The organism is Glaciecola sp. 1036, from assembly GCF_050306235.1.
In the GTDB taxonomy this organism is placed as follows: domain Bacteria; phylum Pseudomonadota; class Gammaproteobacteria; order Enterobacterales; family Alteromonadaceae; genus Glaciecola.
The window spans coordinates 1-53,542 of record NZ_JBLWFH010000021.1 but is presented as its reverse complement, the minus strand read 5'-3'; the positions used below and the strand labels follow the sequence as shown (position 1 = coordinate 53,542).

Genomic DNA, 53,542 nt, shown 5'->3' with positions numbered 1-53,542 from the left:
TTGTCACCTAATCCTGATATGCTAAACAGCATACCATCTCTTGTTAGGTGGCCAAACTAACTATGCCACTACAAGGCCTTTTCTATCTGCGTATGAGTTTTGTATAAATATTGCGTATATTATTTAAGTATGAATAGCGAAAGAGTATTTTTGAAATACCAACGTTAAATTATACTGCTTCACCAAAGAAAAGAACCAATTTATCGATCAGTGAATCTCTTTTAGCTGAGGCCAAACAACTTGGGATCAATATATCGAGTTCTGCGGAAATTGGCATTAAAAACGCACTGTTAGAGAAAAAGAGAAAGTTGTGGTTAGAGCAGAATAAAGACGCACTTGAGAGTTCAAACTCATTTGTTGAGTTACATGGTTTGCCGTTTGATTCGTATCGGAATTTTTAATGGCCAAATACGATGTTTATTGAAATAAAAACGGTTCTGGTTATATTCTAAACGTCCAAACCGATTTATTATCAGGCTTTAATTCTCGAGTCGTTGTCCCATTAATAAGAAGCTTTGAAGCCCCCAAACCTGCAAAATACTTAAATCCTATTTCGACATTGAAGGAAATCAGGTCGTCATGATGACTCAATTTATGGCTTCTATCCCCGAATCTGAATGACAAGATAAAGTAGGCGTTTTAAGCAAAAATCACTTAGAAATAACCAGTGCACTAGACATGATTTTTTTCAGATTTTTAACGGCACACTTCACGCTCTAAAAAGAGCTGTTGATTAATAGTAAATAAAGGCCTGATTTGTAGCTCGCTTCTTAACGTCGTCTTGGCTTACCAAATTTCGATTTCGAATTACCACCTTTCCTTAGAGCTTTAGCTCGTAGTGCTTTTTTTGACGGCTTGCGCTTTGTACTGCTAACGTCATTTTGCTCAAGATTTGGCTCAAACCCCGGTTCCCATCGAATGGGCAATTGCTCACCTGTGAGCTTTTCTATTTGTTCCAGTAGGTATTTCTCTTTATGGGAAACCAAAGAAACTGCAAGGCCAGAATGCCCCGCCCTACCAGTGCGGCCGATACGATGAATATAGTCCTCAGCATTGTAAGGTAATTCAAAATTTATAACTGTCTGCAATTGTTCTATATCCAAACCACGCGCCGCTACATCAGTGGCAACCAGCGCACGTACTTGACCAGTTTTAAATGCTTCCAGTCCTCTGTCACGGGCACCTTGTGATTTATCACCATGCACTGCTGCGCAACTTATTCCGTCTTTTTCAAGTTCCTTGGCCAACTCATCAACTGCCTGTTTGGTACGGGTAAAAATAAGTACCTGTCGCCAGTTATTTGCACCAATTAAATAGGCTGTTAATGCTGCCTTTTGTTTGTTATCAGTCTCATAAACACGCTGTTCTATTTTTGTAGTTGTGGCATTGCGTGTAGCAACCTCAATTAATTTTGGCTCGCGTAGAATGGTTTTGCTCAAGGCATACACTTCATCATTGAATGTTGCGGAAAAAAACAAGGTTTGGTGTTGCTCGGGAAGGCGTTTAAGAATGCGCTTAATATCAATAATAAACCCCATGTCGAGCATTCTATCGGCTTCATCAAGCACTAGGGTTTCAAGAGCACTTAGATCAATGTATTCTTTAATCGCAAGTTCCAGTAAACGTCCTGGGGTTGCAACCAAAACATCACAGCCTGCATTTAGCGCATCAATTTGCGGATTGATACTAGCACCGCCATACGCAACCACCGAGTTTAGATCTAAGCCTTCACTGTATTTCACGAAGCTTTGATGCACTTGCTGCGCCAGTTCTCGGGTTGGGGTTAATACTAAGACGCTAATACCGCTCCCCGTTTCACCAGTTAAATAACGTTGAATCAAAGGTAAGGCGAATGCAGCGGTTTTGCCGGTACCTGTTTGTGCCCCTGCCATCACGTCATGGCCAGCCAATACTTCAGGAATTGCCGCTTGTTGGATAGGCGTTGGTGTCTCATATCCGAGTGATTCGAGGATATTCAATAAATCTTGTTGAAGCCCAAGGGCGGAAAAACTCATCACCAATCAGGCTTTATTTTCATATGCCAGTGCAAGGGCTTCAGCGACGCGAATACCATCTATTCCTGCTGACCAAATTCCGCCGGCATACCCCGCGCCTTCACCCGCAGGATATAGACCTTTCACATTAAGACTTTGATAGTCTTTATCACGTTTTATACATATGGGAGAAGAAGTGCGGGTTTCTACCCCTGTGAGCGTGCCATCGGCTTTCGCAAAACCTTTGATTTGGCGGTCAAAAGCCGGTATTGCTTCGCGAATGGCTTCGGTAACATAGTCTGGCACTATTTTACTTAAGTCAGTTAAAGTGACGCCCGGCGTATAAGAAGGCAACACATCGCCTAAGGAGTCACTTGGTTTCCCCGCCAGAAAATCGCCGATTAACTGGCCAGGGGCATTGTAGTTTTCTCCACCGGCTTTAAACGCTAACTCTTCTAGTCGACGCTGTAATTCAATCCCAGCGAGGGGATGGCCTGGATAATCTTGTTCCGGTGTGATCCCTACAACAATTGCACTGTTAGCATTACGTTCTTTGCGGGAATACTGACTCATGCCGTTGGTCACAACTCGGCCGGGTTCAGAGGCTGCGGCCACAACAGTGCCTCCGGGACACATACAAAAACTGTAAACCGAACGACCATTTTTACAGTGATGCACTAGTTTATAGTCGGCTGCGCCAAGAATGGGGTTACCTGTGTTTTCACCAAATCTACAACTGTCGATCATGCTTTGCTCGTGCTCAATGCGAAAGCCGATAGAAAATGGCTTGGCTTCCATATACACACCCTGCTCATAGAGATTCTCAAAGGTGTCTCTTGCGCTATGTCCCAAAGCGAGAATAACCTGCTTGCAAGCTAGGTATCCGCCGTCAGACAAATGTAGGCCTTTGACGCTAAACTCACCATTATCACCTTCCAAATCAAGTTTTTCGACTCGGGTAGAAAAGCGAATTTCACCGCCTAGGTCGATAATCTGCTGACGCATTTTTTCAACCATATTGACTAATCTAAAGGTACCAATATGGGGTTTACTGACATAAAGAATTTCTTCCGGTGCGCCAGCTTCCACAAATTCGTGTAGTACTTTGCGGCCATAAAACTTGCGGTCTTTTACCTGACTGTATAGTTTACCGTCAGAAAAGGTCCCTGCTCCGCCTTCACCAAACTGCACATTTGATTCCGGGTTTAGCGGTTGTTTGCGCCAGAATCCGAAGGTGTCTTTAGTGCGTTCTCGCACGGCTTTTCCACGCTCTAGCACAATGGGCTTAAATCCCATTTGCGCAAGAATAAGAGCAGCAAAAATGCCGCATGGGCCAAGGCCGACTACGACTGGACGGTGCTTAAGATTTTCTGGCGCCTGCGTAACAAATTTATAGGACATATCGGGTGTCACGCGAACCTGAGTATCTTTAGCAAATTTTGCTAGTAATTCCTGTTCTCCATCAACTGCCACATCCACCGTATAAATCAGTTGAATATCCTTGTTATTGCGAGCATCGTAACCACGCTTAAACACACTGATTTCAAGCAGATTTTCAGCTTTGATACCAAGTTTACGTATTATCGCTTGTTCAAGGGCATTTTCATTATGATCGAGAGGTAGTTTTATATCTGTTAAACGTAGCATTTGGAAGAATCCTGGTTCGCTGGACAGCCTATCTGTCAGAGCGCGTATAGTGTAATGCAGATACTGCTTTTGCGGTAGCTATTTGCAGGTTTTTGTCTTTAGATTGAACGTCAAAACCCTTATAATCGAGCGAAATGGATTAAAAAACCTATTTATCATGACCTTTGTAGTAACCGACAACTGTGTAAAGTGTAAATATACCGACTGTGTGGCCGTGTGCCCAGTAGACGCCTTTTTTGAAGGGCCCAATTTTCTGGCCATAGATCCGGCAATTTGTATCGACTGTGCGTTGTGCGTACCAGAATGTCCTGCCGAAGCCATATTTCAAGATACCGAACTAACCGAAGAGCAGAAACCCTATCTAGCGATTAATGAAGAGCTCAGCCAGCAATGGCCAAATATCACCAAAGTTATAGCGCCGCCAGAAGATGCAGATGAATGGAATGGTGTTCCCGATAAATTGCGATTACTCGAACGCTGAATGACAAAGCAGGTATCCTAGCCTTTAAATCCCGTAGCAACCAGATACACTTCCCTTGAGCGAGGCCGTGACGCAGCGGGTTTTCGAACAACAACTTTATTAAACGAAGTACGCACGTCCTTCATATAGTCATCATAGCCAACGCCCTGAAATACTTTGGCACAAAAACTCCCCCCAGGCTTTAGCACATTTCTAGCCATGTCGAGCGCCAGCTCTACAAGATACATTGAAGCATATTGATCAGTGGTTTTTACGCCACTTTGATTGGGTGCCATATCAGAGACGACCACATCTACTTGATCATCTCCAAGTACTTTCAAGATTTGGTCGTAAACTGCTTCGTCAGTAAAATCTCCCTGAATAAAATCAACACCAATGATGCTGTCCATGGGCAAAATATCAGAGGCAATCACTCTTCCATGGTCGCCCACAATAGGCGCTACTATTTGCGACCAACCACCTGGCGCGGATCCTAGATCCATCACCACGCTTCCGGCGCGGAATAATTTGTCTTTTTCATTTATTTCGAGAAGTTTATAACTAGCCCGAGAACGATAACCGTCTACCTGAGCTTGCTTAACGTAGGGATCGTTTATGTGTTCTTCCATCCATTTTTTACTGGTTTTTGAGCGGGCCATATCAACTCTGCGGTTACTGTGCTAAATCGCTGTGCATTGTAACTTGGCAGTCCTGATTTGCAAATGAGGCTCAGCAACAAAGTTCGTCATTCAACTGACTTCGCCCTGATTAACGGCTATAATGCCAAGCCATCTAGCCCTGTTGATATAAGTACTCGGAAATACCCTAGCCATGAAATTAGACGACGTAAAAAAACTGCATCAGAAAAAATACCGCTCGCAGTTTGGCTTTTATTTAGTGGAAGGCGAACATTTGATACAGGAGCTTCAGCGTTCCCCCTTGATGACTCAAGATATTACACTCTATGTAACCGATGCTTGGCAGGCACGAGGTATAAATTTGGATGAAGGTTTTGACGTTGTATCCGTAACTGAAAGACAAATGGCATTGCTTAGTGACACTAAAACCCCGCAGGGTGTCATTGCCAGAGTGCCAATGCCTGCACTTGGGACTAATTGGGAACCTGTTATTAACGAACCTTGTATTTATCTGCACGAGGTACAGGATCCGGGAAATCTGGGGACGATTTTACGTTCGCTCGCTTGGTTTGGTAATTTTCGTTTACTTTTAAGCCCAAATAGCGTTGATCCCTTTAATTCCAAAGCCGTTCGCGCCAGTATGGGTGCGATATTTCATTTGCCAATCCAGTCAGAAGTTACACTTAACCAATTAAAGAGTAAATTTGATCGTGTTGCCTATCTTGATTTGAACGGTAAAGACATCACCGATAACTCTTTTAAGGGATATCCTTGCTACCTGTTTGGCAATGAAGCTAGAGGCGTTCCTAAAGAAGCATTAACAGAGATTAACGCCCAAGCCTTTACTATCCGCGGAAGCGGTAATATCGAATCCCTAAATCTAGCCAGTGCAGTGGGTATTTGCGCTTATCAATTGTCGTCAACTGCAAGCTAACTAAGGCTAATTAGAAGTCATTCTCTAGATTCACTCTAAACTCAGCAATCTCAAACTCAATGCGAACAGTCGTATCCCTACAATTTAACGCTCTACCAATATGTGACCCGTACGTTCGAAGTTATTCATGCGCGTTGTTAATGAATTAAGCCCATTGATAGAGTCTTCTGGCAGTGAGATAGTCATGTAATAGGCAAACATGTCATGACTGTAATAAACGTCCACAGGTAAGAAATCTCCATCGTTAATAGAGAGTTCAATTGGCAGTCTGACCTTGTTATTTTGTGGTTGAATACCGCCTAAGCCTTCCATTAATACAAGAATAACCTGACCTGGCACCGCTGGATTATTTTCAGAAATATCGACAAAATTCTGATCAAGTGCATGAATCATTGCGTTGGGCAGAGTTTTGAACTGGGGAATTGGGGGGATCACCGAAACACTTTTGGTCGCACTGCGCACACCGTTTCGATTAATCACTACATGCGCTTTGTCTCCGCCAATGTCATTCGGTGCGGTAAAATAAATAATGTTGGGGGTTACAGCTAGCAAAGGTGCATTAACACCGTTTATGAGCACTTCGGTATCAGCCAAGGTGTTAGAAAAAGGATACACTAGGTCAAATTCCTGTGCGTCTGAAAAGTGTTCCCCGCTAATGGTCGCAAGCGCATTAGGTGATAAGAGTATCCCATCGTCAATAATTGGAAGTTGTACAAAAAACTCAGACTCTACAACAAAGGTGTCAGAAAAAGGACTAAGGTTCCCCGCCTCATCGAAAGCGGCCACTTCAAATTCGTAAGCGGTACCAGCTTGCAGTGGCGGTAAATCAACAAAGGCACTTTGGGATGCATAGGTGAACTGGTCTAGCTCTCCGCCTTGAATGCCATATCGGATCAAATAACCTGCGACCCAACGAGGTAGTGGCGACCACGATAGGCGCGATCCTTCAAGTGAAAGATTTGAAGGTGAGGTTAGCGGAAGTGCTGCCAATTCATCAGCAAGTAGGATGATGCCATCTGCAGGGGAAAGGCTTATCGCTCCATTAACAGCCTCACCAGTATTTACAACTGGGTCTTGAGTGCCATTGATGCGTTTTATATTCGTCCGATTAAAAACGCCTTTTATGTCTGATAGACTGACAACTTTGGTATTTGGTGTAGGGTTAACCAAAACAATTCCACGCTCAAAGTCACGGCGGTATGCGCCTCCGTCACCCTTATAAATTCGTATATTGTCTATTGAAAAAATACCTTGATATGCATTCAAGAGAAGTCTGGCGTCCGGTGAAGTTATTTTCGCGGAAAATCGGATGGTGCCTCTTTGGCCCGGGTCAGCTTCCCAGATAGCTGCGGCTCGCTGCTCAGAGCTGTCAATGTCGAAATTAGCGATTTCTACACTGAGAATTGCGTCTCTGGGCACACGAGATTCGTAATTGAGAATACGATAGTCAACAAAAACTTGATATGTAGCTCCCTGTTCAAAAACAAAGAAGTCAGGATCTGTAGTCAGAATTTCAAACGTCTCATCCTGTGCATTGTCATTTGAGACAATTGCGGACTTGTTGTCTATCGCAAAATTAGGATCGTCTGTGATCCACGGTGTATTAAGAATAACGCCTTCGGGTAATGTTGGTAATTGTTCAAAGTCCACTTCCAATATGATCTCTTGCTCGTTTGGGAGTTCTGTTGGGGCTGTGAGTGGTTGACCTAGATACCCTTTACTTTCCAAACTAGCTTCAGCTACACCCTCTTGATTAACGGCGTATTCATCAAACCATATGGGAAGTGTTGTATTGTCCGTAAAGTCATAACCGAAGAAACCATCCCCCATTAATACGGTGGTTAAGCCAAGTCTCATTCGCTGAAAATCCCGCGGCTCTAAAACCGGAAGTCGACTTTCCAGACTGTTGTCCGTTTCGTCCTCATCTGGTGTGCCTAGTTTATAACCCGTGAACTGGAAATTGATAATTTGCGGGGCACGTAAATAGGTTTCTGCGTTCTTATATTCTTTAAATAATTTATACCAACCTGTACTTATGTCCGTTTCCCAATCGCCATTTTCAAGAATTCTATAGGGACTAGTAAATTCTCTTTGCATACCATTAAGCTTGGTTAAAATAGAGGGTCTGGACGCAATACTGCCTGCATTGCCAAATAACCAAGTGCTGTCACCTATTTTTTCTCTTAAGCCTGTAAAATAACGAATAAACCCATCCATCCATAGATCATTGAGTTCAGGTAATGATTCTTCAACACCGTCTTGATCTACATCCATAGGAGGCAGGTTTCCGGGTTTATCTAAGAATGCATTGGAATCAGCAAGTAATGGATTGGGGTACCATTCCGCCTGATCAAAATGAATACCAGACCAATTAGGATTGATCAGTACTTCTGACTGCAGAAAGTCATGTGCATAATCTACAAAGTCTGAATTCGGATTTAATTGGAAATGATGAGGAAACATGGGCTCCTCCAGTAGATTTCCATCAGTGGAACGTAAATACCAGTCAGGATCTAGCTCTTTGTTAAATCGGTAAATTAGTCCGGCTGCCTCACCAATAGGTTCAACAGGTGTATTGTCCCCCCATTGCGCAACAAAGGTTTGAAAGTAAGGGAGGATGATTTGATTAGGGTTAAGTGTTTTTAGCGGAACTCTTTGGCTAAAAGGCGTTAACGTATCATCAACTTCGTAGCCAGTAACCAAATCGAATAGAGACAGTACTTCAATAACGTCGTCCGTATCTGCTTGATTTCTTATTGCTGTAGCGTGAACAGAATACAGGTTGTAATTTCCAATCCGTGGAAATCCAGCCTTAATTAATTTTGGTTCTGGCACCGTCGCCAAATGATCAATGCGTTCAATACGAATATTGTCGATTAAGTATGTTCCTTCATCAGCTACGATATGAATTTCAATCTCACTTGAATCCCCCGTTAACATAGACCGAGAAAAGGTGCCACTTTCATCATAACTGATATTTTGAGCGCCTGTATAGAGAAAAGGATGCTGCAAGTCGACGCCGGGCCAATAGAAACCGGAAAGAATACTGGAGTCTTGATTGCCTTGAATAAGCAAATAGTCAAAACTTATTTGATAATGTTGATTGGTGAGTAATCCAGCAGCCTGCCATGTAATAATGAGCGAATCTGATTCCGGCGTTAGCAACAATGCATTATCATCTAAGTCAGAATATATCCTCTCGCTTGTTACTGGCCCTTCTAAGGTTTGCAATCCGAGCAATCCTGCGGAGGAGATGTCATTAAAGTCCTGTTGATAAACTTCTACAATTTGTTTGATTACTTCATTATTTTTATTTTTGACAACCTTGGCATAGCTGACGCTTGAATTGCACTGGATGATTAAAAGTAGAAAAACTAGGTAAAAGGGTTGGCTAAAAATACCTGAGGTAGTTACTTTCATAGAATTTTCCTTCATTCATAAATTCCATTTTTCAGATACCGAAAAGGATACAATGATTAACTTAGCATAAAAAAATAAAGCTTTCAGAATTGTCTTTATCTGCAAGTTAGCCAAACAATTAAAGGTTAACGACGACCCTGTTTCATTCTTTGGCTTTGTTCCTGACGCTTTTGATTACGCTTTTCCTTGCGCTCAATTTTATCCGGCGTTAATGAGCCTTCTTTGAACCTTTGTTTGCGTCTTGCTTTATCAGCGGCTTTCTTCTCAGCAGCTGCGGCCATTTCTATTTTTTCATGAGCAATCATATCTGGCGTTTCCAACGTAATCTTGCCCAATTTTCCTGACTGTAACTCAGTTAGCAATACTTCGCAGATTTTATGTAAATTGACTCTGCCACCAGCCATAATAGCCCCACGGTTTTTTGCCGCAGCTTCCAAAAACGCCAGCTCTGTATCTGGTAATTGTTCCAGTTTGTACCGCTCTTTTAATATTTCGGGATATGCCTTTATCAAATAATCAGCTGTAAAAAATCCCACATCATCGAATTCCATTGCGGTATTTTTAACTGCCCCAGAAGCCGCTAGGCGATAAATGGAATTAGGATTTTCCAGCTTTGGCCAAAGCACTCCAGGCGTGTCAAATAGCACCACACCGCCGCCTATATTAATGCGTTGCTGTGATTTGGTAACGGCAGGTTCATTGCCGGTTTTAGCAATTACACGATCAGCCAGAATATTAATCAGCGTCGACTTTCCAACATTTGGAATACCAGTGATCATGGCATTAATTGACTTTACCGACGCGTGCTTTTGCGCACATATAGTCTGTATTAGTTTAATGATTTGCTTGGTGTTTGCCGGGTTATCACTCGAAGTTGTGATGGTTTTAACCCCACGCTCGCTTTCAAGATGCGCTTGCCATGCTGCGGTTAACTTAGGATCAGCCAAATCATATTTATTCAGGATTTTTAAGACAGGTTTATCACCTCTAATCTTTGCGATTTCGGGATTTTCACTAGAATACGGAATTCGCGAATCGAGCACTTCAATCAGAATATCAACCTGACTTATCGATTCTTTTATTTCTTTCAGGGCTTTATGCATATGCCCCGGAAACCATTGTAAGGTCACGTAAACCGTCCTATAAAAATAAATTAAGGACAAGTTTACTTCATTTACAGCCTGAATGGGATTTTTGTGAATATTGAAGTTTATTTACTAGGGTCTGACAAGTTGAATTTTGAACTCCCATAGCTGATTTAAGGTTATTTAAGGTGACGGTAGATTTCACATCCTTACAAGGCGGGATTCATTTAGTCTTAGCGCAATGGGAAATGACTAAGCTCGTTTAAAAAGAATTCTTCAGGATTACCCTCTGGAACGTCCTGAGGGTAATGCTCAAAACTCTCTGCATATTGTGAAGCCAATGCACTATTTTTAGCTTTGTATTGCGGCTGTGAGTAAAGCAACTGCAGTAGTTTAAATGCTTTAGGGTCGGGATGTTCTGAACGCACTGCGCGGAGCAATACAACTGATGCTGAAATGGGTTCATTACGCTGGAGTAAGTATAGTTCACCGGCTTTGGCATGGGCAGAAGATGCTCCTGAAATTCTACCTATATAAGCAAGCATAGGAGCGCTCGGAAGTTTGACTGTGCCATAACCTGCAGCGGCAAACTGTGCTGTACGTAACCGACTCAAAATTCCAGATTCTTCAAATCGCAACAAATGTCGGTAACTGTTTGCTATTTTTTTACACTCAGCGCTATCGCAGGAGGTTAAAGGAGGAGTCTTACCATTTGGAAAGCTAGCCACCTTTGGTATTTGGTGTCGCTTCGTTACCTCACTGCCTGTTGTAATGGAATAACTAATATTAGTCAGGGCTTGCTCTTCAAGGTTAAAGGTCGGGAATTCGCTTAATTCAGTATTTGCCAATTCAAAATATGCGATATCTCTTAGCGCCATTTCGATAGTTTTCCTTATTGAAGAAAACTGTGGTGCCAGCGCCTGAAAATGATTTGGTGCATTCTTTCTACCTGTGCCTCCTATTTCACCAGCAAGCTTGGATACTTTAATGCGTAGCCGATAAGCTGGTAATAATCTGGCACCTTTTGCCATGTCTACGATAACGGGGGCCGTATTATCTTTCAACCGCAACCTTATTTCATCAATGCTCATTAAGTTTGACAATAGGTCATGAATACTTTTGGCACTTTGCGTCGACACGGGAATATCGTTAATGTGGGTGATGCTATCTCCAGCTTTAAGTGACCCGAAAGCTGGACTTTGTGGGTTTATGGATAAAATTTCCAAAGATGAGTTCTGCGGTTCAAAAATAACTCGCAAAATGGCATTATCTAAAGGCGGTGATACATAGCTGTGATTTAAAGCGCCCAAAGGTATTTGTTTTTCAATTGCAACCTTTTCGAGGTCAGCAATAGCTAACTTAAGCTCCGATTTCATTTGCTCTATGCGCTGTTGCGATTGAAGACTAAGCGGCGCAGCGAGTGCTTTCACATGAAGCATAAGTAACAATACAATTATCATATAGTTTCGCATACCATGTTTCCTTATATGGCCTTAGGAGGATTAAATGTAGGCGTTTTTTCCAGTTGTTTTAGTAATGCAAAACGCTGCTCCCACAGTTCCAGCTTGCGCTGGTCCGTAGCATTATTTAAATAAGCCTGCTGCAATTGTTGCTCAATATCATCCAGTCTAGATTGCTGAAGTAAGGAAAGCATTCCAGATGCTGGATTTACCTGCTGCTGATATTGGCTGATTAACCGGTTATTTTCGTCAATAGCCTGCTTTAAACCTGTGTTGAGATCAATTGACCCATTCTTCGGATCAGTCAATCGCCAAGTGCTGATGGCAATAATCGTAAACACACTAGCTGCGGTGGCAAACACCAACGAGCGAAAAAACCAAGACTTGTTTTGTTGCCAAGTGCTTTCGCGAGAAGTAGTTGCGACATTGGTAAACTCGAATGCAGGCGCATGTAATGAATTAAATGATTGCAGTTCAAGTTGAATTTTCTTACGTATCTTCCAACGATGCTGACATTGTTCACAAGTAATAAAATGTGCTTGCTTTACGATTTCATCGTCAAGTAACTCTTCATCGGATAAATGTTCACTCATAGCTATCTCTCGCTATATGTTTTAACGTTGCGTGAGCACGCAATAGCGTCACCTTAGAAAAGCTCAGTGACTTATTAAATAAGCCTGCAATCTCTTTATGGGAGTATCCTTCTACTTCATACAGCCACAATACTGTGCGTGCTGTCGTAGGAAGCTGTGTTAACAAAGTTTCAAGATCTTGCAGTGTTTCTGCATATCCCTCGTCAAATATTGAGTCACTTTGGGTGTCCGAGTTTACATCCATATCGGTAAATCGCCCTGCAATACGCAGGTAATTTAGCGTTTTAATTACGGCTATGCGTTTAATCCAACCTCCGCACTGGGCGGGTTCACCGCTAAACTGACCAATTTTGTCAAATACAGTTAAGAAGGTGTCATGACAGATATCAGCAGCTTGAGCGTGATCACCGGTTATTCGATACGCAGTTGTAAAACATGCATCCGCAAATACAGCGTAAAGCTGACGTTGTGCATCAGGAAGATGATTCCGCGCACGAGACAAAGTCCCCTCGTCTATCATCTGATCAAATCCCTTTTTGCAGGTCATGCACATCCTAAACGATAATTTAATTTTATTGGTCTCTTATTGTAAAGACAAATGGCGAGAGCAAATGGTTACATTTTATTTTCTTGTTTTTTTGACCACTATACTTCAACTAATAAAATAGCATTTTCAATAATAGAGTTTTGTATTAATGTAGGATTTCTTAAGGAATTCTTTTTTATCTAGGGACCGTTATGCTGAAAGTGCGAACTTCGTTAGCTGTGCTCATTATTACTACTCTTTTCTCCTTTTCATCTATGGCTAAAAATCAAAAATTTGATGAAGAGCTAGCCTCATTAACACATGCTATTTCAGTCAGTGAAAAAGCCCTTGTAAGGAAACTTGAAAAATTTGCTGCTTTGGAAACAAGCCTTCCTGCAGAATTTATTGAAGCAAAAAAAGCGGATGAAGAAAACGCATTGAATGAAGTAAAAACTAAAATGTCTCCGCAAATTGATAATTTACGTAGCAACTTGCTGGAAATGACCGCCATTGCTGAAAAATTAAGTGGCGTAGTCAATGAATTAGATCCTAGCTTTAAATTGTACGAGCAGCGAGTCTGGTTAGCTGGCGGAATTCATTTTAACGAGTTACCTTTTGAACATTTCTCCGGAATCTTTAACGAGAAAAAGCAAGGCGCTCAGGTTATCAAAGGCTGTGAAGTTTCTAGAATGTCTTCAAGGGCCATTCAGGCAAATACAAGCAACAGCCATGAGATAATAGTGACACTTGTAGATGAACCTACTTATTCCCCTAAAGTACAAGGTTGTGACGTACTTTTACTGCCACTGGGAGCCGAGGCATTATTTAATGAACACAAGCTTACAAAGGCCGATGTATTGAAAATGATCCAAGCCTTTTACCACGCCAACGAGTTTACCATTGGCCGAAGGGGGCAATTAGAATATGACCGCAAGAAAGACGCCCGCACAGCAGCCATAGCCGCAGATTACCATCTTGATTACGATCTGTTCAAAGCCGAGCTAAACGAAGCAAAAGCAAGTGGAAAAATAACCTCAAGCCAAATAAATGAGGTCAATACCTACCTACAGGAATCTGTCGCGTTAGAGACCCTTAAACAAACAATACGCGTTCAAAAGCTTGTACTGGAAATAATGCAAGAAAAACAGGCGTTGGTGGAATACAACAGGGTCAATATTTCGAATCAACGTAAAGTTGAACTCATAGTGTCTTCAAGTACTTAGCCTATATTTTAGTGATTTCCGTGCCGGGATAAAAAATCACTATAATTTTTTAAATACATCGAGTTGTTCTTGGTCGAGAATACTTTCAATATGTTTAGTTTCAAAAATAGGGATATCTAGATTAGCAACCGCCCATATTTTGTATTTATTATGTCTTGGTGTTCCGTAGGTGCCAATCCCTATTTCTTTAAGTTCGATATTTGGTGAGTTATATACTCGGTATATCTCTTCTTTTTGATATTCCGTCAAATTTGGTAGTGTTTCAATAATGCGAGTTGCCTGTCGAAAGGCATGATCATCAAATACCCGCTTGTATCTCTCCTGTTCAAAACGAAAATATGTCTCCATTTGCGTTTTAGTTAAGACACTAGATAATTGATTTTCATAATTTAACCTGTTCTGTTGGTACAGGTTGTTACTATGATTCAGAGCATCTTCATATTTACTTTTTGTTATTTTTAGATCATTTTTAATCTTATCTAATAATAAGGTTTTTAAGTGGTCATATTCATTATCATTCAAACTCAATAAGCCCTTAAGTTGCATCGCTGCGTCTTCACCTTCTAGTAAAGATTCCCTTAATATTAAGTGGTTGTTTGTATGAATTTTTTTTGCCATTTCAGTCATTCGTTCTTCTAACGATAATTTTTCGGGCTCTCTATTTTCGTCTTGATTTGCAGAATCTATTGTCTTGTTGGATTTCCCAGATACGGTATTTGGAAGCGACGAGGAGTTGACTAAATTCTCATTGATGGTTTTAAGTGTATCTAAATTATCAGACGCCTGATGGCTCGCTACTTTAAACTCAGTTGACTCTTGGCATTTATTGAATAGCAGAATGTATCCAATGAAAAACAAAGTTGTGCCAAAAATCATCAATGATATTTTCATAAATCCCTCTTTTAATAAGAAACTGAATGTCCCAATTCCAAATTTTTTAGTCACACTTTTCACAAATGGCCCAAGGTTAATCATGATGCAATTTTTTAATCAGTTAAACAACGTAAAGAAAAAAGGCATTCGTTTAAACGGATGCCTTTAAAAAATTGTACTTGCAAATTGCCAGTTTTATTTTAGCGTTTGCACGCCAAGTTTATAGGGTTCTCCCCCATAGCTTCCATTCAACGAGGCTCCTGAATCGCCCTGAAATACAAATTGCAAATTACAGGGATCAATAGTGAGATATTCATCGTAGCCAGAACGAATCATCTCGCCATGGCTAATACCATCAGCCCACTTTCCATCAACCCAATCGACATTGGCGTTACCCGCAAAAGGATTTTTTTCAGTATCGGCTAGTGGTGTCCATGGACCATCTAAGTCAGTGGCTGTCCATGAGCGGAAGAATCTTGGACCGTATTTACCTTCTTCACTGTTATAAGCCTCTACTAATAACAGATATTGATCGGTGCCATCCACTTTATATACATTGGCAGCCTCAAATAAGAAGCTGTTGCCATTACCACGATGGTCTTCCATTACTACTTCATAACCTACAAAGTTCGGGAAGTTGTCTCTGGTAGTCTTAGACTTATAAAGCACACCATCATCCCTTGAAAAGAATAAATGGCAATTTTCATCATCACAGATTACCCAGTAGTCTAACTCTGGTTTGCCTTTTTCAATGGGCGGACCATCTTGTAAAAAGTTTTTTCTTGGTGTCCAACTATTAACATCAGTAATGTCACTGGTGGTCGAGTATCCTCTCCCCCATTGAGTAAAGTTGTACCATTTATTATGTGGGCGATAGAAAAAAACCTGAGGAGCAACAGTATTCCCCACTTTAGTTCCGTGCATAGGTTGTTGAACAGCTTTGCTGGCATCTTCCCAATCAGTAAAACTAAAATAAACGGACTTCCAGTTACCGTCATTTATAGTGGCCCAAATGTGATAATTATCTTCATAATAAACCACTGACGGATCTTTAAGACCAAATATGTCTTCATTTGGTGAAACCAAGGCTGAACTGGCTTCCCATTCAAATTTCGACGGTAAAGAACAATCGGTAGCCACTTCTTTAATATCTTTACTGCCAGCCCCATTGCAACCTGCCAACCAAATAGCTGCGACTACTAAACCAAACATATTTGGATTCAATTTCATCCGGTTTTTCCTATTAATTTATCTCTGCAATCTAGCTCCCATTGAGAGAATATCGCTGTTAAAATAATGTAAATTAATTGGTCATAATATTGGTATTATCATAGGATAAAATTATTTTATAAGGGATCACTATTGCGTTATTTGGCAAACGATGTATTTATTAATAGGCTTGGCGTTAAGATAACAGGTTGAAGTAATAGACTTTATTTCAATTAGATTGAGTTCAAAATTTTAGATGGAATTATTTACCAATGGCTTGTCCCCTGATTTTTTTGTTCCTATACTGTCCAACAAAATAAAGTGACAATAAATCCCTTAAAATTAAATCGCAGTTCGCTTTTTTAGTCGTAAAAGTGAAAGTTAAGTAAACAAAAAAGCATATATTAAACACGACATTTTTAGAGTGTGAGAGATGCAGCAACACCTTGCTTAGTCAGCAGCTGTATTTCACGTTCAAACCAATTCTCAAACAACATGGACATAATATGAAATTTTTATTGAGTTTAACTGGCCGCCTATTTATAAGCGTCTTAGCTGTCACCATTACTTTTTCTTCTTACCAAACATTCGCCTCGGATTCTCCTTATCGAGGTATTTCAGTGCAGTTATGGTCGGTGAAAGATAGTGTTACCGAAGATGTAAAAGGTACCTTAAAGTCTTTAGCTGATGAGGGTTTTGATGCAGTGGAACTGGCCGGTAACCTTGGTGAATTTGGGGATGACGCAGCTGGTTTTAAAGCCTATTTAGATTCGCTTGGCCTTAAAATTAGCGGTGCTCATGTTGGTTTTGACAAATTAACCGAAGATAAAATCGACGAAACCATAGCGTTTTACAAAACGTTGGGCGTTGATTGGCTTATTATTCCAGCTGATGGCCGAGCATGGAGTGATGACGGGATTCAAAGTATTGTTGATCAACTCAATAAAACTGCCAAAGTTCTTGCTCCCCATGGTATGAAAATAGGATATCACAACCATCAAGACGAATTTAACGACTACACTGACACAAACTACTGGGAGTATATGCTAGAGAACACCACAGATGACGTAGACATACAGCTGGATATTAGTTGGGCATATTTTGCCGGTAAAGACCCTGTTGAACTAATTTCACGCTATGGCGACCGTATTCGTTCTGCCCACATGAAAGCGCAAGTTAGCCAATACGACAAGGTTATGTCTACCATTGAAAAAGCAAAGCCTGGATCATGGGGTGAAAAAATGGGCATTATTTTCGGAGAGTTAAATAAAGTTACCCACGCTGATAATGGTATTTCATCTATTCTGGGACAAGATTTGATTGATTGGTCGGCCATTGTTGAACAATTTGCGAAATCACCTGACCCCGTATGGTTAGTGATTGAACAAGAAGTTTACCCTCAAGGAATGACACCTTTGCAAGCAGTTTTTGCATCGAAAAAAGAGTTAGAAAAATTACTTTAACCTTTTTCGCGATTCGCAATTTATAATGAAAATGTAAGAGCCCGAAAACGCGTTAGTTAATAGGGCTTATTAGATTTGCATGGTTTTGATTTATTATTTTCAGCCCTAAATAAGGATTCAGATATTCATCTGCTAGAGGTTAATCTTGCTCATTAGATAGCATAGCAATCAAAAAGTTTTCTAGTTAACTTAGATGATTTAATTGCTATTAATACTACATAACTGTTGATTTAACTTTTGTTTAGATGAACTCATTGGAGATGAGGATTCTCTTAATGCGATTTTTGCTTCTATATCCCGAAGCTTTTTCTCTGCATTAATTCTTTGTTCTGTAAACTTCTTGGCGGTTTCTTCTCTATTGTCAAAAGCGGCTTTACATGCTTTTACAAAGTATTTTGATGAAGCAATGGCTCTTTGAGGAGCATTAATTAGATTTAAATCATAACTTTGCTTTTTAGTTCTGAAATGCACCGTTGTATCCGCTATGCAATTATTTAATTCCATTAATTCATGCATAACCACTTCAGTTACATTCTCTCTACTTACATTTGTAGGAGTTTTGCCATCTATAAGTGCAGCGAAAATATCAAACTGCCCAGCTTCCAACGCATATTTGGAAGTTGATAAATAGTCCTTTCTTGGCTTATAAACCCCTTCCGTATCGAAATATTTCACATAGATATTAAAGTGCATTAAGTATTGATTTAATTCGTCTTGGACGTCAGAAAAAATAGGGTGATTTATTATCTCCTTATTTTTAAGATTTAAAAGCATTGCAGGCAAAACTTGAATCAATTTAAAGTTATCTGGATCTTTCAAAACTGCATTTCTGTTGTTTCTATAACCATCGAAATATTCTTTTCTACTATCGTAGTAATCCAAAAAGAAAGTAGAACTTTGTGTACAAATTGCAGTAGCAGCAATGGGTATCAGTTCTTCTGGCATTACATCGCCGGTTAATTTAGGTTTATCAGCTACAATTTCAATCGCGTTGCAATCTTCACGGGTATTTATAGCTGTTTTAAGAACTGTGTTTTCGGCTTTTAAAATCGTATTTAAATTCTTTAAGTCACCAAATTCTGCATTTAAAGCGCTTTGCTCAGCAGCTTTTGCTTGCTCATACTGGTATTTTGCTAAGGAAATAGTTTTTTCTTCATAGGTATCTTTTGTCGTATTAAATACTAATTGTTGCCATGCAGGAAAAGAAAATCTCGACGTTTCGCCATTACCCGAGTTACTTCTCACAGGTATTGGCTTATTATCCATACTTAAGTGCAGGCAGATCTTCTGATTGTGCGGAATAGACCGCAATTGATTGGGAAGTTGAAACACTTTAGTATTTAGGTCGATAAATTCTTGGGGAGGTGTCGGAATAACTTGCCTTACAGGTCTTATTTTACCATTTTGATTCTCTTCCATATATTCAGCAACAAGATAGATCTTGCGCTTTTTGTACAGCTGAGCAAAAGGGTGATCATCAGACCATGTAAAGACAATTTTGTTGCCACTCCCTTCAATGGTAGTGCCAAGATCTTCATTCAACCCGGTTGAGGCACAGCCCTGCAGTAGTAATATTATTGACAAAATCAAAATATGATATTTAGTCTTGTTTGCAATTGATGAAACAAGATTCTTCAAAGAAACAAAATTAAGAATTTTTGAGGTTTTTAAATCCATAGTTATACAAGGTCTCTTGACTTAATTTTGAAGTTGAATTTATTCGACTTTCAAACATAGTAATGATCATACGAAGTGCATGACTACTGCGGGGGCCTAACAAATCTTTACTTGAAGATGAATCGTCAAAACGACTTATCTTACAAAGGGAAAACAGTTTATCAGCGACTTCAGTGGCCTTATAATTTGAAGCGATAAAATCACCAGTTTTCCCTGTCTCATTGATTTCACAAATGCCTGCAATTATATTAAAGGCAGTGTCTCTTTCGATGCGTTTAGCTATGATATGAGCAACGCTAGCGCCCCCCCTTTTAATTTGGGCAACATCCTCTTCTAATTTGTGTGTCATGTAATGTTGGTAGGATTCGATTCGCTTCTTTTCTAATTTTGCAGTTAACGCTTGACCTTCTCTATATATAGCATCTTCACTCGTTCGATATTCAATTGGTTGGATCATATTCCTTAAATAGCTAAATCTCAGAGCCACTTTAGCCGATCTTTCAGACCTTAAACTATTATACTCCCTAACTATTCTAGACTTTTCTAAAAAGTGGAAAGCACTATCAACTCTTTCGAACCCATGTGTGTCTCTTTGGATCCATCTTAAAAATCCCTTAGGATCTTTTACTAGTTCATGTTTCCAAACAAAATTAGTTTTATCAGCTCTCTGAAATTTGGTAGATTCGAAACTTTTTCCATCGTATCTATCAAATCCATCCATATATCCAGAATAAATATGGACTAGATAGCTTGCATTGTCATCAATTGCTCTGATGCGGCCACCTAAAAAGGCTACTGTGCAAGCGCTAGCGCATGATGCATTATCTGCAACTCTGACAAATGATCTATGCTCACGAAACATAAGGCCAATTCGCATTCCCTCTGCTGAGTCACCGCCGGGAGAATTTAAATGGATTTCCGAAATTATGTTGGATCCCAAAACTCTTCCAATACGGCTTGCATCACCACTAGTTACCCCTCCTGAAATACGCATAATATTGCCAGACGTTTCTATCTTCATACATTCTTGCGCATTTTTCATGCAAGGGATGTTGTGCACTTTAGCATTCGCTGATTGCACGAATATAAAAAATACAATTATTAAAAAACTAACAATAATTTTCAAAACAGAGGCCTTTCTAAATTAGCAATTTTGTAGGCTAAACGGCAACAATTTGATATTCACCGTTTGGTTCACGGCATAGTGTAGTTAAAATAGCTTCTGACGACTGGTCCACAGTTAAGGTATCGCGAGTTACAACGCACTCTTTTTCACCATCATCTTCAGTGTAGCGGTCTATTGGCTCTACCACACCTCGAATATTAGGATTGGATGGATCAGCATATGTTGTTGTCTCCGAAGTGATGGCAGCTTGCAGAACTTGTTGTCTACGTTTTTCTTGTCCTGCTTCAGATAATTTTTTGTAAATTGTTTCGCCAGCATAGTTTGTAATAGCACAAAACGTTAAAAACAACCCTACTTGAAACCCTTTGGTGTAGGTGTCTATTTCTTTGGCTGTATAAGCTTTGTCTGACTTTTCAAAATACTTTTGAGCTAGTGTTTTACCTACATATGCTCCTGCAACCCCACCCGCGGAACATAATAAAGCTTTCATAGTAAATCCCAACCCCTCGTCTTTACCATTTGAATTAGAAGTGGAACCACAAGCTTGGATAAAAATCAATGTAAATACGATTAATCCGATTGATATTTTTCTTATATTTTCCATTTGATTTGCTTCCTTGTTTTTGTTTGTAGGTGTATTTAAATCTTGAACGATATGATCGATTTATAAACAATAATATCACTGTATAATTTTTGCAAACTTTAATATCATTAAAATATCTTTTATCAGTGAAAGTAGGATTAACATCCGTCAATTAATAATGCAGGTGATTAGTTTCCTTTTTCTTCTTTATCCGATAAATTAATCTAATAAATGGGTTGCATACTTCAGTAGAGAAAGGAATGACTGAACAACAAAACCAAACCTGGCTTCAAAGATTAAAAGACGAAAGTTGGGAAGCTGAATTATTAGTCGCTGCAATCAGCATATATTCCACTTTTCAACTCTTTGGGTTTGTGGAATGGGTTACCGATATTTTTATAAGTATATTGCCACAATCATTTTACAATGCAGCCTATTTTGTCGTCTACAGTGCACTATTGGCAATCAGCATATTATCCTCAATGTTTATTATTCATTTTATGTTGCGAGCATATTGGGTCGGCTTGGTTGGGCTAAACTCTGTGTTTGATGACTACGAAGTGGATGATAGCCGCTCTTCAAAGCTGTACTTAGAAAAACTGATCATGGCACTACCTAAGTTAAACGATAGTGTGAACAAAGCTGATAGGCTTTGCAGTGTTATCTTTTCAGCCGCTTTTGCATTACTAATGGCCTATGGCTGGATTTTCTTTAGTACTGCATTGTCTTTATTGTTGGCTAACGTATTAGTAGAGTTTTTGCCGATTTACATAATATTGTTGCCCATTTATATCATCGGCGGTTTGGTTGTTTTGCAAATGGTGATAAGTCTTGTGTGTAATATGCCGCGCAATAAAGATAAGGAAGAACTGCAAACACTATATTTCAAGCTGTCGATGATGACTTCACTGTTAAGTTTTGGTCCCCTGTACAAGGCCATAATGCAAATTAGCGCACTTTTTAGCACCAACTTCAAAAAAGATAAGGCCTTGGTTAAGCTAGTTATTTTCTTTATTTGTTGTGGTTTTGCGATGTCCGCCGTGAGGATTATTCCAACCAATATTCTATATTTGATTAAGCCAACCGCTTATAACAATCCAACCAAGGCTGAACCCAGATACTATTTTGATCAATCCGAAAATGAAACTTTTTTAGTTTCTCCACAATTACAAAGTGACATCATATCTTCACCAACACTTGAAATATTTGTTCCGGTATTTTCGAGTGAGCGCAGATTGTATGATGATAGATGTGAGGCGCTTTCAACCCTTGAGGACCCTTCGAGGCTTGAAAAACGTGAAGCCAGACTTGTCTGCCTAAAAGAGTTCCATAGCGTAACTATTAACGGAACAAAGGTCGACTTTGAGCTGATTCAAAGTGGCCATGTATACACCCAACAATATGGCGCTAAATTATTTGTGAAATTAAGTGATTCAATGGAGAGTGGGCTTTATAAAGTTGAAGTTTCAAAGTTAATTTATGAAGAACCTCAAGTTTCGACTGTGCCGTTTTATTATCAGGTCAGAAAGTAAGCGTAATCTGGGCATAACTTTCTGCTATGCCACTAAACGCAATAGAGATTTTTTAACTAATACAGTTAAAATCAGGTGGGCAATCAAATATTAATTACCTTTATGCAGAACTTGCAGGTATTTTAGTCTTGCCAAACTTACTAAACCAAATAATGTAGAAAAAAACCAAGCCAATAAAACCATGTATAGGCAAAATCATGGATTTTTGTACGTCAAAAGAGTGGGAACTCAATGCCTGACAAGTATTTTCTAAAGAGGACTGACATGCATCAGATGTAGCCAGTAAATCTAGACGTAAAGTCTCAGCGAACATATAAGCTCCAAACAGACCCAAAATATTCATTACTGCAAATGCGAAATAGCCAAGGCTAATTAAAATTTTTAACTGCAAGCTAAGAGGATTTGTTTTAGTTACAAGCCAACCCGTTATGGCCAATAAAGTCACTGTGTAGAAATTCCAAAAGAACTCTATCTTGCCAGTGGCTATTATGAACAGATCTGCAATATCCTTAGTTTCCATCTTATCATCCGCAACAATTTTACTCTTGTAGCATAGCTAATTCTTCATTTACGGCAACTAACAGATTGTTTAAAACTGTATCAATATTATCTATTTGTCCCCGTTGTATATAAGCGACATTTCGAATAGTGACTGTATGACCAAGTAGTTCAGGAAATTCATAAACGTCATTTAAACTACTTCCTATTTGAATGTCGTTAACTTGTTCGGGAACCACAATTTTGGCCATTACGTTGACAATAATAGGCGCTAATAACTGGTTTAATATTTCTGTCTGGAAGTTATTTTCCAGATTAGCACTATTGAGTTTTAAAAACTGATTTTGCGTTTCGATCCTACCTAAATAATCTAAATTACCTGAATTCAAAATATACTCAAAGGTAGGACTCTCAAAGGTTGTATCGTAGGTGTTAAAAATTACATTGTACGCTTTAAAAAACCTTTCATGCGCGTTATCATCCGTTGGTTTTTTAGAGAGCATACTAATTAGAACAGTAAAATCCTCCCTTACCGCATCAAAGGCTTCAATGGTTTCCTTGTGCTCTTCTAATGTATTATTGATATCCTCAGCGAGCTTCTCAAGAAGATAAATTCTTTCCGCACGTTGTTCACTGTCGTTATGCCATTGAGACACCTGTAGCGCGATAAAAATACCGACTACGACTACCACTAGGTCGAGAAAAACTGCAAACCAGTTTTGTTCCTTAACATGACGACTGACACGACGTGGTATCATTGTGCTTCCTGCGGTAAGATAATCCTAAGATCAGAATAGTAAAGTAGCTCAAGAACTTCAACCTACTAGCAATTGAACAAAATTTGCTGATTAAGATGGAAAAGGAACACCCATGATTATTTTAAGAAGTGCGTTGTTTTATATCGTCATACAAATATTGACATACTCATCAATTACTGCGGCCCAGATTGTAATACCCGAAGCCAATAAACGTACTAAATCCGGTGAGCAACTTTCATTGTTTAGCAATCAAGCATGCGGACCTCGAATTGGTGCTTTCATCAGCTTTTTGAGTAAAAGAACGGTGGATGACGCGAAAGCTGAAGTATTAGATTATGCCAAAGATTCAATCCCTTTGTTGGTCAAACAATGTAGCAAAGCTACGCATATAACCTATATCATAGGCGCTAATAGTAGAGAGCATCGCGGACGCTTCTTTCAGCTTACATTCCAGAAAAATGGAAGTTGGCAACAAAAAGAGTTACTCGACTCTCTCGATATTTCTAAAACTCTTCGTGATAAAGGATTTATGCTGAGCAGAGGCCCCGCTCGAATATCTCCCTTCACAGCAATCAGTTGGCACGAAAAAAGTTTACTTGGCTTTTTCGATAAACATTTCACTTCAACATTTATAGCAACAAATGTAGAACCCATTTTAAGCCAATCAGACCCCACAAAAGTGCAACATTATGTATTACGGGGCATGTGGTATGGCATCGGCTTTAGTACAGATAAAACTGAGTGCGACTCATCGTTACACGGCTATCCGATTTGGGGAGGCTTTACAGCACAAATAAGTCCTAACAATAGAGACATTAACATGCAACGTTGGTCCTGCAGTGTTTCATCAGGGTCAACTCAATCTAAACGTGTAAGTCTAAATGCTTACTACGGTTCCAGTACACTTCCACATAACTTCACAGCAATAGATACAGGTTCAGAATTAGCAAAACTAATTGCTCTAGATGTAGATGAAAATTTGATCAATTCTGACTCTGTAGAAACCAGCAAAACTTACCTTTATACATCAGACAGGTTACGTATTTATTTTATCGAATCTGATTTATGCGATAGCCGTAACCTGATAGCTGAATATAGAGTCAATCACGAATATCGAAATCGGGAGTTTGGAGGAAACTATATAAGGACCATCTCAAAAATAGCATTTGATGAAATTGCTAAACGTTGTGAAGATGTAAAGTCCTTACGCATTAAAAATTATAGCTACGGGGATGCTAACGAGTGGGACAGTTTCGCAGTACGTAAAGGCGTTGACAGATTAACTGGGATTAAAGATATTGATGAAAATCTACGCATTGATGATCGAAAGCTCTCAAAACAAGCCTTAGAATTCGAACAAAAAATTCAGCGTCAATTACTAGGACCGGAATGTGAAAACGCTGCATTCTGTGATCTTCCAGGAGGTCGATTTTTAAATGCAATTTATCGTTCCGATATGGATGCAATTTACCAAATGGCTTACTTACACAAAGTTGAGTTTGACGGACAGGATTTATCTGTATTCAGTGGCGTTTTGGAACATGTACTGCCTGGAGTTACTGAGTATAATAAGTTTCAATCCCATCTATTGAAACGCGTCGCAAATAAGTATTTGCATACCTATCAGAATTGGAACGACATGTGTTTTGAAGAAGACGCACAAAGCATGAAATATGAATATGTGGAACCTATCGTTATTGATGACGAAGGTTTTCAAAGTGGAGGTGAAAGATATGAAGCTACCTACACACTTAATCCGAATTTGTTTGCTTTACGCGATAAAATTGCAGACCATTATGGTGCTCCTAGCACAGATAACCCATATCTAGTGGCTTCCGAAAAAATGGTTTATACGGGTATCGCAGAAATGAAAAAGCGATACGACTGTAACAGCCAAGTTGTGAAAACGTTTGAATCCAATTTAAGTTCGTTAATCAACTGGTTAATTAAAGACCCAAAAGTCATCAAGCCAAATCACGAAAACATGCCGCCTACTCCAAATCGCGTCTTAAAAGCCGCGTTTGATAATGAGCCGATTCAACAAAATGATTTAAAAACAAAAGCAGATGAAGCGCCTCCACCAATTGAACTCAGTGTACTGATGTAAATATTTGTAGAGCTGCTTTTTAAGACTAAGAAGAGTCTATAGCTCATGCAATTTCACATTCGCAGCTTTATTTTTAGTTTTTTGGCGATATGGATTAAGTAAATGATTTTACTTATGGTAATTTACATCGCTTCGATGTTCCCTGATCTATGAGTGCTGTATGAAATTCTTGCTGTTATTTACCCTGATATTATTTTCCTGTTCTAATGTTGCCAAGAGTTCTTCTGATTCCCAATGGACGCCCTTATTAGACAAAAATTTAAGTCAATGGGAGGCTTATTTAAGTTATCGTCATAAGCTGGGGTATAACGGTGAAATACCCAAAAATGATGAAGGTGAAGATATTGCGCCCTTTGGTTTACTGAAACATCCTCAAGAATATGGCGTTTATACTGTCGATAAAGCCGAATCTAAAGCCAATGGTACGCCAGTATTGAAAGTCAGTGGTGAAATTTATGGTGGTTTAACGACGCTAAAATCTTATCGAAATTATCGTTTCAAATTAAAATTTAAGTGGGGTGATAAGGTGTATGAGCCTCGAAAAAAATTACTTAAAGACAGTGGAATCTTGTATCACGGAGCTGGAGAGCACGGAAAAGAGTACTGGCGCAGCTGGATGGTATCCCAAGAGTTTCAAATTATGCGAGGCCACATTGGAGACTACTGGAGTCAAGGAAATTCCGCGATAGACATACGAGCCTTCATTCCAGAATACATCATGAACCCAGTAGCAGACGAGACTCAAGACTATATCTCAGTTGGGGAAAAACAAGCTAACAAAGGCTTTGTGTTACGCAAAGAAAACCACGAAAAACCTGAAGGCCAATGGAATGAACTTGAACTTATTTGCTTTGAAGGTAAAAGCCTACATATAGTTAATGGCGAAGTTGTCATGGTATTGGCTAACTCGCGTACACTTGATGAAAATGGAATAGCGCATCCTCTCATTGAGGGTAAAATTCAATTGCAAAGTGAAGCGGCTGAAATTTTTTATAAAGATATTTATATTCTAGAAATAGAAGCGATACCTTCTGAATTTAGACAGTTATTTTAGTTTAAATTGCAAAAAAGATCTTTAATATGACTTGGCCTGTGTTCTCTGTGCTCAGTGGAAATAAGTTTAGGTCTCACTTTTCTTGTTATGAACTAAAAAGTGAACCGTCACTGATAAATATAAACTCATTTTCAACACTCTTATTCCACTGACCAATAATGCCATTTTTAAGGCATCAAGAGATGGAATTGTGAAAATCCCAATAAAGAAGAGTAAGGTAATAACAATTTCCCCGACAAGTATTTTATTGGCAGTTTGCTGAAGAGCGAATGGCAGTAGAATAGGCATCACAACAAAGTCGGCACAAATGCCCACAAATAAAATCTGAAGAATAAGAATGCTAGGCTGAAACTGTTCTCCAAAGATCAAAGGAAGAACCAAAGGAACTAAGTAAATTGCCACTGGTACGCAAAAAACTGAAATAGCTAATGCGGACCATAGGTTCAGTTTAATCATACCTGCTAGCGTGCCCTGCTTCGCCATTTCAACAACTTTTGGATAGAAAACGACCGCCATATATGACGCCATAAGGGTTCCAATCATGGCTATTTGCATAGCGGCTGAATAATGCCCGGTTTCCTCGGCAGTGCCCATAGTTGAGAGTATCGGAATATCAGCTTTACCCGTAATTGTACTTAAGACAACGATAAAGGAGGTAACGCCAATGTATGACATAATTTTTCGCTTGTCGTTTTTATCTGGCGTTTTTGCAAAATAAAAATTCTGCTTTATCAAAGTAAAAAAAACTACAAAGGCGCAAAGGGAGCCTAAACCATAAATGGCTACATAGAAGGAAGCTGATTGTACGCCTAAAAGAATGAACACCCCCACAAATACCAAACGGAGAAGCCCTTGCAAACCGTCAAACTTAGCATATTCTGCAAACAGTTGATTAATTTGAAAGTAACAAGCTGAACTTCGAACAATCAGCAAAATAATACCACACCCCATCACTGAGATAAGTAGATTGATGCTGGCGGATTGATCAAACATCAAAGTGGTCAGTTCATCGAGGTACAAGAATGCAATAGCGCAAAGTGCAAATCCAACGCACAACTTGATGCGCAACACATATCCTTGAATTTTTTCTGTCCGCTCTCTCCATTGCGAGTGATGTGAACTAAAACGAATCACGGCATTATCAAGAGGTTGACCGATAATGGCATCAAACAAGATTATGAAAGACAAAGCCGCTGAATAAAACCCAAATTCAACGGGACCAATAAATCTTGCAATAAAAACACCACAAACAAAAAGCGAACCAAGGGCTAGCACTTTGGCAAAAGTAACAAGGCTAAACTCTTTTACTATTTGTTTTTTACCTGCAGTTTTCACTTCACCTGCAGCGCTCATTTATTTTTTAGCCAACATGACTAGCCATGGAGAAAAAGGTGTTGAACGCAAAAATTTAAAGGTTTCTCGAGAACTCAACCAAAACATGAAACGAATAGGAAGAGTTAAAATAGAGCCTTTAAAACTGTGTTTGGCTCTAACAAAGCCCCAGTATCCCTCTGTTTTTTGAGGTACAGCTGTAGTGCACCCTGCATTCACAAACATTTCTCGGTAATCATTAGCACTTAATAAAAAACGCTCTCCTGGGCGATTAAATCTAGGGGTGTAATTGCCCGGTTCTCTTCCATGAAATAAATCAAATGGGAACAATCGATTCGGACTACTCACCGCAATATTGCCGCCCTTAGTAAGTACTCTGGACATTTCAGAAGCAAGCATTACTCGATCTTCTAAATAGTCGTCCTTGGTGACGAAGCTATCGCCAACGACTCCTACGTGAGGAAATACACAGCCAGTAAATACAACATCAAAATATTCATCAGGAAATGGAAGTTTCATGCCATTTGCAAGTAAGAAATTATGTTTAAATTTACGATTAGGCCAAACCTGTGTTCTATTACCACAATCTATCCCAACGCACTCAAAGCCTTGCTCATTTAAAATATCAACTTCAACACCTGTGCCACATCCAACAGCTAATATTCTTAATGGACGGTCTTTAGGTTGTTGTAAGGATGAGAAAAGAGGTACCCAATAATTCCTAGCAGTGTAATCATTACTGTTCTCTTCGTAACATAAGCATTCACAATCAGAGTCATCTTCAAACCTTTCACCGATTATAAGATCTAGGAAGCCATTTTCTCGCGAATAATGAGTGTTACAACTAGTACAATGAGCTGTCCCATCAGATTCATGACTAAGTGCATCTTCTTTGCAGTTAGGGCAAATGAGTGGCACTGGAAATTCTACTTGCTCAGTCGCTCCTAAGCTTTCTGTCTGTGCATTCATATTTAAGCCTTTTCTCGTTTGGTAAATGATTTCAAATATGCCATAGATAGCAATGCAGCACCTCTACAGGAAAGAGCTGTAGCGGTCAAAACTCTTGTAATACTAAAAAATGGCAAGTTGTAGCGTTCGCAATAGGCTCGAAATGCGCCCTTGTGAAAATCGATGATATGAAAGCGTTGTACTGCAAGAGGTCGAGGTCCACTCCCCTTACCTTCATAATGAATAATTTTTGATCTTGGATCCAAGATGATTTTTTTGCCCGCCAAGCTCAGTCGATGGCAAAATACAGCTTCATGCCAGTAATAATAATCTTCAGCAAATCCACCTACAGACAAAAAATCGTCCTTTTTTACTACCTGCCCTGCAGCTGACACCCAATCAACTTCGAAGGGCTCACCTTTCTCTAACTGTTCTTTGCAAAGATAATCGGTAACGGGTTTAAAATTAGGAAATATGCGAGTTAGAAAAGATCTGCGTCCAAAGATAGAGCTATATATGTTTGGAAAGCGACGACCTGAATATTGTTCTTCTCCATCCGGAAACACTAGTCGACTACCCACGGTTCCTACATCGTCATGCTCATCCATATATTCCACAGTGAGCGCTATGGCGTCATCAACGACTAAAGTGTCATCATTAATGAAATATAAATATCGACTATTGGCAAGTCTTGCACCTTGATTGCCAGCTGGGCAAAAGCCCAAATTTGTGTCGTTGGCAATTAAATTTACCGAATCACCAAACTGTTCTTTGACAGCATCTGCACTGCCATCTTTAGACCCATTATCTATGTAAATAACTTCATAGGTGACGTCTCGCCAAGTCGCATCGAAGATCGACTCCAAACATTCCAACACGTAACGTTTTGCATTTAGCCCTATGAGGATAACGGCTACGTCTGTTTTATCAGCCATCACTCCAACTCCCTTTTTGTTTGTTCATTAAATGAGAACGCGTCTGTGCTAGGCGTCTTTAGACGCTTGCTATAATGGTACATCAATATAGTAAACCCAGCTAACATCCACCATCCCTTCAGTGGGAAATGAAAAACGTCAACCTGAAGACCATAAATTAGCACTGCTATCATTGTGATTTGAGTGCTTACCATAAACCAATATTCCTGTTGCATATCTGGATGTGCGCGAAAGTTTCTTGCTGCCACAATACTGTAACGAAGCAAAAGAGCTGCAAATCCAAAAAGACAGGCAAATCCTAAAATGCCAAGCTCCATGAGAGTTTGCAAGTAAATATTATGTGCCGTAGTTTTTTCTGGGGCATTAGACCAACTATTAATGTAGTCCGGAATGATGTTTTCATTAGACACGCCTAAGCCAAATAACCAGTTGTCTAAAAATGCGTTTGTTCCTGCATATATGTACTCTAATCTAATTTGCAGAGATGCAGAATTCTCGAAGCTATAATTGGAAATATCCAAGATCCGATTGAAAATATCTTCAGGTAATACCAGTATTAACGCGATACACCCCACCAGCCCAAGTCCTACTTGGCCAAGTGTAACTCGATGCAGCCCTTTAAACACGCAAAGTCCAGCTACTCCCATTGCTAACAATATAGTTGCTCGCGTATTGGTTAGCAGAATGTTGTAGCAAATTACGGCTAGTGAACCCCACAAAATCATACTGGTAAGGCGATTTTTTGAGTATCTTAAGAGAAACAAAAAGAACGGAAGCGTCATAATAAGGTTTATACCATAAACAGCGGAATGAGACGTTGATCCCATTGTCCGACGCAAACTCAAACCTCCTAAAGTCTCCAACTCAGCTTTATCAACCCAGATGGTAGACCACCTATTTTCAGTGGTCTGAACGCCTTTACCCGGATCATCATCACCGCTCATAAATAAGGCTGCATCTTGGCCTGAACCTAGATGCCAATCATAGGTACTGTAAACCGCAATAGCGACTGAAACGGCCAACCATATTAATAAAGATTGAAACACTAATTTCTTATGAGTAGTAAGATTTATTAGAACAAATAAGAACATGAGGTTAGCAATGATAGAAGACGCCGCCCGCACAGTTCCTAGCGTATCGGTTGTATATGTCACGGAGAGAATTGCCAGAAATGCATAAGCACCGTATAAAAACAGCGTTTTATCAATGGTGAACTGCTTTTTGCGCGTTAGTTTGTGTATAACTAACACCCCAAGTGTCGCAATCCCGATTATTCTCATTAATGAAATAGTGAATTCTGTATTATCGTCAGTAAAACGACCAAAGCGCTCAATTGGAATGATGGCTACTGTAATTAATAAGCCCAACTCAGGATAACGTAAAAGTATCATCCCGCCGCATACTCCTATGCCGGCAGCTAGGGCTAGCATTGGAGAGAATTGAGCTCCTATATAAGCGATAGCAATCCCTATTAATACCGCAACCGGCCAATACCAAAAGGCAGTTGTGATGGGATGAAAATTCGCTTCTGAGGTTTTCATTGTGTAATTCTAAATACCCCACCACCCTCAGTGCCCGCATAGATAATAGTGTTGTCATTGGGGTCGATACTTAAGGAAGTGATAGTTTTGTTGAAAAGCCCATTATTTAACGGTGTCCAATTATCTCCACTGTCATGGGTAACAAAAACGCCGCTTTCTGCTGTAGCAGCATAGAGAATTCGCGGATCGATTGGATCCATGAGTAATGACAGGATTTTCAAATCGCCGAGTCCGTTGTTTACGGCGTCCCAACCAACTCCGGCGTCATTACTGCGGTGAATTCCTGTACCACCTGTTGCGAGAAAAATTTGATTCGAATTACTTGGATTAACTGCAATACCTAATATTGAAGAATATATGATGCCAGTATTGGCACCGCCACTCCATGACACTCCCTGATCATCACTAATCACAAGACCTTGCCCGAGAGTTGCAGCTAATAATTGTCCTTCGTCGGTCAGTATTAATTGATTGATATTATTGGATTCAAGTGAGGTAGCTTCAAACCAAGAGTTTCCTCCGTCAGAACTTACAATTAACCCGTCGTTGTTGGTAAACACATATAATTGCTGCTGATTTTTTGGATCGGTTAAGATTTTACTTAAGTTTGAACTAACATCTAAAGTGACAATGGGTTCCCATGATTCACCATTATCTAGGCTTTCATAGACAACAGCTGGACTCGAGGCGATAGCATATAACTGCGATGGATTTGCACCACTACTTATTGAACTGATGCCGACTTCAACAATACCATTACTGACATTCTTCCACTCAGAGCTTCCTGCTTCTGTCGCTACAACCTTTAGGCTATTTTCGTTGTCATTTAAAATCGAGGCAAAGATATGAGTATTTGTTTCAGTAGTCGCACTCATCACGGAAATAGACGAAATATAAATTTCTTCATCAGTATCTGTAATATCTTGTTGTATCCATTCTTGTCCTTGATTTGTACTGACAAAAATTCCTTTTTTCTGGGTACCAACATAAATATTACTATTATCGTCTATCACTATTGTTGTAACTTGGTCTCCATATAAACTATTATTGGTAGCGGTCCAAGTTTCACCACCATCTTCACTTTTATATATCCCCTCACGCTCTGGTGCTACGTAAATAGCACCGCTAACTGGATCTTGGGCAATCGCAAGAATGTTTGCATTAGGAAGATCAGTTTCTAGCAGGCGCCAGCTTTGGCCTCCGTCTGTACTTTTTGAAATGAAACCAGCTAGGCCTGTGAGGTAAATTATATCAGGGTCAGTATTATCAACCTGAACTTGGAACACAAAATCCAATTTTTGTCCTAAATCTTGCCAATCTAAACCGCCATTAGTTGATCTTGTAAGACCTAAGGAAGTACCTGCATAAACGGTATTGCTGTCGCTGGGATCAACTAACACTTTAAATATATTGCGTTCTTGAAGTCCCATAGGTGACCAAGTTTCGGCTGCATCAGTAGATTTAAAAATACCTGCAGACAACGAGCCAGCATATAAGGTATCTGGTTCCAAAGGCGTGGTAGCTAAAGTTCTAACGAAAAGAGTCAAGCCGTCATTTATGTTGGTCCAACTTTCCCCATCATCGATAGTCTTTTTCAATCCTGTTTGGTAATCACCTAGATAAATAGTATCGAGATTTGATCGATCTGGTAGAATCGGTAATGCAATGGAATTTTCATCACTTTCATAATGGATTTCCCAGTTTTGACCGCCATCACTGCTTTTATAAACGCTTGTTTCGTCTATGTTGGCGTATATTACTTTGCTATCTGATGGTGATATTTTTACACGATTGACAAACCCCTCTGGCAGGCCCTCATTCAAATATACCCAGTTTGTCCCACCGTCAGTAGTTTTAAATAAGCCATCTACCGTCCCCGCATAGAGTAAATCTGGATCTTCAGAATCAATATCTATGGAAAAAATATATGGAATATCTACACCTGTATTGATTTCTTCCCACTCTAAGCCCCTAGTGGTGGTTTTAAATATTCCATTATCCGCAGTTGAAAGATAAGCAACCCAAGGCATAATGGGATCAATTACGATTTGCGTCGCATTAAAACCGGCTGCTGCTTCTAATGGGAAAAAGTTACTACCCCCATCCGATGATGAAAGTACTTGCCCGTCTGATGTGATTGCGTAAATATTATAAAAAGGCGCAACAGCAATATCTTTTATTGGTTTACCATTGCCGGGCCAACGTAGAAAGAATGATTCTCCACCATCAAAAGTAGAATATATTTCCCCTGCTTCTGTTCCGTAATACGCAACTAAATCAGTTGCTGTATTTAGTGCAACAGTTGTTGCATGTCGAGGCGTTGCAGTGTCACTGTAGGTGCGCCAAGTGGTTCCATTATCTCGACTAATATAAACGCCCGAGCTAGTCGCAGTATAAAGAATCGGATTCTCACCTGCGGTTTGCGCAATATCATTAATCAGCGTGGGCACCATGCCTTTTGATTTTTGCATCCATTCGGAACCAAAACCTGTGGATTTCCATACGCCAGTTCTTTCAGCGCCAGCATAAATAATATCTGCCATTATTGGGTGTGAAATCAGGTCAAATACGGCTCCGCTAAACTCACGAGTCAATAACCAAGGCAGCTCTCCTTCAAAGCTAAAAAATTCAGAGGTTAATTCTACCCCCTTGTCCGTGCCTGCAAAAATAACTGTCCAATCAAATACTTTTACAGTGTGAAGAGCCCCTACAAATCGGTTCTGTAATCCTTTATCAACACTGAAAAAGTTGGCTCCCATGTCGCCGGTAAGCTCCATGATATCTAAAGCGCCTGCAACATGGATCATTTCACCACCAGGAGTACCGAATAACAAACGCGCGGGGAATGTATCCCACAATTCCCAAGCATTATCACCATTAAATTGATAGATACCATCTTGGGTTGCAGCAATAGTGTTATCGTTGCTTACAGTTAATAAATCAAATACAGGTACGTCTAATAAATTATGACTAATATCCGTCCAACTACCGGTATTGGTTATTAATTCAGAAGGCGCTATTTTAAAAACGCCTTTCTGAGTTGCAGCGACTATCTCGCCACTTTGATTATGTGTAAGGCTATTAACGATGGCATCTGAAAGGCCGTTTGTAATACGAGTCCAAACTGCACCGTTATCAGTACTTTTGAAGAGTCCAAAGCCACTAGTCCCCAAGTAAATGGTATCAGAATCCGTTGCATCCTGAATCAGCGTTTTGCCATAAAGCCTGTCTTGCTCTGCACTTGCTTTAGTCCAGGAATTGCCGCCATCGTCTGAATAAAACACGCCCTCTTCTGTGGCAGCTAAGACTCTTTGAAGCCCCGGAATTAATAAAATGTCTTGAATAGAAAGATCTGTTAGACCATTATTTATCGACTCCCAAGATTCACCTTGATCTAAAGATTTATAAATTCCATGTTCAAAGGTGCCTGCGTATAAAGTGGTGAGGTTTAAAGGATCAGTTTCTATTGCGAAAACAGCCTTATTTGAAAGTGATGATTCAAGATGAGCCCAACTAATCCCACCATCTACACTTTTATATAAGCCACCAAAATAGGTACCAGCATAGACGATGTTTGGACTTACTAGTGACCGTTCCATACTAATAACAGTGGCAGCTCGCGGACCTATTGGTTGCCACTTAGCATCTTGAGCGAAGCAGGAATAAGCCGGCAAAATAGCACAAAAAACACCTATAAATATTCTTTGGAAGCCTCTTAACATTGTCTTTTTGATTGGGTTAGTTGTCATGTTATCACCGTCAAATCTCTTGCTAACAATAGTGGCTATATCGGTCAACTTATATTTGCTACCGAATTGCTCGCTGTCGCTTTTTCAAAATGCCCTAAAAATTTAACCCCATCTAAAGATATGATGTCTCGCTCTTCATGCACAATATCACTCAACCATTCACGTAAAAGCGCTAGTCCAACGCCTGCAATTAAAGCAACCACAGCGCCAATCACTAGCAATAGAAGACGTTTGGGAGCAACAGGTACTGTAGGCAAATTGGCTGCTGCCACTGTGGAAATATTAGCTATTTGAGCGGCATCAAGGGCCAAAGCAATTTTTGCTTGTTCTAAACGTGATGCACTTGAGAGGTATTTCGTTTCAAGTACCGAGTATTCTAACTCAGCTACAGTAAGCAAATTACTGCCCTGATCGAGACGTCTTATTTCATCTTCAAAACGTTTAATATTATTCAGATCCTGTTGAATAGCAGCATTAAGCCCTGCTACTTTGGAATCAATTTCTTTAATTTGATTTCTTAAGTTTTCAGCTCTTGGATTTGGTTGAAATGTTACACTGGTAGATTGTTGCTCTCGTTCATTTGATAGCAATTGTTCCATTTCTTGTATTTCTTCGTTGATAATTTCTAGCATTTTTGAGTTTTGGCTATATCTATTTTGAGCATTGATTTGCCGAATTCTAAGTTTTGCTAATTCTTCTCGAATGGCTTCTTCACTGCCGTTGTTAAAAACTTCCGCTTCTTTTCGCACTGACGGCTCTTGCTCAATTTGCTGTAAGATAATAGGTCTTTTGGTTATCAATTCTTGTTTTAGTGTTTCTTTTTCACTCATGGCATATTTTGTTTTATGCACATTCTTAATTAATTCCGCACGCTGTTCTTCCACAGAAGTAATATTCCAAGTATTCATAATGGATATGATTTCATTCCGTTTATTCATCAATTGGTCTTTGTAAACTAAGCTCTGGTCATTAAAGGCAGCTTGGATATTATTAGTTTGGCGAATTGAAACGTGTTTTTCGTGGTATTTGTCTATTAAGGTTTGAATGGTCAACTGAGCCAGCGCAGGGTCTGGTAGTCGTAGGGAAATTCTTATGATATTTGAATCTCGTTCACGGGCTACACTTAACGAGCGCTCAATTAGGGTAATGATTTTAGCGCGTTCAGACATTCTGTTTTTAAGGCCGGTAAGTATAAGACCTTCTTCTAGTTGGGTTTTACTCCACTTGGCCGCCGATTTCACATAATACTTTAAATGTTGAAACAAAGTTTCTGGTGGCGGTGCCTCAAAACTAAATCTCTCTTCACCAATTTCATCAAGGGCCGTTTCAATCAGAGTTCTAGAAGAGAGCAAGTTAACATACGAATTGATTTCTTCTTTTTGTACACCACTGGCAAAAACGCCGCCATTATCAACAGTGATTGGTACTTCAGTATTTTCTCTGCCTAGCTGCACCATTAACAAAGCATAAGACTCGTATTGGTTCGTCATGTATAACAAAGAACCATAAACAGCCGCTAAAATTAGCAAAAACGTGATTATAATGAATTTGATGTTCCTTCGAACAATGGTCAAAATATCTTCAATAATTGAGGATTCGTTATTTTCTGTATAGTCAAAAAACGCCACAATAAACTTCCTTTTACAAATTCGTTCGGTCGCCATTAATGTCATAAAAGACACTAAAGTTTAAATTACCCAAAATCGGCAACATTTTTTGTATGTATTGATCAACGAATTGATTTATTGATGCTATACGAGACTGTGGAACAAACACTATGTCATTGGCTTGCAACTGAAAATATTGAAATTGATTCGGCTGCCCCAAGTTATTTTCCATGTCGATAATGTAATAGTCTAAGAAAGGTTCTCCATTATCCCGCAAAATTACTATAGTACTAAGCTCTGCTGTCGCCTCAGCGCCACCGGCCAAAAATATGGCTTGCAGCGGAGATAGCCCTCCAGTTGCTTTGTACATTCCGGGATTAACGACTTCCCCACCGACAAAGATTTGCTGTGACTCAATTTCACGAACAATAACGCTAACTTCTGGATTTTTTAGAAAGCTAGTGAACTGGTCCGTTAACTTCAGGCGCAATTCTTCTACAGTTAACCCGGCCATTTCGATATCTCCGGCAAGTTGCAAAGATGCTTTACCATCTGGCCGAATCATGATTTCTTCGTTAAGTTCGGGATTGTAGAAAAATTTGACACTGAATTTATCGCCTACGCCCAGTTTATATACGTATGGATTAGCAATTTCTCTGGTTGGGATGTCAGGACGCTCTACATCATCATAGTCCGTGCTGGCGCAACCAGAAAGAGATATGAGTATAAATCCTGCGTAAAATGCTGTTCTCAATAATTTCATCTTGCTTCTAACTTATTAATACTAATTGGCAACGGCTGTTCTCTTAGGTCTAGTTTACGAGATATTATTCCAAGACCTTAAAGATTCTAAACATACCATCAGGCAAAGATGCGGTTTAAAGTGAAAGGATGCACGAAATGCCTTTATTCAAAATTAGAAGCATACAACGACCTAAGATTTGACGTGCTTTATTAGTTAACGGGTTTGGCAGAGATAATCATGAAAAATCACTTTTTATCTAATCCTCTCCCTATTACGAGTATTATCAGTCCCTGCTTAGTTGTTGTTATGTCTTTCGACATCGACTAAAGCGTTTTAGTGTATCTTGTCATTAAAAACGTTTATTCCTTGTGTTGGTTTGCATAAAAGTCCGTTGCGATTTATTTGTCACTTTCTAATATTCACTGTTTTTCTCAGCAAAGCAATTAACTTTGGTAATTTTTTCAAATCTATTGCCAAAAGATCTACAGAAGCCCTTTTTTATAACAAATTTGAACATAAAATCGTTCAAATTATCATCATAATCTCTGGAACTTTTTTAATTTTTGTGATTACATAGTCAGAAATTTGACGCTTTTTAAACTGCTAACTGAATTTTTATATAAAATCGCATCAGTTTTTTATAAAAGTTGGAAGTCTTCGTCAAAGATGACTGGAAGAACCGAAATGCATCTTGTTGATTCAAGGACGGCGGCTTAATTGTTTGTTTCAATTAAGTTCGTGATTATTTAACAAGAAGGTTTATTTAGTTTTTTCACGCTTTAGCTGGTAGTAGGACACACTAAGGGTTTTGTAGTTCAGTGTGATAAAGCATTTCACACTAAGAGCCATTACTTTTTTATTTAAGTAGTTACGCCAAATAGCCTAAAAAGTTTAAAAGTTTGTTTAGTTAACATATTCAGCAAGGAAAAGGAGATTAGGGCAATGAATGGGAAGGCAATGATTGGCGCAGAAAATACAATGCAGGATTGTGTCGTAGATACAGCAAGAAAAAACATAAATTCTTACAGTGGTAATGGCTCAGAAGTTGCTCTGGAAAAAACAATTGGGAAAGCGGGTGTTTTTGAAGGTAGAAATATTTCTACCCAAAAAGAGGCTGAGCAGGCGTTTCCTTATCCTATCGAAAAGCCCTCGTTGGCGCTTCGTTTAATTGAAATAACAGTAGCCCTAATTGCACTTACAATTGGCTTGCCTCTAATGCTGTTCGTAGCTATAGTTATAGTACTCGACAGTCGCGGTCCAGTGCTCTTCGTACAAAAACGAGTGAGTGCAGGAACTAAGTTATTTCGCTTCACTAAATTTCGCACTATGTATGTTGATGCCAGAGAGAGATTCCCTGAATGGTATGCATATAAGTATGACGATAAAGAACTTCAAGATTTATATTTTAAGGTAAAGGAAGATCCTCGTATTACTCGCCAAGGACGTTGGTTGAGAAAATCCACCTTAGATGAACTACCCAATTTCTGGTGTCTTCTAACTGGTGAGATGGCACTTGTTGGCCCAAGACCTGAAATTCCTGAAATGCTCCCTTATTACAAAGGTGAGATGTTGAAAAAGTTTACTGTGCGTCCAGGTATAACAGGCCTAGCACAAGTCTCTGGAAGAGGAAGACTAGGTTTTTATGAAACAGTTGACCTTGACGTTGAATACGTTGAAAAGCGCTCATTGATGTTTGACATCAAAATCGTTTTATTAACGGTAAAAGGCGTTATATTTCGCCATGGCGCATTTTAATTAGGCTAAGTAGAACTTCAGAAAGATTATTGCAACTTAACTTTGTTTCCATTTACAGATATTTACGGTAGTTTCGCAACAGTTGAGAAGAGCATTCAACCTAGCGTATTTAAGGAGAAAGGGTATGGATCTCAGTAATAAGCGAGTTTTAATTACTGGAGCAGGTGGATTTATTGGATCTCATATAGTCGAATCTTTACTTTCAGATTTATCCATTCCAAACTCTCATATCCTTGCCCTTTCCCGAAAACGAGGTAAGCTAGATCATATTCTTCATAAAGACCAAATTAATTTTGTTCCATGTGATCTACTCGACCAAGAAAAAATCTCTCAAACTGTGGTCGATTTTAATCCCCATATTATTTTTCATATGGCATCGCAGCCAGACGCTAGTGAAGGTTTTCAACAGTCCGTAGATACTGTTGATGTAAATATCCAAGGAACAATCAATCTACTAGATGCCTTTACAAAATCAAATAACCCAGAAGTAATCGTATACGGAGATTCTGCAAAAGTTTACGGGACTAACGCGGTACCATATTCTAGCAAGACCCCTGTTGGACCAAACAGTTCTTATGCAATTTCTAAAATTGCCGGCTGGGAATATGCTAAATTATTTGGAAATCTTCATGGATTTAATGCAGTTTCGGTTAGACCCACGCTAGTATATGGCGCTAGGCAACCTCTAAACCTGATCAAGTTTGTTATCAACTGTGCTTTACGTGGTGATAAAAGTATTACTTTAGATGGTGGATTACAAACGCGCGCACCGCTTTACATAGACGACGCCGTTGACGCTTATTTATTGTCTTTAGAACATGCATATTCTGTACATGGCAGTGTTATTAATGTATCAGGAGCAGAAGAATTATCTGTTCAGCTTATAGCTAATACCATTATTGACATGATGAAAGCCGATACTTCAATTATTATTAACCAGCAAAAAATTCGTCCAACAGAGATGCAGAGAAGTTACTCTGATATTTCTGAAGCTAAGGCTATGATAGGTTGGTCACCCAAATTCAATCTATCAGACGGTTTGAAAGTATTAATAGACGAGCTTGTGATTGCCGCATAGAGTTGCCGAAATGTTATTAAATAAAAAGCACTACTTAATTATTTGTTTGTGTTGTTTGTTCACATTAACCGTTTGTTCATCCACAGGTACTGAGAACAAGGAACCTGCAAGTTCAAATAATGTTAAACCAATAATTCCAGAAAATAGCCCATTTTTCGGTTTTACTCCTTTTCCTTACGCATTTGAGCCAAAAGCAGTAAAACGATCATTTAAACTAGCAAACGATAATGGACAAATATTTGTAGTCCAGCGAGATAACGGTATTCCTTGGCAAGAAGCGTTATTAAATGACAGGCCCTATCCTAAAAAAGTACAGGATAGCTGGCGAGAGCATCTAGAAAACAAACCAGCGGGAAAACCTACTTATCTAGCACTCGCTCCCTTAGCCGAGGACAGAGTAAATCTAATAGCACCAAGTGAAGGCTCCTCTACTTCTTCGAGCTTTTTAAACAATGATCTTGACGATGATGATGTCAAAACTGCTTATCTAAATTACGTACGCAGAGCAATTGAATACTTTAAACCTGATTACATAAATATTGGTTTGGAAGCTGGAGAATTAGCCCACCGTAAACCAGGAAGATGGCGCGACTTTGAATCCCTTTATCTTCACGTATATTCGAATATTAAAAAGGACTATCCGAATCTTGCTATCGGCATTTCATTTGGTCTGCAAACATTAATGGATGAATCTATACAAGATAGAGTAGAAACTGTTGTTAAGAATAGCGACTTTATAGGCATTAGTTTTTATCCTTATATGTCCGTTTTCCATGAAGAATTTGGTGCAGACCCTTTACCCCCTCCCCCTCAAGAATGGCGCACCCCATTAGCTTGGCTTGGAGACTACTCAAAAAAAATGGGAGTACCAATCGCAATTTGTGAAACTGGGTATTCTTCTCAAAATGTTGAGCTTAAAAGTTTTGACCTCAAAATGAATGGAAGTGAAAAACTACAACAAAGATATTTAACAGATTTAGTTGAATTTGCTAAACAAGATAATTATTTGTTTGTAGTCTGGTTTATGACTGTTGACTACGAAAAACTGTTTGAAGATTTAAAGGTAGATAACGACGCATATTTGCTGTGGCAAAATATTGGTTTCTTTAACCAACATTTAGAACCAAAGCTTGCCTGGTCGACTTGGCAAGAAATGTTAGCGACTCCATCTTCAGGTGCATCTTCTCCGGACCAAGCGCCAAAAACTGAACCAGAACAATTAATTATTGGATTTTCCGAACATAATGATTTATTTAGTTCTTCAAGTGCAGATAATGTGAGCTTAAAAAACTACCCAGTTAGTGACCAAAAAGCGATGCATTGGTCGTTTGATTACAAAAAAGGACGTTTTCAATGGCTTTCAAAGGCCATAGCAGCAGGCGAACTGGAAGACATGTCCGTAATCAAATTTGATATTATGAGTAATGTGTCAGGTCCAATACTATTTCAAGTAGAAGAAAATACTGGCGAGGCTTTTTATGCCGTAGTTCAACCCGGCGAAAAATCAAAAAGCATATCGATTTCAATCAATGACATGGTAGTAGATAATTCAAAAGCGAAAAACCGTAAGTTAGAAGTCCATTTAATCAATAAAATTACAATTGCTGATGCTGGTGCAGTTACAGAAAATGCCAAAGGTAGCCGAGAAATATGGATTTCTCGATTACGTTTTGAATAACAATAGTCAATATGAATGACAAGTGAAGTTGAGGTTTGAAAATGCATGATGCAAGTCATATCGGCAAAAAGATGGTGCAGCTTGGCTATTTGTCCGAAGATCAATTAAAACAGCGCCTAAAGGAACAAGAATCTAGAAAGAGTAATGGCGAGGACATTCTATTTGGAGAGCTTATTGTACGTGAGGGACAATTATCTCGTGAACAATTAAATACTATTTTAGATATCCATAATCTTGACCAACTGAAACTCAATGATGATGCTGTTAGATTAGCCGCTCGGTTAAGAGCTACTTTCGAGACTGACGGCAGCATCATAATGTTTACTGGCGTATCGAAAGATCACGGCTCAGCTGAAGTTGCTAGTCAAGTAGCTCATGCAATGGCACTCACTCAAGAATCTGGAAAAGTACTTCTTATCGACGCTAACTGTCGAAATCCTCAGTTGCATAAGAATTTTGCAATTAAGAATGAGAATGGGCTGTCAGATGTAGTTTCCGCAAAACTTACTATTAACGAAGCGATTAAGCCGACCTTTGTTGCTGGTCTTTACCTATTGCCTGCTGGTAAAACCGACGCTCATGTCATTGCTCAACTATTTTCTAGAGGTGGACAAAGACTATTTAATGAACTTAGCCATCAATATGATGGTGTTATCATTTCAGCACCAGAATTCCTTGAATATTCTGAGACTGCGCTTTTGGCTTCACATGTAAATCAGGTTGTTGGTGTTGGCGCTAAGGGACTCTTACGCCAGACTGACGTAGAAGACATGAAAAAGTCAATAGATAGTTTAGATTCTACTCTTGCTGGCATCATTTTATCTACAGAGTCGACATCCAAAACAAAAGCGCCTTACGAAAAAATCAACGTAGTTCATTTACTACATACCATTGATTTTGGGGGCGTTGAAACAATAGTTTTAAATTGGTTACATTCGCTGAATCCAAAAGTGATTGATGTACAGCTAGTTTGTTTTTCAAATCCTGATAATAGCGAAAGACTTTTTGTTGAAGCAGCTGAAAAAGCCGGTTTTAGTGTCAAAACTATTCCTTGGCATCGAGGCAAGCCAATTTTCAGTGCGTCACGACGTTTAAATAAAATACTGAAAGCAGCGAATGCTGACATAGTTCACACTCACAATACATACGCTGACATCGTTGGCTTAATATCAGCGAAACGTTTGGGTATTAAATGCGTGAGTTCATTATATGTCTGGTCTGATTTTGGATGGAAACGAAATATGCTTCAGTGGATAAACCAAAAAGTGTTAAAACGTTTTGATTTAATCACATCCCAATGCATGACAACTATGGAAAACACCTGGAAAAGAGGTATAAATAGGAATAAGGTCCAAGTGCTTCCTGCAGGCATGCCGCCAATAGAAAAATGGCTATCAGTAGATGAGAGAACTAAAAAACGAGCAGAGTATGGGGCAACAGACGAGAATATTGTATTAATAAATGTATCCCGTTTCTACCCAGAAAAAGGTCACGACATTCTTTTACAAAATTTTAAGAAGCTACATTCCCTCTTCCCTCAATTACGCCTATGGCTACCTGGTAGAGGCCCTCTGGAAGATGACATAAAAAAACTGTGCACTGAGCTTGATTTATCTAACTATGTCACCTTCATTGGCTTTACAAGTGAGCTTGATTCCTTGATGCAAGCTGCTGATATTCAAGTTCATCCTTCCCATGCAGAAGGGGTTCCCATGGCAATAGTCAGCGGCATGGCCAATGGTTTGCCTATAGTCGCCTCTTCAGTAGGAGGTATTGCTGAGGTTATTCGTGATGATGTAAACGGTATCTTGGTGCCCGCAGCTGGCGCTAGTCGATTTAGTGATCAGTTTATAAAATCAGTATCTCGGCTAGTAACAGACCCAGAACTTGCCACAGCATTAGGAAATAGAGCTCGTCAGTTTATTGAGCAGGATTATTCATTAGAAAAATCAGCTCAAACATTAAATACTATGTATCGGGGTTTATTGGAAAAATGAAGACAGGGATCTTCGTCGCATGCGCTGGACGGCAAGACGCTGGCCCCGAAACCTATGAGAAGATGTTGGTCGAAAACGTTGCAAAAAACGACCCAAACAACGAGTATCATATATTTTGCTTCAGTGAAAAGGCTGTTTCTATATTCAGTAAAGAATATGACAACCTGATTTTTCATCGTTTAAGACCTTCAATGCGTTGGATCAGTTTGCCGATTTCACTGCCTATTAGCTTATCACTCTCCGGAGTATCTCTATATCACAGCACATTTATCCCTGCGCCATTTTCTTTGGTCGACTCCATTTTTACAATGCATGATGTATCGCCTTTTACGCACCCTCAGTTTTATCCCATAGCTATCAGGCGCCGTCTTTGCCCAATGATAGAAAGGGGGTTAGCACAGGCAAAGCACATAATTTGTATATCCGAGCACAGTCGTCAAACGACATCTGAGTATTTTAACATTCCACTTGAGAAAATTTCAGTGGTATACCACGGTATTGAGAATCGATTTACAAAGCAACCAATTGAAACCGCTCAGCAAGTCGTTAAGCGTGTTTTTAAGATAGATGGCCCTTATTTGCTTTATGTAGGAAAACTAGAAGCGAGAAAGAATATTGCGACAATGCTAGAAGCATTCCATCATTATAAACAGCAGACTAAGAGTGAACACAAATTAGTATTAGCAGGAAGGCGCTTTTGGGATTTACATGGCATCGACGAAACGATAAGCCGTTTGAAGCTAGAAAATGATGTTATTGAACTCGGTTATGTAAGCGATGAAGATTTAATATCACTCTATAGTGCAGCAGATTTATTCTTGTTTCCAACCTTATGGGAAGGATTCGGCTTTCCTGTTCTTGAAGCTATGTCTTGTGGTCTTCCTGTAATCACATCCAATATCTCCTGTCTTCCCGAAATTGCTAACGGAGCTGCAGAACTCGTAGATCCATATTCTTATGAAAGTATTTCATCTGCAATAAACACTATAACAAGTAATAAGCAAAGACGAGACGAAATGATAACCTTAGGATATCAACGAGCAGAGGAATTCACGTGGGAAGCTACTGCTAAAGAAACTATAAAGGTATATGATCTAATCAGAAATGGCTGAGGAAATTTAGACTAGGCAACTAGAAATTAAAGACAGTCTACAGAGGTGAGTCGCATCGAAAACAGAATGAATGTTCAATCTGTCTTCGACGCTCGATAAGAAAGCTAAAAAACTTATTAACGTTTTCTTCTCACATAAAGCAATGCTAATGAACCCAACAACAACAGCACACCTGACTCGCTAGCGCTAACGTCATTAACTACGCTAATAGATATAAGATTCAACTGAGCTTCTAGCGCAAACTCTTCACCATTGTCATTTACCCAAATGTTTTGAAGGGTGAATGCGGTTCCAAAATCCCAATCGTACACTGTGCTGTCAAAATTTGTTGGAAACAAAAATGAGAGGCTTGGCAAGAATGTTTGTATCGCGGAATAAAACCCAGACGCTACCGGCGTGTGGTTTCCATAATTAAAGGATTCGAAAATATTGTTTTGTACTGGATCTGAGGGTAAGTCACCGCCAAGATATTCTGCATAATAGGCTGGTAATCCATCTAGAACTGAAAACGTAGTTACCACTGCATCCCCAACAAGAGAAAACTCAGCGTCTCTATCTAGGGAGATTAAATAACTGTAGTTTACAGTATCACCAATGCTGAAACTATTATTAGGTCCTTCATTAGTAAAGGTGACCTCACCTTCAAAACCATAAATAAGAGCAGACGCGAAAGCTGCATTTGCTTGCACTACGAGTAAAAATATAAATATTAACTTTTTCATGGGACCTATTTTCCTTTTAAAATCGGCGCTTGCTATTCCTTTATTACCTACTACACAAAAGGCAGCTAAAAATTATCCTACACCAAATATCCATGCTTGCAAAGATTGTTTTTGATTATTTTTTAAACAAGACTATTTTGCAGGAAAACAATTGTTAAGAGCCATGTAAAATGACTGGAATTTATGAGTAAATAATGGTCATATAGATGATACGGACGCTTTTCACTACTTCAATACACAAATATTGTTATTTACTGTATTTTGAAGTTATCAGACAAGGAAATCTTACGCCTAGCATGCATGTTTTAATTTTTAGTTTTTACTCTGTTTTACGCGTTGTTGTTGAATTCGTTAATGACAACTTGCTAAGTCACCTGAGACTGATCAGTGAGTCACAAATCAATAGAACTTCATCCCTATGTAAAAGAGTGAATTTAATCTAATGAAACGTGTTTTGCTTTTAGGTGGAAATGGATATTTAGGCCAAGCATTTTCAAAGCACTTAATCCAGTCGGGATATACCGTTTTATGTGCAGGCAGAAGTGTTACTGCTAGCCGCAAAGATCATCATGCCATTGATTTAAGTGATCACAAAGCGGTAGACCATTTAGAAAAGTTGAACTGTGATTTGGTCATCGACTTTGTGAGTTATGTCTCACCTAATTCGCCAAATCAACCAGTAAGTGAAATAAAGAAATTATTACAACCTTACCAAATCCTGTTAAAAGAACATTATGCAAATCTCCCCTACATTTTTATTTCTAGCGGAGGAACTGTTTATGGAGAACGGTCTTCTCCTGCGGTTGAATCGGATGAGCTTAAACCTATATCCTCATATGGAATACAAAAAGCTCTACAAGAGGAGTTAGTAAATAAATACGTTAAAAAGGGATTAATTTTGCGAATTACAAACCCTTATGGTGGAGGACAAACAGTCAAAAATGGCGTAGGCTTTGTAAAGTACTTATTGGATTCAATTAAAAATTCCACTTCCTCTATTAACCTTAGAGTGCCAGCGAAAACTGTGAGAGATTATATCCAAATGAATGACTTGATGCAGCTTAGCCTGAAACTTATTTCGAGACCTATTGATAATTTAAATACTTACAACCTTTCTACAGGTCAAGAAGCTTCTCTAAGGGATTTAATCGAAATAGTCGCCTCAATATTTGAAACTAATTTGCAAATTAATGAGCAACTTCAAGATTTTAATTCAGATGAGCATATTTTTTATAATGTGCTTAATAATCAAAAAGTGCTGGAAGCAACTAAAAACCCAGAACTTCCTTCGATTAAAAAGGTTTTAACAGACCCCAATATTGATTGGAATCATTTATAAAAATTGTATAAATGAGAAACTTTTTAGCGAGGGAAAGCTATTGTTACACTTGATTTATCTCGTGTCTTTACTGCTTATTGTTTTCACGATAATCACCTTCTCATATGGGCTGATTCAAATGGCAACAGCCAAAGATATCAGCATAGTGTTTAAGTTGGGCACCATGCTTGGGGCGCTCTTGTTCTTTGTGGGATGCTTAAGCGCAATTCCTCTTATATTCTTCCTTATTATCTATGGATTTGAATACTTTTTCGAAGGCGAATTCCTGCTATTTGAAGATTATCCTATATATTCTTTCATAATGTTCGGCTTAAGTTTTTCTGCCTTTCTAATATGGAGATATGTAGGTAAAGAAGAGAAAATAGCGTAATTTGAATATCCAACTTGGTCAATTGAAAAATATCTTTCAACGTCTAGAAGCTATTGACGACATGACTTGTTTATAGACAAGTTGACCACATCTCTTCAATATTGAGAAATAATGTAACTAAGCAAATAAATGATACCAATTTCTATATTAGATTTAGCTTCGGTAGCTGAAGGACGTTCAATCGCAGATGCGTTGCAAATGACCCGTAAAATGGCTGTGGCTGCGGAAGAACATAATTATTCACGCTATTGGTTAGCCGAACATCACGGAATGCGCAGTGTGGCCAGTTCCGCCACCGCTGTTCTCTTGTCCCACATTGGCGCCGCGACCAATAAGATTCGCATTGGCAGTGGAGGTGTAATGCTGCCTAATCATTCGCCCTTGGTCATTGCTGAACAGTTTGGTACTTTGGCTGAACTCTATGGCAATCGTATTGACTTAGGTCTAGGCCGCGCGCCAGGCACTGATATGCGTACTTCCCAAGCGCTTCGACGCAACAGCGAAATGTCAGTGGATCAATATCCTCAAGATATTCTTGAATTACAAGGCTATCTTGGAGCGGAAAGTCGACCAGTATTATCTATTCCAGGGCACAATACTCATGTACCTCTGTGGTTACTAGGATCGAGTTTATACAGCGCTCAATTAGCTGCGCAGTTGGGCTTACCTTTCGCTTACGCGTCTCATTTTGCACCTGACCAACTAATAGATGCATTGACCATTTATCGCAATCAATTTAAACCTAGTGAACAAAACCCACAACCCTATTCTATGGCGGGCATTATGGTGGTACTAGCGGATACTGAAGAGGAAGCTAATTACCAGTTCACTTCGGTACAGCAGAAATTTGTGCAAATGCACACCAGTCGCGCCAATACCCCATTTCCTAAACCTGATAAGACTATTTCTGAAAGTTGGACTCCTGCTGAAAAACACATGGTGAATCATATTTTGCAATATGCTTTAGTGGGTACAAAATCCTCAGTAAGAGCTAAATTAGACGCTTTCATAAATCAAACAGCTATAGATGAATTGATTGTATCTTTTCCCATCCACGAGCCAAAAGCACGCTTGAGAAGTTTAACCTTGATGGCCGAGCTAAGGGATGAACTACAATAACCTCTAAGACCTTAGTCTTACAGGCGAGCGTTAAGCCACATTCAGTGGTTTAATGCGCGCCGAGTTTTTCTGATCTAGAAAGCTCTTCAATATCGTATATCAAGAATCATTGATAGACGTCATTAAAGTAATTAGGATAAAAATAATATGCAATCAATAATGATCGTCGTACTAGGCATCGTGGGAATGCTATTTGGATGGTTTGTTTATTCCAAATTCATTGCCACAAGAATATTTCGCTTAGATGAGAATTTTGTCACACCAGCCAATGAGCTGCGTGATGGCGTTGATTTTGTTCCTACAAACAAAGTGGTTTTATGGGGTCACCATTTTACCTCTGTAGCAGGCGCTGCGCCTATCGTTGGGCCAGCAATTGCGGTTTATTGGGGTTGGGTACCAGCGGTTCTTTGGGTCGTTTTTGGTACTATCTTTTTTGCCGGCGTGCATGACATGGGCGCATTGTGGGCTAGTAATCGCCACAAGGGTAAATCAATGGGCGCATTGTCAGAAAGCGTTATCGGTAAGCGCTCTCGATCACTGTTTATGATAGTGGTTTTCCTTGTATTGTTGATGGTAAATGCAGTATTTGGTGTGGTCATAGCCAAATCCTTTGTTTCCCAACCTAATGCAGTATTTCCTGCATGGGCAGCTATAGTGGTAGCCCTAATCATAGGCCAATTATTAAAGCGCAATTTCAGCCTTATTCCCATGTGCATAGCTGGTATTATTGTATTGTATGCATCAGTGTATGCCGGAAGCTACATTCCATTAGAACTACCAGAAAATTTATTCGGTTTAACGGCGAATGCAAACTGGATTATCATTTTGTTTGTTTACGCTGCAATCGCTTCTTTGCTTCCAGTATGGATGCTGTTACAACCTCGTGACTTCATCAATGGAATGCAGTTATTAGTTGGATTATTCTTACTTTACGGCGCTGTATTTATGTCAATGCCAGACATTACTGCGCCAGCGTTTAATACACAAACCGCCATTGATACCCCAAGTTTAATTCCTTTGTTATTTGTGACTATTGCCTGCGGCGCTGTATCAGGCTTCCACGGCATAGTATCTTCCGGTACCAGCTCTAAGCAGTTAAATAAAGAAACTGATGCCCGTTTTGTAGGCTATTTAGGCGCTGTTGGTGAAGGCTGCCTCGCCCTAATCACCATAGTAGCGGTAAGTGGTGTAGCCCTAGCAGCATCTCCTGAAGAATGGCATGAAGTATACAGTCATTTAGGCGATGGTAGTGTTGCAGCCTTTATCACCGGTGGGGCTAATCTTATCCAACAAGGTTGGGGATTGCCGGTTGATTTCTCTTCTACCATACTTGCTGTAATGGTTGTGCTTTTTGCTGGTACTACCATGGACTCAGGCGTTCGGTTACAAAGATACATTATCCAAGAATGGGGCGAAATTTATAACCTAAAAGCGTTAAGAAACGGCATAGTAGCGACCCTAGTAGCTGTTGCGACTTGTTTATTATTGGCGTTTGGTGCTGGCGGCGCGTCTGGCAGTGGTGGCATGATTATCTGGCCTTTATTTGGTTCAACCAATCAGATCCTGGCATCTTTAACGTTGCTTGTTATCTCTGTCATGTTAATCAAAATGAATCGTCCTGCGATCTATACCCTGATTCCAATGACCTTTGTGTTGGTCATGGCATTCTTTGCCGGCCTTATTAAACTAAAAGAATACTGGACAGACGCTAACTATCTGTTGGTATTCTTAGATTTAGTAGTATTGGTTGTTAGCGTACTGGTGATGCTTGAAGCATGGTCTGTCATTGCAAAATACAGACGCGAAAGTAAAGTTTCTTGATTACAGATCGCTTTATAATTTTAATTATGGAGACAATAACTTACACTTTTAGTGAGTTTATTGTTTCCATATTAAATTCCTAAATTTATATTGAATGTTCAAAATTAAGTAGATTGTTATCTAAGTTTTGCGAAATCCCAAAACAATTTAAAATGTTTATTTTGATACTGCTTTAAACTTTTCTAACGTATCTTCAACTAGCTCTAAACTGTAATTAGATATCAACAGTCTACTTTTAATTCTCTGCAAACGTGAATCGAGTTTTGCCCTTAATACGCCATCGTTTCGAAATTCTGCTAATAGCAGTTGGTACGTATTCTCACTCCAATCTTGCTCATCTCGCTTTGCGTTTAAAAATAAATGACCGTAAGACTTATCTATGTAATTGTTCAGTTCATTGCCTAATATATATTCTTCTTGAATTAACTGATTAATTCGAGCATTACTTCCAACATATACTTCATTCAACGCTGCAACAAACTCCACATCCATGGAAGACATCGAACCATCATATAGTGCTTCATCAAAAATACTATGCTTGGGATCGTAAAATTGGGAGTAACTTGTGAAATAAAACTGTAGTGTTAGATTCTGCTTAGCAAATTCACTGGGGATGTGAGTATAAACTTTCTCATATTCTAGAGATGACCAGTGGACTATCAGCCACTCTAGATAACCAATATACTGTAAAAGCCTATTATTAGTGTGTTGTAAGTATTTATGCGTATCAGAAAGTTCCTGATATAACTGCTGTTGTAATTGATTGACGTCATGTTGCAGCTTGCGCTGTTCGTTCCAATTATTCAATTGCAGAGCAATTAATATCCCTATTACGACCAATAATATTTCCCCAAAAGCATAAGAAATATATTTTTTAAGACGTTGCTTGAGTAACAATTTATAGCGCTGTTTTCTAAATATCCGGCTCATACTATGAATCCTTCAAGAGCATAATATTTAATTAGAACCTCTTTTATACGTTATTCATGTAACAGCGTCCAAATTAATTTATTACAATTGCTGATCTAATTCTCAATTATTGGATCCAGTGGTTTTGTGGTTAGTCGCTCGATTTCGCCTTGGATTTCGTCGTTTTTTAGCATTTGGACTTTGCGAAGTCTTGGGCTTTTCGTTTGATTTTTTTGACTGGCTATTAGCCTGTGAAATCTGTTTTGGTTGAGTTGTTGGCTTTTGCTTTTTGGGCTTTTTAGGCTTCTTGGGTTTACGTGGTGCTTTCAAGTCCACTACTGGTATTGGAAATCTTGGCTCGAAACCTGGCATTTCGCGACGTTCTAAAAGCTGTTGAATGACTTGCTCAATATCACATAATTCATCAAATTCATCCACACTCACCAATGAAATAGCTTGTCCACTGCTACCTGCCCTACCAGTGCGGCCAATTCGATGCACGTAATCTTCTGGCACGTTAGGTAAGTCGAAATTGATAACGTGCGGTAATTCTTTAATATCAATACCACGAGCAGCAATATCCGTTGCCACTAGAACTCTAACGGTGCCGTCTTTAAACGCTGCTAATGCTTTAGTTCGCGCACCTTGGCTTTTATTACCGTGGATCGCAGCGGCTGGAATGTTCGCTTTACTTAGTCGTTCTGCAAGTCTATTTGCGCCGTGCTTGGTGCGACTAAACACTAAAACCTGCCGCCATTTATTTTCTTTCAGTAAATGAATTAATGCGACAGGTTTATTGGCTTTATCAATAGGCACAATCCATTGTTCTACCGTATGTGCAGTTGCGTTTTCTGGTGATACTGAAATTTCAATTGGATTTTGAACTATGTCTTTTGCTAAGGTTTTAATATCAGCAGAGAAAGTCGCCGAAAACATCAGGTTCTGACGTTTTGCTGGTAACAAAGCAATTATTTTACGAATATCTCGAATGAAGCCCATATCTAACATACGATCAGCTTCGTCCAACACAAAGGTATCTATTTGATCAAACTTAATGGCATTTTGCTGATGTAAGTCGAGTAACCTTCCCGGAGTGGCAATCAAAATATCCACACCGCCCCGTAACCGCTGCATTTGCGGGTTTATTTTCACACCACCGAATACCACATCACTACGGATATTTGTGTATTTAGCGTAATACGCTGCGTTTTCTTGCACTTGAGCCGCTAATTCTCTTGTAGGAGTGAGGACCAATGCTCTAGTGCTATTTCCTCGGGTCTTTTTACCCTTCAATAGTTTTTCAATAATGGGAAGGATAAAACCAGCAGTCTTACCTGTGCCCGTTTGTGCAGCTGCTAGTACATCCTTACCTTCTAAAATAGGCGTAATACCTTGCGCTTGAATAGGTGTAGGCGAAGTGTAACCTTTTTGTTCTAAGGCACGAAGAATCTCAGGGGATAAACCTAAATTGGTGAATAACATACAACTGGCTCTGATGGAAACCGTTATTCTAACACGAAGGCTAAAACCGAGCGACTAAATATCTAAATTGCGTAAGGAAGTTTAGGTTATCAAACATTAGTACTTTAGTTATCGTACATAGGTTAGCACTGTTCACTGGTTAGTGATAATGTAGAACTAACCCAACAGAAGGATCTTATGATGTTGTTAAAAAATAGCTGGATGCTAATTTCTCTATTGGTTCTATTTGTATCGACAGTGTCTGCAACCGATAAATCTACTCAGGTGATGATAAAAGCTAATATTGATCAATCACGATTTAAACACATTGTAGAAAAACAATCCGGCGGTCTAGATGCTTTTGAAGCTAGCTTACAATGTGATGTCTGATCTTCCCCTAAATCTGTAGACACTCAACTAGCGAATTTGTATATTTCTTCAAATTCATGGGGCGACTGCTGACC

44 protein-coding genes are annotated in these 53,542 nt (G+C 39.3%); 19 read left to right on the top strand and 25 right to left on the bottom strand.

Going from position 1 to position 53,542, the window contains the following annotated elements; genetic code table 11:
- Positions 1 to 146 precede the first annotated feature (146 nt).
- Positions 147 to 401, top strand: a complete 255-nt coding sequence (locus ACNKW3_RS19010) for a type II toxin-antitoxin system CcdA family antitoxin (RefSeq protein WP_427400921.1) — start codon at positions 147 to 149, stop codon at positions 399 to 401.
- Positions 402 to 445: 44 nt separating this feature from the next.
- Positions 446 to 583: a CcdB family protein gene (locus ACNKW3_RS19005; RefSeq protein WP_427400920.1), complete on the top strand. Its 138-nt coding sequence runs from the start codon at positions 446 to 448 to the stop codon at positions 581 to 583.
- A gap of 187 nt (positions 584 to 770) precedes the next feature.
- On the opposite strand, the gene ACNKW3_RS19000 is transcribed toward ACNKW3_RS19005, so the two are convergent.
- Positions 771 to 2,015: a DEAD/DEAH box helicase gene (locus ACNKW3_RS19000; RefSeq protein ID WP_427400919.1), complete on the bottom strand. Its 1,245-nt coding sequence runs from the start codon at positions 2,013 to 2,015 to the stop codon at positions 771 to 773.
- A 6-nt stretch (positions 2,016 to 2,021) separates the two neighbouring features.
- Positions 2,022 to 3,641 (bottom strand): NAD(P)/FAD-dependent oxidoreductase, encoded by a 1,620-nt coding sequence (locus tag ACNKW3_RS18995; protein WP_427400918.1) that lies wholly within the window; start codon positions 3,639 to 3,641, stop codon positions 2,022 to 2,024.
- Between the two features lie 157 nt (positions 3,642 to 3,798).
- Between ACNKW3_RS18995 and fdxA the strand changes: the two genes are divergently transcribed.
- Entirely contained in the window at positions 3,799 to 4,122 is a 324-nt protein-coding gene (gene fdxA, locus ACNKW3_RS18990) for a ferredoxin FdxA (protein ID WP_427400917.1), read from the top strand.
- A gap of 17 nt (positions 4,123 to 4,139) precedes the next feature.
- Here the strand turns inward: fdxA and rlmE are convergent, their stop codons facing one another.
- Positions 4,140 to 4,760, bottom strand: a complete 621-nt coding sequence (gene rlmE, locus ACNKW3_RS18985; RefSeq protein WP_427400916.1) for a 23S rRNA (uridine(2552)-2'-O)-methyltransferase RlmE — start codon at positions 4,758 to 4,760, stop codon at positions 4,140 to 4,142.
- A 172-nt stretch (positions 4,761 to 4,932) separates the two neighbouring features.
- On the opposite strand from rlmE, the gene ACNKW3_RS18980 reads away from it, so the two are divergent.
- Entirely contained in the window at positions 4,933 to 5,673 is a 741-nt protein-coding gene (locus ACNKW3_RS18980; RefSeq protein ID WP_427400915.1) for a TrmH family RNA methyltransferase, read from the top strand.
- 84 nt (positions 5,674 to 5,757) lie between these two features.
- Here ACNKW3_RS18980 and ACNKW3_RS18975 read toward each other — a convergent pair whose 3' ends face one another.
- The 5 genes from ACNKW3_RS18975 to ACNKW3_RS18955 form a co-directional block, all read right to left on the bottom strand.
- Positions 5,758 to 9,093 (bottom strand): hypothetical protein, encoded by a 3,336-nt coding sequence (locus ACNKW3_RS18975; RefSeq protein ID WP_427400914.1) that lies wholly within the window; start codon positions 9,091 to 9,093, stop codon positions 5,758 to 5,760.
- Positions 9,094 to 9,218: 125 nt separating this feature from the next.
- The gene (gene ylqF / locus ACNKW3_RS18970) at positions 9,219 to 10,223 is read right to left on the bottom strand and encodes a ribosome biogenesis GTPase YlqF (RefSeq protein WP_427400913.1); all 1,005 of its coding nucleotides are present in this window, start codon (positions 10,221 to 10,223) and stop codon (positions 9,219 to 9,221) included.
- Positions 10,224 to 10,411: 188 nt separating this feature from the next.
- Positions 10,412 to 11,650, bottom strand: coding sequence for a hypothetical protein (locus ACNKW3_RS18965; protein WP_427400912.1), 1,239 nt, complete (start codon positions 11,648 to 11,650; stop codon positions 10,412 to 10,414).
- An 11-nt stretch (positions 11,651 to 11,661) separates the two neighbouring features.
- Positions 11,662 to 12,231: a hypothetical protein gene (locus ACNKW3_RS18960; protein ID WP_427400911.1), complete on the bottom strand. Its 570-nt coding sequence runs from the start codon at positions 12,229 to 12,231 to the stop codon at positions 11,662 to 11,664.
- Positions 12,224 to 12,778 carry an RNA polymerase sigma factor gene (locus tag ACNKW3_RS18955; protein WP_427400910.1) on the bottom strand — a complete coding sequence of 185 codons (555 nt, stop codon included), beginning with the start codon at positions 12,776 to 12,778 and terminating at the stop codon, positions 12,224 to 12,226. The genes ACNKW3_RS18960 and ACNKW3_RS18955 overlap by 8 nt, the downstream gene beginning before the upstream one ends.
- A gap of 191 nt (positions 12,779 to 12,969) precedes the next feature.
- Between ACNKW3_RS18955 and ACNKW3_RS18950 the strand changes: the two genes are divergently transcribed.
- A complete protein-coding gene (locus ACNKW3_RS18950) occupies positions 12,970 to 13,980 on the top strand; it encodes a hypothetical protein (protein ID WP_427400909.1) in 1,011 nt (336 codons plus the stop codon).
- Positions 13,981 to 14,019: 39 nt separating this feature from the next.
- Here ACNKW3_RS18950 and ACNKW3_RS18945 read toward each other — a convergent pair whose 3' ends face one another.
- Entirely contained in the window at positions 14,020 to 14,934 is a 915-nt protein-coding gene (locus ACNKW3_RS18945; protein WP_427400908.1) for a hypothetical protein, read from the bottom strand.
- Positions 14,935 to 15,048: 114 nt separating this feature from the next.
- Positions 15,049 to 16,083: a non-reducing end alpha-L-arabinofuranosidase family hydrolase gene (locus tag ACNKW3_RS18940; RefSeq protein WP_427400907.1), complete on the bottom strand. Its 1,035-nt coding sequence runs from the start codon at positions 16,081 to 16,083 to the stop codon at positions 15,049 to 15,051.
- A gap of 485 nt (positions 16,084 to 16,568) precedes the next feature.
- On the opposite strand from ACNKW3_RS18940, the gene ACNKW3_RS18935 reads away from it, so the two are divergent.
- Positions 16,569 to 17,525 (top strand): sugar phosphate isomerase/epimerase family protein, encoded by a 957-nt coding sequence (locus ACNKW3_RS18935; protein WP_427400906.1) that lies wholly within the window; start codon positions 16,569 to 16,571, stop codon positions 17,523 to 17,525.
- Positions 17,526 to 17,723: 198 nt separating this feature from the next.
- Here ACNKW3_RS18935 and ACNKW3_RS18930 read toward each other — a convergent pair whose 3' ends face one another.
- The 3 genes from ACNKW3_RS18930 to ACNKW3_RS18920 form a co-directional block, all read right to left on the bottom strand.
- On the bottom strand, positions 17,724 to 19,202 hold the full coding sequence (locus tag ACNKW3_RS18930) for a hypothetical protein (RefSeq protein ID WP_427400905.1): 1,479 nt from the start codon (positions 19,200 to 19,202) through the stop codon (positions 17,724 to 17,726).
- Entirely contained in the window at positions 19,174 to 20,223 is a 1,050-nt protein-coding gene (locus tag ACNKW3_RS18925) for a hypothetical protein (protein ID WP_427400904.1), read from the bottom strand. The genes ACNKW3_RS18930 and ACNKW3_RS18925 overlap by 29 nt, the downstream gene beginning before the upstream one ends.
- Before the next feature lie 139 nt (positions 20,224 to 20,362).
- Positions 20,363 to 20,932 (bottom strand): hypothetical protein, encoded by a 570-nt coding sequence (locus ACNKW3_RS18920; RefSeq protein WP_427400903.1) that lies wholly within the window; start codon positions 20,930 to 20,932, stop codon positions 20,363 to 20,365.
- Positions 20,933 to 21,171: 239 nt separating this feature from the next.
- Here ACNKW3_RS18920 and ACNKW3_RS18915 point away from each other — a divergent pair, with 239 nt between their 5' ends.
- Complete coding sequence (locus ACNKW3_RS18915) at positions 21,172 to 22,443, top strand: hypothetical protein (protein ID WP_427400902.1); 1,272 nt, start codon at positions 21,172 to 21,174, stop codon at positions 22,441 to 22,443.
- Between the two features lie 100 nt (positions 22,444 to 22,543).
- On the opposite strand, the gene ACNKW3_RS18910 is transcribed toward ACNKW3_RS18915, so the two are convergent.
- Together ACNKW3_RS18910 and ACNKW3_RS18905 are read right to left on the bottom strand one after the other, a co-directional pair.
- The gene (locus ACNKW3_RS18910; protein WP_427400901.1) at positions 22,544 to 22,963 is read right to left on the bottom strand and encodes a hypothetical protein; all 420 of its coding nucleotides are present in this window, start codon (positions 22,961 to 22,963) and stop codon (positions 22,544 to 22,546) included.
- 19 nt (positions 22,964 to 22,982) lie between these two features.
- Positions 22,983 to 23,699 carry a hypothetical protein gene (locus tag ACNKW3_RS18905; RefSeq protein WP_427400900.1) on the bottom strand — a complete coding sequence of 239 codons (717 nt, stop codon included), beginning with the start codon at positions 23,697 to 23,699 and terminating at the stop codon, positions 22,983 to 22,985.
- Between the two features lie 112 nt (positions 23,700 to 23,811).
- On the opposite strand from ACNKW3_RS18905, the gene ACNKW3_RS18900 reads away from it, so the two are divergent.
- On the top strand, positions 23,812 to 25,806 hold the full coding sequence (locus ACNKW3_RS18900) for a hypothetical protein (protein WP_427400899.1): 1,995 nt from the start codon (positions 23,812 to 23,814) through the stop codon (positions 25,804 to 25,806).
- A gap of 160 nt (positions 25,807 to 25,966) precedes the next feature.
- Positions 25,967 to 26,860: a 3-keto-disaccharide hydrolase gene (locus tag ACNKW3_RS18895; protein ID WP_427400898.1), complete on the top strand. Its 894-nt coding sequence runs from the start codon at positions 25,967 to 25,969 to the stop codon at positions 26,858 to 26,860.
- A gap of 66 nt (positions 26,861 to 26,926) precedes the next feature.
- Here ACNKW3_RS18895 and ACNKW3_RS18890 read toward each other — a convergent pair whose 3' ends face one another.
- From ACNKW3_RS18890 to ACNKW3_RS18860, 7 genes are read right to left on the bottom strand one after another with little or no spacing between them, the layout of a single operon-like run.
- Complete coding sequence (locus ACNKW3_RS18890; protein ID WP_427400897.1) at positions 26,927 to 28,213, bottom strand: oligosaccharide flippase family protein; 1,287 nt, start codon at positions 28,211 to 28,213, stop codon at positions 26,927 to 26,929.
- Entirely contained in the window at positions 28,214 to 29,161 is a 948-nt protein-coding gene (locus ACNKW3_RS18885; protein WP_427400896.1) for a class I SAM-dependent methyltransferase, read from the bottom strand. It abuts the gene before it with no gap.
- Positions 29,162 to 29,163: 2 nt separating this feature from the next.
- On the bottom strand, positions 29,164 to 30,075 hold the full coding sequence (locus ACNKW3_RS18880) for a glycosyltransferase family 2 protein (RefSeq protein ID WP_427400895.1): 912 nt from the start codon (positions 30,073 to 30,075) through the stop codon (positions 29,164 to 29,166).
- A complete protein-coding gene (locus ACNKW3_RS18875; RefSeq protein ID WP_427400894.1) occupies positions 30,075 to 31,616 on the bottom strand; it encodes an O-antigen ligase family protein in 1,542 nt (513 codons plus the stop codon). Before ACNKW3_RS18875 ends, ACNKW3_RS18880 begins: the two co-directional genes overlap by 1 nt.
- Positions 31,613 to 35,365, bottom strand: coding sequence for a WD40/YVTN/BNR-like repeat-containing protein (locus tag ACNKW3_RS18870; RefSeq protein WP_427400893.1), 3,753 nt, complete (start codon positions 35,363 to 35,365; stop codon positions 31,613 to 31,615). The genes ACNKW3_RS18875 and ACNKW3_RS18870 overlap by 4 nt, the downstream gene beginning before the upstream one ends.
- 44 nt (positions 35,366 to 35,409) lie before the next feature.
- Positions 35,410 to 36,993 carry a GumC family protein gene (locus ACNKW3_RS18865; protein WP_427400892.1) on the bottom strand — a complete coding sequence of 528 codons (1,584 nt, stop codon included), beginning with the start codon at positions 36,991 to 36,993 and terminating at the stop codon, positions 35,410 to 35,412.
- Between the two features lie 13 nt (positions 36,994 to 37,006).
- Complete coding sequence (locus ACNKW3_RS18860; RefSeq protein WP_427400891.1) at positions 37,007 to 37,735, bottom strand: polysaccharide biosynthesis/export family protein; 729 nt, start codon at positions 37,733 to 37,735, stop codon at positions 37,007 to 37,009.
- Between the two features lie 924 nt (positions 37,736 to 38,659).
- Here ACNKW3_RS18860 and ACNKW3_RS18855 point away from each other — a divergent pair.
- The 5 genes from ACNKW3_RS18855 to ACNKW3_RS18835 all read left to right on the top strand — a co-directional run bounded on the left by ACNKW3_RS18855 (position 38,660) and on the right by ACNKW3_RS18835 (position 45,337).
- Entirely contained in the window at positions 38,660 to 39,472 is an 813-nt protein-coding gene (locus tag ACNKW3_RS18855) for a sugar transferase (RefSeq protein ID WP_427400890.1), read from the top strand.
- Between the two features lie 124 nt (positions 39,473 to 39,596).
- Complete coding sequence (locus ACNKW3_RS18850) at positions 39,597 to 40,550, top strand: NAD-dependent epimerase/dehydratase family protein (RefSeq protein WP_427400889.1); 954 nt, start codon at positions 39,597 to 39,599, stop codon at positions 40,548 to 40,550.
- A gap of 10 nt (positions 40,551 to 40,560) precedes the next feature.
- Positions 40,561 to 42,228, top strand: a complete 1,668-nt coding sequence (locus tag ACNKW3_RS18845; protein WP_427400888.1) for a hypothetical protein — start codon at positions 40,561 to 40,563, stop codon at positions 42,226 to 42,228.
- Between the two features lie 41 nt (positions 42,229 to 42,269).
- Entirely contained in the window at positions 42,270 to 44,225 is a 1,956-nt protein-coding gene (locus ACNKW3_RS18840; RefSeq protein ID WP_427400887.1) for a glycosyltransferase, read from the top strand.
- Positions 44,222 to 45,337 (top strand): glycosyltransferase family 4 protein, encoded by a 1,116-nt coding sequence (locus ACNKW3_RS18835; RefSeq protein ID WP_427400886.1) that lies wholly within the window; start codon positions 44,222 to 44,224, stop codon positions 45,335 to 45,337. The genes ACNKW3_RS18840 and ACNKW3_RS18835 overlap by 4 nt, the downstream gene beginning before the upstream one ends.
- A 116-nt stretch (positions 45,338 to 45,453) precedes the next feature.
- On the opposite strand, the gene ACNKW3_RS18830 is transcribed toward ACNKW3_RS18835, so the two are convergent.
- The gene (locus ACNKW3_RS18830) at positions 45,454 to 46,059 is read right to left on the bottom strand and encodes a hypothetical protein (protein WP_427400885.1); all 606 of its coding nucleotides are present in this window, start codon (positions 46,057 to 46,059) and stop codon (positions 45,454 to 45,456) included.
- 442 nt (positions 46,060 to 46,501) lie between these two features.
- Here ACNKW3_RS18830 and ACNKW3_RS18825 point away from each other — a divergent pair, with 442 nt between their 5' ends.
- From ACNKW3_RS18825 to ACNKW3_RS18810, 4 genes are all read left to right on the top strand, one after another.
- Positions 46,502 to 47,398 (top strand): NAD-dependent epimerase/dehydratase family protein, encoded by an 897-nt coding sequence (locus tag ACNKW3_RS18825; protein WP_427400884.1) that lies wholly within the window; start codon positions 46,502 to 46,504, stop codon positions 47,396 to 47,398.
- Positions 47,399 to 47,516: 118 nt separating this feature from the next.
- On the top strand, positions 47,517 to 47,768 hold the full coding sequence (locus ACNKW3_RS18820; protein WP_427400883.1) for a hypothetical protein: 252 nt from the start codon (positions 47,517 to 47,519) through the stop codon (positions 47,766 to 47,768).
- A gap of 129 nt (positions 47,769 to 47,897) precedes the next feature.
- Positions 47,898 to 48,887 (top strand): LLM class flavin-dependent oxidoreductase, encoded by a 990-nt coding sequence (locus tag ACNKW3_RS18815; RefSeq protein ID WP_427400882.1) that lies wholly within the window; start codon positions 47,898 to 47,900, stop codon positions 48,885 to 48,887.
- Positions 48,888 to 49,034: 147 nt separating this feature from the next.
- Positions 49,035 to 50,708, top strand: a complete 1,674-nt coding sequence (locus ACNKW3_RS18810) for a carbon starvation CstA family protein (protein WP_427400881.1) — start codon at positions 49,035 to 49,037, stop codon at positions 50,706 to 50,708.
- Between the two features lie 156 nt (positions 50,709 to 50,864).
- Here ACNKW3_RS18810 and ACNKW3_RS18805 read toward each other — a convergent pair whose 3' ends face one another.
- A complete protein-coding gene (locus ACNKW3_RS18805; RefSeq protein ID WP_427400880.1) occupies positions 50,865 to 51,638 on the bottom strand; it encodes a hypothetical protein in 774 nt (257 codons plus the stop codon).
- Between the two features lie 102 nt (positions 51,639 to 51,740).
- Positions 51,741 to 53,099, bottom strand: a complete 1,359-nt coding sequence (locus tag ACNKW3_RS18800; protein ID WP_427400879.1) for a DEAD/DEAH box helicase — start codon at positions 53,097 to 53,099, stop codon at positions 51,741 to 51,743.
- Positions 53,100 to 53,276: 177 nt separating this feature from the next.
- On the opposite strand from ACNKW3_RS18800, the gene ACNKW3_RS18795 reads away from it, so the two are divergent.
- The gene (locus tag ACNKW3_RS18795; protein WP_427400878.1) at positions 53,277 to 53,468 is read left to right on the top strand and encodes a hypothetical protein; all 192 of its coding nucleotides are present in this window, start codon (positions 53,277 to 53,279) and stop codon (positions 53,466 to 53,468) included.
- Positions 53,469 to 53,542: the final 74 nt, after the last annotated feature.

What these genes read in the sequence shown, in the direction of transcription:
- ACNKW3_RS18965 (WP_427400912.1), bottom strand. Translation starts at nt 11,650, where the DNA reads ATGCGAAACTATATGATAATTGTATTGTTACTTATGCTTCATGTGAAA.
- ACNKW3_RS18835 (WP_427400886.1), top strand. Translation starts at nt 44,222, where the DNA reads ATGAAGACAGGGATCTTCGTCGCATGCGCTGGACGGCAAGACGCTGGC.
- ACNKW3_RS18810 (WP_427400881.1), top strand. Translation starts at nt 49,035, where the DNA reads ATGCAATCAATAATGATCGTCGTACTAGGCATCGTGGGAATGCTATTT.
- fdxA (WP_427400917.1), top strand. Translation starts at nt 3,799, where the DNA reads ATGACCTTTGTAGTAACCGACAACTGTGTAAAGTGTAAATATACCGAC.
- ACNKW3_RS18995 (WP_427400918.1), bottom strand. Translation starts at nt 3,641, where the DNA reads ATGCTACGTTTAACAGATATAAAACTACCTCTCGATCATAATGAAAAT.
- ACNKW3_RS18915 (WP_427400902.1), top strand. Translation starts at nt 21,172, where the DNA reads ATGACTGAACAACAAAACCAAACCTGGCTTCAAAGATTAAAAGACGAA.
- ACNKW3_RS18905 (WP_427400900.1), bottom strand. Translation starts at nt 23,699, where the DNA reads ATGATACCACGTCGTGTCAGTCGTCATGTTAAGGAACAAAACTGGTTT.
- ACNKW3_RS18870 (WP_427400893.1), bottom strand. Translation starts at nt 35,365, where the DNA reads ATGACAACTAACCCAATCAAAAAGACAATGTTAAGAGGCTTCCAAAGA.
- ACNKW3_RS18845 (WP_427400888.1), top strand. Translation starts at nt 40,561, where the DNA reads ATGTTATTAAATAAAAAGCACTACTTAATTATTTGTTTGTGTTGTTTG.
- ACNKW3_RS18920 (WP_427400903.1), bottom strand. Translation starts at nt 20,932, where the DNA reads ATGGAAAATATAAGAAAAATATCAATCGGATTAATCGTATTTACATTG.
- ACNKW3_RS18825 (WP_427400884.1), top strand. Translation starts at nt 46,502, where the DNA reads ATGAAACGTGTTTTGCTTTTAGGTGGAAATGGATATTTAGGCCAAGCA.
- ACNKW3_RS18930 (WP_427400905.1), bottom strand. Translation starts at nt 19,202, where the DNA reads ATGGATTTAAAAACCTCAAAAATTCTTAATTTTGTTTCTTTGAAGAAT.
- ACNKW3_RS18815 (WP_427400882.1), top strand. Translation starts at nt 47,898, where the DNA reads ATGATACCAATTTCTATATTAGATTTAGCTTCGGTAGCTGAAGGACGT.
- ACNKW3_RS18880 (WP_427400895.1), bottom strand. Translation starts at nt 30,075, where the DNA reads ATGGCTGATAAAACAGACGTAGCCGTTATCCTCATAGGGCTAAATGCA.
- ACNKW3_RS18805 (WP_427400880.1), bottom strand. Translation starts at nt 51,638, where the DNA reads ATGAGCCGGATATTTAGAAAACAGCGCTATAAATTGTTACTCAAGCAA.
- ACNKW3_RS18800 (WP_427400879.1), bottom strand. Translation starts at nt 53,099, where the DNA reads ATGTTATTCACCAATTTAGGTTTATCCCCTGAGATTCTTCGTGCCTTA.
- ACNKW3_RS18840 (WP_427400887.1), top strand. Translation starts at nt 42,270, where the DNA reads ATGCATGATGCAAGTCATATCGGCAAAAAGATGGTGCAGCTTGGCTAT.
- ACNKW3_RS18885 (WP_427400896.1), bottom strand. Translation starts at nt 29,161, where the DNA reads ATGAATGCACAGACAGAAAGCTTAGGAGCGACTGAGCAAGTAGAATTT.
- ACNKW3_RS18900 (WP_427400899.1), top strand. Translation starts at nt 23,812, where the DNA reads ATGATTATTTTAAGAAGTGCGTTGTTTTATATCGTCATACAAATATTG.
- ACNKW3_RS18950 (WP_427400909.1), top strand. Translation starts at nt 12,970, where the DNA reads ATGCTGAAAGTGCGAACTTCGTTAGCTGTGCTCATTATTACTACTCTT.
- ACNKW3_RS18975 (WP_427400914.1), bottom strand. Translation starts at nt 9,093, where the DNA reads ATGAAAGTAACTACCTCAGGTATTTTTAGCCAACCCTTTTACCTAGTT.
- ACNKW3_RS19000 (WP_427400919.1), bottom strand. Translation starts at nt 2,015, where the DNA reads ATGAGTTTTTCCGCCCTTGGGCTTCAACAAGATTTATTGAATATCCTC.
- ACNKW3_RS18925 (WP_427400904.1), bottom strand. Translation starts at nt 20,223, where the DNA reads ATGAAGATAGAAACGTCTGGCAATATTATGCGTATTTCAGGAGGGGTA.
- ACNKW3_RS18860 (WP_427400891.1), bottom strand. Translation starts at nt 37,735, where the DNA reads ATGAAATTATTGAGAACAGCATTTTACGCAGGATTTATACTCATATCT.
- ACNKW3_RS18820 (WP_427400883.1), top strand. Translation starts at nt 47,517, where the DNA reads ATGGCAACAGCCAAAGATATCAGCATAGTGTTTAAGTTGGGCACCATG.
- ACNKW3_RS18940 (WP_427400907.1), bottom strand. Translation starts at nt 16,083, where the DNA reads ATGAAATTGAATCCAAATATGTTTGGTTTAGTAGTCGCAGCTATTTGG.
- ACNKW3_RS18795 (WP_427400878.1), top strand. Translation starts at nt 53,277, where the DNA reads ATGATGTTGTTAAAAAATAGCTGGATGCTAATTTCTCTATTGGTTCTA.
- ACNKW3_RS18890 (WP_427400897.1), bottom strand. Translation starts at nt 28,213, where the DNA reads ATGAGCGCTGCAGGTGAAGTGAAAACTGCAGGTAAAAAACAAATAGTA.
- ACNKW3_RS18980 (WP_427400915.1), top strand. Translation starts at nt 4,933, where the DNA reads ATGAAATTAGACGACGTAAAAAAACTGCATCAGAAAAAATACCGCTCG.
- ACNKW3_RS18960 (WP_427400911.1), bottom strand. Translation starts at nt 12,231, where the DNA reads ATGAGTGAACATTTATCCGATGAAGAGTTACTTGACGATGAAATCGTA.
- ACNKW3_RS18855 (WP_427400890.1), top strand. Translation starts at nt 38,660, where the DNA reads ATGAATGGGAAGGCAATGATTGGCGCAGAAAATACAATGCAGGATTGT.
- ACNKW3_RS18830 (WP_427400885.1), bottom strand. Translation starts at nt 46,059, where the DNA reads ATGAAAAAGTTAATATTTATATTTTTACTCGTAGTGCAAGCAAATGCA.
- rlmE (WP_427400916.1), bottom strand. Translation starts at nt 4,760, where the DNA reads ATGGCCCGCTCAAAAACCAGTAAAAAATGGATGGAAGAACACATAAAC.
- ACNKW3_RS18910 (WP_427400901.1), bottom strand. Translation starts at nt 22,963, where the DNA reads ATGGAAACTAAGGATATTGCAGATCTGTTCATAATAGCCACTGGCAAG.
- ACNKW3_RS18955 (WP_427400910.1), bottom strand. Translation starts at nt 12,778, where the DNA reads ATGACCTGCAAAAAGGGATTTGATCAGATGATAGACGAGGGGACTTTG.
- ACNKW3_RS18850 (WP_427400889.1), top strand. Translation starts at nt 39,597, where the DNA reads ATGGATCTCAGTAATAAGCGAGTTTTAATTACTGGAGCAGGTGGATTT.
- ACNKW3_RS18935 (WP_427400906.1), top strand. Translation starts at nt 16,569, where the DNA reads ATGAAATTTTTATTGAGTTTAACTGGCCGCCTATTTATAAGCGTCTTA.
- ACNKW3_RS18895 (WP_427400898.1), top strand. Translation starts at nt 25,967, where the DNA reads ATGAAATTCTTGCTGTTATTTACCCTGATATTATTTTCCTGTTCTAAT.
- ACNKW3_RS18875 (WP_427400894.1), bottom strand. Translation starts at nt 31,616, where the DNA reads ATGAAAACCTCAGAAGCGAATTTTCATCCCATCACAACTGCCTTTTGG.